This is a genomic window from Rhizobium sp. Root483D2, assembly GCF_001426685.1.
Taxonomy (GTDB): Bacteria; Pseudomonadota; Alphaproteobacteria; order Rhizobiales; family Rhizobiaceae; genus Pararhizobium; species Pararhizobium qamdonense.
The window spans coordinates 1-57,671 of the sequence record NZ_LMFB01000043.1; the positions used below are offsets into that span (position 1 = coordinate 1).

Below are 57,671 nucleotides of genomic sequence, written 5' to 3' on the forward strand. Positions count from 1 at the left end.
TTGCAACCCGGCCCAGCCGGTCCGGTCGGGGGCTTGCCTCAGCACACCTGGACATACCGAGCGTCGCATTTCTAAACGGATGCAGATGCGCCCAAAGTGACATTTTAACTTTGCACACAAACGGACATTTCAATCCCGCCGCCACAATATATGTAGCCGCAAAGTTGAAGTGTCCTGTTTCTGCAAAGTTAGAGTGTCACACTCCCCGCGTTTACCGAACATATGCCTGCCGCTGGATTGTGAGCGTCTGCCACTACGCAGCGTCGAAATCAGCGCGGCTCGTCATGTAACCGGATGGATTGGGCTCGGCCTTCATCATCGTCCGCCGCCAAGCCTCTTGCTCCGCATGGATCAAAGCCAGTTCCCAGATGCAGCCAATCACCGGTCTGTTTACCGTGTCCAGGGGTTGGGCGGCAGCATAGGGTTTTCGATAGTTGTGCTGACACAGAACCGATCCCTGTATCCACCAGTGCGCTGAAACCGTCACGCCCGATTCTCCGGGATGAATGATCACGAAGCCCATGCCATTGTCATCGCCCTCGTCTGCCACACGCGGCAGAACCTCGGCTTGGACGAACGATTGTGCGAGGCTGAGCATGGCTTGGTCGATGCGGCGATTATCCGCAACGAGGCAATAGATTTTGAATTGCAGACTTGCCATGTCCCAAAGGCCCAAATGTGACACTGTGCGTGGATGATAGATTTCAATCGGTTTTGAGTTCATGGGCCACACTCCGCTGGGCCTATTGGTGCCAACATGCGCTCTGGCCGATCGGCGTGCATTCTGCCATGATATAGGGCAGAATGAAGGACCGGTGGGGCATTTAGGCATCCAGAACCACGACACAATCAGTTTCTACAGATCTTATGTCCTGATTTCTACACGAATATATTAATCCATTTATTTGTTTATATTAATCCATTTATTTGTTTTTGTAATATAAATCTAAAATTCGATCCACCGATCTTTCTTCCGAAACCATTTTCGACCGGCATACGTATGTATTTCTTCTGAGAGCAAGCAAGGAGACGGTGAATGATCCGGACATTCATAGCCTGCGCATGTATTGCCATCCTCTTCGCCGCGCAGCCACTGGCGCTTGCGGCCGAGCCTGTCGATACCGCCCAATCGATCATTCAAAACCAGATCCAGGCCTTTCTCAACGATGATGCGGAAACGGCTTATTCCTTTGCCTCGCCGCAGATCCGGCAGAAATTTCCGGACAAGAGCATCTTCTTCGAGATGGTCAAGCGCGGCTATACGCCGGTCTACCGCCCCGGCAACTTCGCCTTCGGGCGCAGCAAGATTGATGGGGATACCGTGGTTCAGGAGGTTCTGATTTCAGGGCCGGGCGGCAAGGACTGGACGGCACTGTACTTCCTCGTCAAGCAACCCGACGGCAGCTACAGGATCAACGGCGTGCAGATGCTGCAACAGGCGCCGGGGCCTGAGATTTAAAGAGCGGAAAGTACACCCTCTGCGGGACAACGCATTGACGTTGAGACACGCGCTCCCTTAGACATGACGTGCTAATTAAGCCCGGGAGCGTTCATCGTGAATTTGCCGCTGCAGAAAGTTTGTGACATCCATGATCTCTTCCATCCAGAGATCGACAATATTCTTAGAGACGATTTGAGATCTATTCCTTTCGGATCCCGGCGTGCCTGGGAATTCGCCATGATCTTCCGGGCGCTTTCGATCAAGGGAAAGCTTCACCCTGCAGCCCAGGGTCTTGCCATGGGCGCCGGTACTGAAAAGCTCATCTATGCGATCGTACCGCGCGTCGCAAAGACGATGGTCACCGATCTTTATTTGCCCAATAGCGGCTGGGTCGGGGTGCGTACCGACAATCCCCGTGATCTGATCCTGCAAAAGGCGCCCTGGCCGATCGACGCGACCAAGGTCGATGCGATGGCGATGGACATGCGCAAACTCGATTTCCCCGACGAGAGCTTCGACTTCTGCTGGTCGACTGGATCATTCGAGCATATCGGGCGCGACGCGGATTTCCTGCAGCACTTCAGAGAGGTCGAACGCGTCCTGAAGCCCGGCGGCGTCTATGCCTTTACCACGGCCATCACGTTCGGCGGCGTCACCGAGCCGATTCCGCACAACTACTATTTCGATCCCAACCATCTGATCGACCTGATCCATGCCTCGCCGCTGCATGCCGAGCCGGAATTCGATTGCTTCGTGCGCGATCATATTTTCAACCGCCCTCACCCGGAACGGCTGCAGGATTACGGGTGCGATGCCGCCCGCAAATTTTCCAAGCCGATCGTCTCGTTTCGCCGCGGCATCATTCTGGCGGCCAACGTGATGGTGCTGACAAAGGATTCCGGACGCACCAAAGTGCGGCCGCAGGTGCGTGGACTTGAGGAATCACGCAAGCGGTTGACGGTCCAGGCAGATGGCCATCTGAGCGCGCTTTGGTCCGACTTCCAGTATCTTCAGCCAGAAGTGGAGAAGGGCAGCCTGACCATCCAGCCGCAGGTCTTCGGCGACGGCACGGCGGTAATCGACGTCATCATTCCGCATGGTGGCCCTGAGACACTGAAATGGACCGTCAAGCCACGGCCGATTTCCGGGAGCATCACCTGGGAGCCGCTGCAGTCAGGCAAGCTGACAGCCCTCGATAGCAGCTTTCGCTTCGAGACCAAGCGCGACCGTCTTTATTCCATCAAGCTGTCAATCCCTTTGTCCGCCAAAATGTCGGGCGCGGCCAAAGATCTGAGCCGCGTCGTCGTCAAGGCGAAAGTCGTCTGAGTGCTGCTATTTCACAATGGCGCCAAGTCGCCTTGGCGCCATTCTTCCTGTGTTTCCTGCATGAAGGCGGCATAGCGGCCTTCTTCGATCGCCTTGCGGATACCGGCCATCAGGTCCTGGTAATAGGCAAGATTATTCCAGGTGAGCAGCATGCCGCCCAGGCTTTCGTCGGCGCGCACGAGGTGATGCAGGTAGGCGCGCGAATAGTCGCGTGCCGCCGGGCATGAGGATTGATCGTCGAGCGGCCTGATATCTTCCGCATGGCGGGAATTGCGCAGGTTGACGCGGCCGCGCCGGGTGAAGGCCAGGCCGTGACGGCCGGCGCGGGTCGGCATGACGCAGTCGAACATGTCGATACCGCGCGCCACGGATTTCAGGATATCGTCGGGTGTGCCGACCCCCATCAGATAGCGCGGTTTTTCGGCGGGCAGTTCCGGGCAGGTAATGTCGAGCATATCCAGCATCACCGCCTGCGGTTCGCCGACGGCAAGGCCGCCGATCGCGTAGCCCTTCAGATCGAGCCCTGATAATGCCTTTGCCGAGCGGACGCGCAGTGCAGGCACATCGCCGCCCTGGACGATGCCGAACATCGCCTTGCCAGGCTGGTCGCCGAAAGCAGTCTTGCAGCGATCTGCCCAGCGCAGAGACATTTCCATTGCGCGTTCAATATCAAGTGCTTCGGCCGGAAGTCTCACACATTCGTCGAGCTGCATCTGGATATCGCTATCGAGCATGCCCTGGATCTCGATCGAACGTTCCGGCGACATGTGATGGAGCGCGCCATCGACATGGCTCTTGAAGGTTACGCCCTTTTCATCGAGCTTGCGCAGCCCGGCCAGCGACATGACCTGGAAGCCGCCGCTGTCGGTCAGGATCGGATAGGGCCAGCGGATCAGCTCATGCAGGCCGCCAAGACGCGCCACGCGCTCGGGGCCGGGGCGCAGCATCAGGTGATAGGTGTTGCCCAAAATAATGTCGGCGCCGAGATCGCGGACCTGATCGAGATACATCGCCTTGACCGTGCCAACGGTTCCAACCGGCATGAAAGCCGGCGTGCGGATCTCGCCGCGCGGCATCGATACCGTGCCGCGACGGGCCTTGCCGTCAGTTGCCTGAATGTTGAACTGGAATGTCTCGGTCATGGTGTCTCGATCCTGGGATTATCCCGGAAAAGCAGGCTGGAATCGCCGTAGGAATAAAAGCGGTAGCCGGTTTTGATTGCATGGGCATAGGCGCGCCGCATGGTCTCAAGGCCACTGAACGCCGAAACCAGCATGAACAAAGTCGATTTCGGCAGATGAAAATTGGTCATCAGCATATCCACCGCGCGAAAGCGATAGCCGGGCGTAATGAAGATGCCGGTCGGGCCGGACCAGGGGCGGATATCGCCATTCTCTTCGGCCGCACTCTCGATCAGCCGCAGCGACGTGGTACCGACGCAGACGATGCGCCCGCCCCTCGCCCGGACAGCATTCAGGCGTTCGGCGACCTCGGCACTAACATGGCCGATCTCCTGATGCATGACGTGATCGTCGGTATCGTCCACCTTCATCGGCAGGAAGGTTCCGGCGCCCACATGCAAGGTGACGAAATGGCGCTCGACGCCAAGCGCATCCAGGGCGCCGAACAGCCGATCGGTGAAATGAAGACCGGCGGTCGGGGCCGCCACGGCACCCTCTTCGCGCGCATAGACCGTCTGGTAGTCGGTCCGATCCTGCTCGTCCTCGGCGCGCTTGGAGGCGATATAGGGCGGCAGGGGAATATGGCCGACGGCAAGAATGGCGTCGTCGAGCGCCGGGCCGGACAGGTCAAACTGAAGGGTCACTTCGCCGGCCTCGCCCTTCTCCGCGACGGTCGCGTCCAGCGCGCCCATCAGGCAGGTATTGGACCCGTGGCCGAATTCGATGCGGTCGCCGGGCTTCAGGCGCTTGGCCGGGCGGGCAAACGCCTTCCAGCGATCAGCTGCGACACGCATGTGCAGCGTCAGGGAGACCTCAGTCACCACATCCGCGCCGCGCCGCCTGAGCCCTTCCAGCTGCGCGGGAATGACTTTTGTATCATTGAAAACGAGCGCATCGCCGGGACGCAGGAACGACGGCAGGTCCATCACGATGCGATCGCTCAGCTCGGAATCGTCTTGCGGCTGGACGACGAGCAGGCGCGCGCTGTCGCGCGGACTTGCGGGCCGCAACGCAATATTGTCTTCGGGAAGATCGAAATCGAACAGATCGACGCGCATCAAAACTCTCTTTAAACGGCAAACCCGCCCCGGCGCCCTTCAAGGCAACGGGACGGGTTTTGGCAATAGCCTGAATTAGGCGTTGGCGGCAAGTTTCATCGAAATGATGCTGTCGGGATCCTTGACGGGCTCGCCCTTCTTAATCTTGTCGACATTGTCCATGCCGGAAATGACCTGACCCCAGACCGAGTACTGCTTGTTCAGCCATGGGCTGTCGGTGAAGCAGATGAAGAACTGCGAGTTAGCCGAGTTCGGCATCTGGCTGCGGGCCATCGAGCAGGTGCCACGCACGTGGCTCATGTTGGAAAATTCAGCCTTGAGGTCCGGCTTCGACGAGCCGCCCATGCCGGCGCGGGCCGGATTGAAATCCTTGCCGCCGGTCTTGCCGTACTGCACGTCGCCGGTCTGCGCCATGAAGTCGTCGATGACGCGGTGGAACACGACGCCATCATAGGCACCTTCGGCGCACAGTTCCTTGATGCGGGCAACGTGGCCCGGCGCCAGATCCGGCAGAAGCTGGATGATCACCTGCCCCTTGGTGGTTTCCATGATGATGGTGTTTTCCGGATCCTTGATCTCGGTCATGGTCTTCTCCTTTGTGTTATTTTCGTCTGCTTAAAATGGCTGGATTGAAGCCGGTGTTACTTGCCGACCTTGACGCTGATCATGCGGTCGGGATCGCTGACGGAGCCGTTATTGGCTTCGTCGCCCTTCTTGATCTTGTCGACATTGTCCATGCCTTCAACCACCTTGCCGACGACCGTGTACTGGCCGTTCAGGAAATCGCCGGGGGCGAACATGATGAAGAACTGGGAATTGGCGGAGTTCGGGTCCTGGCTGCGGGCCATGCCGACCGTGCCGCGCTCAAACGGGACCTTGGAAAATTCAGCCTCGACATTCGGCTTTGACGAACCGCCCATGCCGGCCATGTCGGCCTTGAAGTCCTTTTCCATATTGCCGTACTGAACGTCGCCGGTCTGGGCCATGAAGCCCGGAATGACGCGGTGGAACGCGACATTGTTATAGTCACCGGCCGCAGCCAGTTCCTTGATGCGCGCCACGTGCTTGGGCGCCACATCCGGCAGCAGTTCGATGACGACCGGGCCGTCCTTCAGAGTGATGGTGATGTATTCCTTGGCCTGCGCAAAAGCGGTGCTGGTCAGGGATGCAAGGACAACGGCGCCTGCGAAAGCGAGTTGGAGAATTTTCATATGAACTCCCATGGAAATAAAAAGGAAAACGTCAGGATTTGCGTTTTGCGTTCAGGGCCTGATAGACGGCCTTGGGTACGAAGGCGCTGACATCACCGCCCATGGCAGCGATCTGGCGAACCAATGTGGCGGTAATGGGCCGCGATGCTGTGCCGGCCGGAAGAAACAGGGTCTGGATATCCGGCGCCATCTGCCGGTTCATGCCCGCCATCTGCATCTCATAATCAAGATCCGTGCCGTCGCGCAGACCACGCACCAGAAGCGATGCGCCGTGTTTGCGCGCGGCATCGACAACCAGATTATCAAACGAAACGACGGAAATATCGGCGGCTCTCTCGGGAAGAAACTCCTTAAGCGACTGGGCAATCAGCGCTGCGCGCTCGTCAAAGGAAAAGAGCGGCGTCTTGCCGGGATGGACACCGATCGCGACGATGACGGCCGGCGCCACGTTCAGCGCCTGCACCAGCACGTCGAGGTGACCGTTCGTCATCGGGTCGAAGGAGCCGGGATAAAAAGCAGTGATCATCGCGCCTGTTTCCATTTCGAAGCCTTTTGTCATGGTCTGCGGCCATTCGCAAGGGAACTCGCTCGCCGCTCCCTGTGTTCCCGCAGGAACATCATCACGACGATATGACCGTTACTGAATAAGCCGTTCGAAGTTGTTCCTGGGCGCGTTGCTCATCCGGCAAGTAAAGAACGGAACCTTTTTCCATCACGGCCGTTTATTGGCTGAAAGGATCACCGCTATGGCACTTATTCTTCTGTCGATGACCATGTTCTTTGTCATGCTTTTTGCAACGGCAAACGCAATCAGAAAAGAAGCGCGCATGGACCGGTCTGGTCCAAACAACTCTCACCTGTTTAACTAGAGGACGATCTGCAATGGCCATCACAATGATGCTCATGTCGGCAGTGATTAGTATCGTGTTCCTGGTCGATTTCGCCAAAACCATTTTCGAGCTTCAGCGCGACAGAACTGCGATGAAAGCTATGAGCCGCGACGCCGGTGGGTTCAGCGTCTGATTTTAAAATTTCTTCCAGCGGTAACCTTCAGTCCCGCTGACATAAAAAACCGGACGGTTCCCCTGCCAGTCCGGTTTTTCTTTGCCTATTGCATGTCCGAAGACAGTTTTTGAAGCAAAAAAGGCCGGACGATGAGATCGCCCGGCCTTTCGATAACGTCACGGCAGGTTTTATTCTTCCGTTGCAGCCGGCGGCTCGGTGGCCGGTGCATCGTCATCCAATGCATCCGTCTGGCCGGTGTCATCCTCGTCATCTTCCGGTTCCGGCTCGCTAATGCGCTCGACGGACACGACCTTTTCGTCCTTGGCGGTCGAGAAGATCGTCACACCCTTTGTGGCGCGGCTGGCAAGCCGGATACCGCCGACGGGCACGCGGATCAACTGGCCGCCATCGGAAACCAGCATGATCTGGTCTGTGTCCTCGACCGGGAAGGCCGCGACCAGTTCGCCGATTTCGCCTGTTTTCGACGTATCCGTTGCGCGAATACCCTTGCCGCCACGCCCGGAGGTGCGGAAGTCATAGGTGGAGGAGCGCTTGCCAAAGCCCTTGACCGAGACCGTCAGCACGAATTGTTCGCGTGCCTTGAGTTCGTCGTATCGGGCATCCTCGAGCTGACCTTCCTCGGCGACCTCTTCGCCAACCAGCGCGATTTCCTCGTCCTCGCCGGTTGCCGCACGCCGCTCGGCGGCAGCACGCTTGAGATAGGCGGCCCGCTCCCAGGGCTCGGCATCGACATGGCCGACGATGGTCATTGAGATGATCCGGTCGCCATCGCCAAGCGTGATGCCGCGAACGCCGATCGAATTGCGGCCGGCAAAGACGCGGACATCATCGACGCAGAAGCGGATGCACTGGCCAAGCGCCGTCGTCAGAAGAACGTCATCATTCTCGGTGCAGGTTTCGACGGAGAGGATTTCATCGCCCTCCTCGTCGAGTTTCATGGCGATCTTGCCGTTGCGGTTGACCTGGACGAAATCCGACAGCTTGTTGCGGCGCACCGTGCCGCGCGTCGTCGAGAACATCACGTCGAGATTTTCCCACGTCGTCTCGTCTTCGGGCAGCGGCATGATCGTGGTGATGCGTTCACCGGGTTCCAGCGGCAGCATGTTGATCAGGGCCTTGCCGCGCGATTGCGGCGTGCCGACCGGCAGGCGCCAGACCTTTTCCTTGTAGACGATGCCGCGCGAGGAGAAGAACAGCATCGGCGTATGGGTATTGGCCACGAACAGGCGCGTGACGAAATCCTCGTCGCGCGTCGCCATGCCGGAGCGGCCCTTGCCGCCGCGGCGCTGCGCGCGATAGGTCGCCAGCGGCACGCGCTTGATATAGCCGAGATGGGACACGGTGATGACCATGTCTTCCTGGGCAATCAGGTCCTCGTCGTCCATATCCGGACCGCCTTCGACGATCACGGTGCGGCGCGGCGTGCCGAACTCTTCCCGCACGGCGATGAGTTCGTCCTTGACGATCGTCATGATGCGGATGCGCGACGACAGAATATCGAGATAATCGCTGATCTCGGCGCCGATCTTGTTCAGTTCGTCGCCGATTTCGTCGCGGCCAAGGGCCGTCAGGCGGGCAAGGCGCAGTTCGAGGATGGCGCGCGCCTGCTCTTCCGACAGGTTGTAGGTGAGGTCCTCGTTGATGCGGTGGCGCGGATCGTCGATGAGACGGATCAGGCTTTCGACATCCGATGCCGGCCAGCGGCGCGTCATCAACTGCTCGCGCGCGGTGGCGGGATCCGGCGCGTTGCGGATCAGCTTGATGATCTCGTCGATATTGGCGACGGCAATCGCCAGGCCGACCAAGACATGCGCGCGGTCGCGCGCCTTGCGCAGCAGATATTTGGTGCGGCGGCTGATGACTTCCTCGCGGAAGGACACGAAGGCGCGCAGCATATCGAGCAGCGTCATCTGCTCCGGCTTGCCGCCGTTCAGCGCCACCATGTTACAGCCAAACGAGGTCTGCAGCGGTGTGTAGCGATAGAGCTGGTTGAGGATGACCTCGGCATTGGCGTCGCGCTTCAGCTCGACAACGACGCGGTAACCCTGGCGGTCGGATTCGTCGCGCAGGTCCGAAATACCCTCGATACGCTTGTCCTTGACCAGTTCGGCCATCTTCTCGATCATCGTCGCCTTGTTCACCTGGAAGGGAACTTCGGTGATGATGATCTGCTCGCGATCGCCGCGCATCGGCTCGATGGTGGCGCGGCCGCGCATGATGACCGAGCCGCGGCCGGTCTCATAGGCGGAGCGGATCCCGGACCGGCCGAGGATGAACGCGCCGGTCGGAAAGTCCGGACCCGGAATGATCTCCATCAGCTGCGGCAGTTCCAGTCCCGGCTCGTCGATCAGGGCGATACAGCCATTGATGACTTCGATCAGGTTGTGCGGCGGGATGTTGGTCGCCATCCCGACGGCGATGCCGCCGGCGCCGTTGACCAGAAGGTTCGGGAATTTCGCCGGAACAACCGACGGTTCGCTCAGCGTACCGTCATAGTTGTCGCGAAAATCGACCGTTTCCTTGTCGAGGTCGTCGAGCAGCGCATGGGCTGCCTTCTGCAGGCGGCACTCGGTGTAACGTTCGGCCGCCGGCGGGTCGCCGTCGATGGAGCCGAAATTGCCCTGACCGTCGATCAGCGGCAGGCGCAGCGACCAGGGCTGGGCCATGCGGGCGAGCGCATCATAGATCGCCGAGTTGCCATGCGGATGGAATTTACCCATCACGTCGCCGGTGACGCGGGCGCATTTGACGTATTTCTTGTTCCAGTCGATGCCCAGCTCGCTCATCCCGAACAGGATGCGCCGGTGCACGGGTTTCAGACCATCGCGGACATCGGGAAGCGCACGGCTGACGATAACGCTCATGGCGTAATCGAGATACGAGCGCTGCATTTCCTCCATGATGGAAATGGGCTCGATGCCTGGTGGATTCTTGCCGCCGCCGGGTGTGCTTTGTTCAGTCAATTTCGATCACGATCTTTGTTCAGAATCAGACAGATTTTTATAGCCGAATGCATTGGCGAGCGCCAATTTCGGGGCTGGGTTTTGAACAGCCTTTTAGGCTCATCGGCGCTCTCGCAGGCATTTGCAAGGCAAAAGCGGCCAAACAGTGAAAGACAGGCCTTTCCTTCGGCGCCACCCTCCCCTAACAATTCATCAGACGGCATCATAAACAAGGCCGCGAGGGGAACAGGATGTCTCACATCGACCTTCTGATCAATGCGCTGACCACGATCCTGGTCACCATCGATCCACCCGGCCTTGCGCCGATCTTCCTCAGCCTGACCGTCGGCATGAGCCGTCACGAGCGGTTTCTGGTGGCGCGGCGCGGGACGCTGATCGCCTTCTTCATCCTGTCGGCCTTCGCGCTGTTTGGAAACGGCATTCTGGGACTGCTTGGCATTTCCATCGGCGCCTTCCGGATCGCCGGCGGCCTTCTTCTGTTCTGGATCGCCTTCGAGATGATCTTCGAGAAGCGCAACGAACGCAAGGAAAAGACCGGCGAAGCAGCGATCACCCGCGACCACATCCACAATATCGCGGTGTTTCCGCTGGCACTGCCGCTGATTGCCGGACCCGGCGCGATTTCGGCGACGATCCTGCTTTCCGGATCCTTCTCATCCACCATCGACCGGGCTCAGCTGATCCTGGTCATCGCCTTTTGCCTTGCCATCCTGTTTGCCGCCCTGGTGATCGCCGAGCGCATCGACCGGTTTCTCGGCGTCACCGGCCGCGCCATCCTGACCCGGCTGCTTGGCGTTATCCTCGCGGCTCTGGCCGTGCAGTTCGTCGTTGATGGCATCAAATCGACCATGGCTCTGTGAGCCCGGATGATTGATTGAGGCTTACGAAAAGAGCCCGGTTTTCTGGATATTCAGCCTTTTGCCCAGGATATTTCAAACAGTCCTGCAGGGAAGTTCTGAAATTAGAATGTGCTCAGATCTTCTGTCATTCCTGTGCCTGTCACAGGAATCCAGTCAGCTCAAGTCCTTGAGCTGAAACAGTCTTTTGACCCGGCAGACGCCGGGTCGCTGGATCCCCGCCCCAAGGGCGAGGATGACGGAGAGCGAGGCACGGCCCTCGCGACTTTCGGTGTTTGTCGACAATCAGAACGGAATGTCGTCGTCCATATCGCGCGAAAAGTTTCCGCCGCTGCCGCTGCTGGCGCCACCGCCGGAACGGCCTGCGGGGGCCGAGGAGGGGCGATCGTAATCGCCGCCGTAATTGTCCGAGCCGCCGCCCGCATTGCCGCCGCCATAGTCCGAGCTGCCACGGCCACCGCCCTGCCCGTCACCCCGGCCGCCAAGCATGGTCAGCGTCGAGTTGAAGCCCTGCAGCACAACTTCCGTCGAGTAGCGGTCCTGGCCGTCCTTGTCCTGCCATTTGCGGGTCTGCAGCTGGCCTTCGATGTAAACCGTCGCGCCCTTTTTCAGATACTGCTCGGCAACCTTGCAGAGACCTTCGTTAAAGATCACCACACGATGCCATTCGGTCTTTTCCTTGCGCTCGCCGGAATTGCGGTCGCGCCAGCTTTCCGAGGTCGCAATGTTCAGGTTGGCGATCGGCTTGCCGTCCTGCGTGCGCCGGATTTCCGGGTCTGCCCCGAGGTTACCGATCAAAATCACCTTGTTGACACTGCCTGCCATCTTGCTTTTCCCGCTATCTCGCCCGGCATTTCCGCCCGGCTACCAAATTCAGAGCGCACATCTTAGCGGCTGACGGCCAAGCATACGCCCCTTTGCATTGTGTCATCCACAACAGATTTCAAATTATGTTCTTTCTTTGTTCTAATAAATTTGTAATATCCTGTCAACCGACTCGGAAAGCCCGCTGTTTTTCACCTTGCGCCTCGACATGGCCGCTGGCGTCCTTAAATAAGAGCTTTCAAACGCATGTACAAAGCTGGGCACGATGAGCAAACTTGAGACCATTTCCATCCGCGGCGCGCGCGAACACAATCTCAAAGGCATCGACCTTGACCTGCCGCGCAACAAGCTGATCGTCATGACCGGCCTTTCCGGCTCGGGAAAATCCTCGCTTGCCTTCGACACGATCTATGCGGAGGGACAGCGGCGTTATGTCGAGAGCCTGTCGGCCTATGCCCGCCAATTCCTCGAGATGATGCAGAAGCCGGATGTCGATCAGATCGACGGGCTGTCGCCGGCAATCTCGATCGAGCAGAAGACCACCTCGCGCAATCCGCGCTCGACCGTCGGTACAGTGACCGAGATCTACGACTACATGCGTCTGCTTTTTGCCCGCGTTGGCGTACCGTATTCGCCGGCGACCGGCCTGCCGATCGAAAGCCAGACGGTCAGCCAGATGGTCGACCGGGTCGTCGACTTCGGCGAAGGTACCCGTCTTTATATCCTCGCGCCGATCGTGCGCGGCCGGAAGGGCGAGTATAAGAAAGAGCTCGCCGAGCTGATGAAGAAGGGGTTTCAGCGCGTCAAGATCGACGGGCAGTTCTACGAGATTGCCGAGGCGCCGGTGCTCGACAAGAAATACAAGCATGACATCGACGTCGTCGTCGATCGCGTCGTCGTGCGCCCCGACCTGACGGCACGTCTGGCCGACAGCCTAGAGACTTGCCTGACGCTTGCCGATGGCCTTGCCATCGCGGAATTTGCCGACAAGCCGCTGCCACCGGAAGAAACGGCAGCCGGCGGGTCGGCCAACAAATCGTTGAACGAAACGCATGAACGCGTGCTGTTTTCGGAAAAATTCGCCTGCCCGGTATCCGGCTTCACCATTTCGGAAATCGAACCGCGGCTGTTCTCGTTCAACAACCCGTTTGGCGCCTGCCCGACCTGCGATGGTCTGGGCAGCCAGCAGAAGATCGACGAGGCGCTGATCGTTCCGGAACCCGACCGGACGCTGAAGAGCGGCGCCATCGCCCCATGGGCCAAATCATCCTCACCCTATTATAACCAGACGCTGGAAGCGCTCGGAAAAGCCTTCGGCTTCAAGCTATCGAGCAAATGGACCGATCTTTCCGACGAGGCGCGGCATGCGATCCTGCAGGGGACCGAGGAAAAGATCAGCTTCCATTACGAGGATGGTGCCCGCTCGTACAACACCACTAAGAATTTCGAGGGCATCGTGCCCAATCTGGAGCGGCGCTGGAAGGAGACTGACAGTGCCTGGGCGCGCGAGGAAATCGAGCGCTACATGTCGGCAGCCCCCTGCCCGGCCTGTAACGGTTTCCGCCTGAAGCCGGAGGCACTCGCCGTCAAGATCAACAAGCTGCATATCGGCGAAGTCACGCAGATGTCGATCCGGGTTGCGCGCGACTGGTTCGACGTCCTGCCGGACCACATGAATGCCAAGCAGAACGAGATCGCGGTGCGTATCCTCAAGGAAATCCGCGAACGGCTGCGCTTCCTTAACGATGTCGGGCTTGAATATCTGAGCCTGTCGCGCAATTCCGGCACGCTGTCGGGCGGCGAAAGCCAGCGCATCCGGCTCGCCTCGCAGATCGGCTCCGGCTTGACCGGCGTGCTCTACGTTCTCGACGAACCGTCGATCGGCCTGCACCAGCGCGACAACGCCCGCCTGCTCGATACGCTGCGGCATCTGCGCGACATCGGCAACACGGTCATCGTCGTCGAGCATGACGAAGACGCGATCATGACGGCTGATTATGTCGTCGATATCGGCCCGGCGGCCGGTATTCACGGCGGCGAAGTCGTGGCGCAGGGCACGCCGGCCGAAGTCCTTGCCAATCCGAATTCGCTGACCGGAAAATATCTGTCAGGCGAAATGGCGGTTGCGGTTCCCGCCGAGCGGCGCAAGCCGAAGAAGAAAAAGGAAATCACCGTTGTTGGCGCCCGTGCCAACAATTTGAAGAACGTCACGGCCTCAATCCCGCTGGGGATTTTCACCGCCGTGACCGGCGTATCAGGCGGCGGCAAGTCCACCTTCCTGATCGAGACGCTCTACAAGGCGGCGGCACGGCGCATCATGGGCGCACGCGAAAATCCGGCCGAGCATGACCGGATCGACGGTTTCGAACATATCGACAAGGTCATCGACATCGATCAGTCGCCGATCGGCCGCACGCCGCGCTCCAACCCGGCCACCTATACCGGCGCGTTTACCCCGATCCGCGACTGGTTTGCCGGCCTGCCGGAGGCAAAGACGCGCGGATATCAGCCCGGCCGTTTCTCCTTCAACGTCAAGGGCGGCCGTTGCGAGGCCTGCCAGGGCGACGGGGTCATCAAGATCGAGATGCACTTCCTGCCGGATGTCTATGTCACCTGCGACGTCTGCCACGGCAAGCGCTACAATCGCGAAACGCTGGATGTGCATTTCAAGGGCAAGTCGATCGCCGACGTGCTTGACATGACCGTCGAGGAAGGCGTCGAGTTCTTTGCTGCCGTTCCGGCCGTGCGCGACAAGCTGCAGGCGCTGCAGGGCGTCGGCCTCGGCTATATCAAGGTCGGCCAGCAGGCCAACACGCTCTCGGGTGGCGAGGCGCAGCGTGTCAAGCTTGCCAAGGAGCTGTCGAAACGCTCGACCGGCCGCACCCTCTACATTCTCGACGAGCCGACCACAGGCCTGCATTTTCACGATGTCGCCAAGCTGCTGGAAGTATTGCACGAACTGGTCAACCAGGGAAATTCCGTTGTGGTCATCGAGCACAATCTCGAAGTCATCAAGACGGCCGACTGGGTCATCGATTTCGGCCCCGAGGGCGGCGATGGCGGCGGCGAAGTGATTGCAGCTGGAACACCGGAAGACATCGTCAAGGAAAAGCGCTCGCATACCGGCGCCTTTTTGAAGGAACTTCTGGAGCGGCGTCCGATCCGCAAGATGGCAGCAGCGGAATAAGGCTAAGAGCGGGAGGGAGTTGCACATGACGAAATCAGGCACGATCCGTTGCGGCATTGGCGGCTGGACCTTCGATCCGTGGGAGGGGACGTTCTATCCCGAGACGCTGGCCAAGAAGCGGCAGCTGGAATATGCCAGCAGCCAATTGAAGGCGATCGAGGTCAACGGCACCTATTACGGCTCGCAAAAGCCGGAGACTTTCGCCAAATGGGCGTCGGAAGTGCCTGAGGATTTTATCTTCTCGCTGAAGGCCAGCCGCTTTACCACCAACAAGAAGGTTCTGGCGGAAGCCGGTGAATCGATTGGAAAATTCTTGAGCCAAGGACTGACGGAGCTGGGGAGCCATCTTGGCCCCATTCTCTGGCAGTTCATGCCGACCAAGAAGTTCGATGCCGATGATTTCGGGGCGTTTCTGGCGCTCCTGCCAGAAAAGCAGGATGGCCTGACGTTGCGTCATGTGGTCGAGGTCAGGCATGATTCCTTCCGCACGCCGGAATTCACCGCCCTGCTTGCCAAGCACAAGGTGGCGGTCGTCTGCGCCGATCATTTCGACTATCCGATGATTGCCGATGTCACCGGCGATTTTGTCTATACGCGGCTTCAGACCGGCAGCGATGATGTCGAGACCTGTTACGATGACAAGCGCCTGGATCTCTGGGCAGACCGGGTGAAAATCTGGGCGGCGGGCGGCGATATCGCTGACCTCGCCCATGCCGATCCCGGTCACAAGCCGGACAAGAAGCCGCGCGACGTCTTTGCGTTTTTCATCTCCGAGGGCAAGGTCAATGCGCCGAACGGCGCACGCGCACTGCAGCAACGGGTGGACTGATCAAGCGCCGGCGGTCGGGAGCGGTTCTATCGCGGCGGCAAGATCGTCTGCGGTCAATCCTTCGCCGGCCTTCATCCCCGCCCGGCCGTGACGCCAGACGCCCGAAGCGGCTGCCTCGAAGGCCGGCATGCCCTGGGCAAGATGTGCGCCGATGATACCGGAGAGCGTATCGCCCGATCCGGCGGTCGCCAGCCAAGGCGGCGCATTGGTATTGATCGCGGCACGGCCGTCGGGCGATGCGATCACCGTATCCGCCCCCTTGTAGACGATGACGGCATGACTGCGCTTGGCAGCCATAACAGCGCGATCGACTTTTGACAGGGCGGGATCAGCAGCAATATCCGCAAACAGTCTCGCAAACTCGCCCTCGTGCGGGGTTATGACCAGCCGGGTGCCGCCTCCTGCAAATGCGTTGAAAAGCAGCGCCGGATCATCCTTGAAAGCGGTGATCCCGTCGGCATCGAGCACAAGCGACCGCTCGCACAGCATCAGGGCGTAACGCCGCGCTTTTTCCAGATCGCCAAACCCAGGCCCGAGCACGAAGGTATTGATCCGCTTATCGGCAATCCAGTGCGAGAGATCTGCGGCATCCTCGATCTCTTTCAGCATGATGGCCGTCAAATGGGCTGCGTTGGTATCCAGTGCTGCGGATGTGGAGGCAAGCGTTACCAGCCCGGCCCCGGCTTTCAGCCCCGCCATCGCTGAAAGCCGTGCAGCACCCGTCGAGAGCGGGCCGCCCGAGAAGATGGCGAGATGACCGCGCTTGTATTTATGGGCGGAGGGATCAAGCGTCTGCGTCACTGCCGCCCAGAGATGCGGCCCGTTTTCGCAAAGCCCGCTCGCATGGCTGAGCAGAATACGCTGGGGTATGCCGATATCGCAGACCTCCATTCGGCCGCAGAGGCTGCGGCCGGGCATCAGCAGATGGCCGGGCTTTCGCGCCATGAAGGTTACGGTGTGACTGGCGCGAAAACTCTCGCCCAGAACCTGGCCGGTGCGCCCGTCAAGCCCGGAGGGCAGATCAACGGCGATCACGGGAAGCAGCGCCTGCGTGACAGCCTGCATCACCAGCGCAACATCGCCGGGAACGGCACGCGACAGGCCGGCGCCAAACAGGGCATCGATGACGACATCCCCGGCTTTTGGCCGGTAAGCCTGAAGCGGCCCGGCGCTGCGGCCCCATTGCGCATATGCAAGGGCGGCGTCGCCCTTAAGATGCGCGCTGTCCCCGAGGGCATGAACCGCGACCTCCGCACCGCTTCCAAGCAGGGCGGCCGCCGCGATATAGCCGTCGCCGCCATTGTTGCCGGGTCCGCACAACACGGCAAACCGCAACGCCTGTGGATGAAGCCTGAGCGCTGCCGCCGACACGGCCATCCCCGCCGATGTCATCAGCGAAAAACTGTCTATGCCCGATTGCGCGGCCTCGCGGTCGATCGCGGACATTTCGACGGGGGTGATGATGGTTTGGTGCATGCCTCAAAATGCCCGCATGCAGCAGAGCCGGCAAGCTTAAAACATCAGCTTATTTTGTATTCTTTTTAGGCATTTGCATAGAATTTATGCTGACTTGCGGCACCTACGGCGGCAACGACTAACCTGCGCTGAGGACAAACCGCAGCCTGGCAGAAAAATTCATAAAAAATAGGCAAATGACGCTGTTTATTCCGCAGAAAGCGATATGATCATCGCAGCTGCGGGTGTTTTCACCCAAAACGGCATCGCATTTGCCATATCTGGCATGTAAAATGCATATTGAGGGCGAGCGGGCATAAGCCTGCCATAACGGGAGAAGCGGAGAGACATTTTCTCATGAAAAAGATCGAAGCGATCATAAAGCCTTTCAAGCTGGACGAAGTGAAGGAAGCCCTTCAGGAAGTTGGCCTGCAGGGGATCACCGTCACCGAAGCCAAGGGCTTTGGACGCCAGAAGGGCCACACGGAACTGTATCGTGGGGCGGAATACGTTGTTGATTTTCTCCCGAAGGTGAAAGTCGAAGTCGTACTGGCTGACGAAAATGCGGAGGCCGTGATCGAGGCCATTCGGAATGCCGCCCAGACCGGGCGTATTGGCGACGGAAAGATCTTCGTTTCCAATATCGAGGAGGTTATCCGCATCCGTACCGGTGAGACCGGCATTGACGCCATCTAATCCGCCTGACCACAGGGTTCGGGCACTACCTCGTCATCTCAAAAGAGGGACTGATAAAAAATGACGACTGCAAATGATATCCTCAAGCAAATCAAGGATAACGACGTCAAGTTCGTTGATCTGCGCTTCACCGACCCCAAGGGCAAGCTGCATCACCTGACGATGGACGTTGGCTGTGTCGACGAAGACATGTTCGCCGATGGCGTCATGTTCGACGGCTCGTCGATCGGCGGCTGGAAGGCTATCAACGAATCCGACATGGTTCTGATGCCCGATCCGGCCACCGTGCACATGGATCCTTTCTTTGCGCAGTCCACGATGGTGATCGTCTGCGATATTCTCGACCCGGTCTCGGGCGAAGCCTATAACCGCGATCCACGCGGCATCGCCAAGAAGGCCGAGGCCTATCTCAAGGCGTCGGGCATCGGCGACACGGTTTTCGTTGGCCCGGAGCCGGAATTCTTCGTGTTCGACGACGTCAAGTACAAGGCCGATCCCTACAATACCGGCTTCAAGCTCGATTCCTCCGAACTGCCCTCCAATGACGACACCGATTATGAGACCGGCAACCTCGGTCACCGTCCGCGCGTCAAGGGCGGCTATTTCCCGGTTCCGCCGATCGACAGCTGCCAGGACATGCGCTCCGAAATGCTGACGGTTCTGACCGAAATGGGCGTCACCGTCGAAAAGCAGCACCATGAAGTCGCCGCAGCCCAGCACGAACTGGGTGTCCGGTTCGACACCCTGGTGCGCAATGCCGACAAGGTGCAGATCTACAAATATGTCGTGCACCAGGTCGCCAACGCCTATGGCAAGACGGCGACCTTCATGCCGAAGCCGATTTTCGGCGATAACGGCTCGGGCATGCACGTCCACCTGTCGATCTGGAAGGACTCCAAGCCGACCTTCGCAGGCGACGAATATGCCGGCCTGTCGGAAAGCTGCCTGTTCTTCATCGGCGGCATCATCAAGCATGCCAAGTCGATCAACGCGTTTTCCAATCCGACGACGAACTCCTACAAGCGTCTCGTCCCGGGTTACGAAGCGCCGGTTCTTCTGGCCTATTCCGCCCGCAACCGCTCGGCCTCCTGCCGTATTCCGTTCGGAACCGGTCCGAAGTCCAAGCGCGTCGAAGTCCGCTTCCCCGATCCGCTGGCCAACCCCTATCTCGCCTTTGCCGCCATGCTGATGGCCGGTCTCGATGGCATCAAGAACAAGATCCATCCCGGCAAGGCCATGGACAAGGATCTCTACGACCTGCCGCCGAAGGAACTGAAGAAGATCCCGACCGTCTGCGGTTCGCTGCGCGAAGCGCTGGAGAACCTCGACAGGGATCGCAAGTTCCTGACCGCCGGTGGCGTGTTCGACGACGACCAGATCGATTCCTATATCGAGCTGAAGATGGTCGAGGTCATGCGGTATGAAATGACCCCGCACCCGGTCGAATTCGACATGTACTACTCGGCCTAACAGCCGCTTGCGGACCCGCTACCAGCGGGTCCGTCTCAAACAAAAGGCCGGCTTTTTCGCGAAAGCCGGCCTTTTGTTTGAGGTGTATCGTTCAGCCTATTTCTTTTTCAGCCGTTCTTTCAGCAGATTGAGATATTCCTCGTTTGCGTCCGGTTGCGTGCTTGCAGATGCGGGCGCTGTGCAGGCCGGCTTGTAATCGAGCGCCATGCCGGCCTTGACGCAGACGCCGACCTGCCAGCCGGGTGGCAGGGCCGTCAGATCGACATCCTTCCATTTCGGATGGCCGGTCGCCTGCAGCGTGTCGAGATTGTTGAGGATGAGATTGGAAAAATCCGAGACCGCCTTGCAGCTGTCGCGCTGGTAGGCATTGCGCTTGACGTCATAGTCATAGGTCATCATCACAGCCTTGACCGCGATCAGATCGACCGGCTGCTTCTGGAATTCATAGGCTCCCGCTTCAATCCGCGACGGCGTATAGGTGGCCAGAAGCGGCGCTTCGGTGATCGGCACGAGATGGAATTTAGTGCCGTCGATCGGATTGTTCTTGAACAGAGCCGCCGGAGCGCCCGCCACATAGAAAAAGGCATCGATCTCGCCGGAAAGAAGCTTCGGTAAAGCGGCATCTGGATTGAGAGGCAGCCGCTCGCCGGTCTTCACCTGCAGGATATCGAGGACCAGCGAGGAGGTCAGGAAGGTGCCGCTGTCCTTGACGCCGACGGCGACCTTCTTTCCGGAGAGATCGCCCATATCCTTGATTTCGGCGCGGGCCAGAACATGGATTTCCTCGTTATAGAGCGGAAACATGATGCGCACGCCGCGCACCGCCTGCTGCACTTCCGGATCATCGGCCTCGAATGTCTTCAAATATTCGAGCACATCGCTCTGGACGATGCCGAACTGGGTGTTCCGGCTATTGCGGACGCCAACGAAATTTTCAAGCGATCCGGCGGATTCCTTGACGTTCAGCGTCAGGCCGCAGGTCTTGCCCAGTGTTGCGACATCGCGGCCGATCTGGATATAGGTGCCCTGTGGCCCGCCGGTCATGATGTTCTTTTCGAACTCGGCCGCCGATACAGGACTGGTCGCAAACGCCGTCAGCATCGTCACGGCGATAAAAGCCTGTCGCAACATCATGTATCTCCCGTAAGGCATCCGCCATGTTGGCAGAGACCGGTTGTCAGCAATCACTCTTGAAGTCGCGCATCAGATTGCGCATCAGGACCAGGGGTACTCGATCAAAAACACTTTCAAGCGCGTCGGTGACGCAGGCGCCGGACACAAGCTGGTCTTTCAGCCGCTGTTTCTTCTCATCATCCAGAAAACCGACGCCGCGTGTCGTGCCGATGATCGTGTCCACCACCTGACGGTCACGCGGCACGAAGCGCTCACCCTCGACCGGCGGACCGGCATCGATTGCAGGCTGGGTACTCGCCGGCGTTTCGGCTGCCATCCTGGCAGCGGCTTCCGCCTGGTCGCCAAGCTGCTTTCGCAATGTCGCGACTGTCTGGCGTTCGCCGCTTAGGCTTTGCTCCAAAGTTTTGATCTGCGCGTCACGCGCCAGATCGAGCGCCGATTTAGCGTTGGACGTGTTGCCGGCATCTGTTGCCGTTTGCGCCAGCGCTTTTTGTGCCGTGACCATATCGGCCTTTGCTTTTTCAAGGGCGGCATTCAGCGTTGTGATTTGAGCGTCGAGGGCAAGCTTTTCAGCGCCAAGCCCCTCAATCTGTGCTCGAAGTCCGGTGGACCCGGTCTTTGCTGTATCAAGCTGGGCCGTCAAACCAGCGATCTCTGCCTTGAAATCATCGGAGGCCGATGTCGCAGCGGATTTTTCAGTCGAAATCTGTTTTTCGAGCGCTGCGATGTCGGCATCGCGCTTGTCCAGAAGCCGGGTGAGCTTTGGAACCTCATTCAGCTTCAGCTCGGCATAGTCCTTTTCCAGTTGCTCTGCCCAGGTGCCGGAATTCTTTTTGACATTCAGGAGATCGCTGCTGGCCCTGTCTCTTTCGGCCTTGGCCTGATCCAGTTCGGTTTGCAGCGACGCCGTTTGCGCCGTCAGCGCGGCGATATCTGTCTGCATCGTCTGCCTGGCAAACCAGAAATATCCGCCTGCCCCAATCAGCGCCAGACATAGGACAATAGGCAGCAGCAGGCCGGACGAGGAACGGCCGCGCGTTACCTGATTGTCCCTACCCCACTGATTGCTCATGCAATACCCGTCATCCAAGAACTCTTCACATCTGAGGTACGATGATTTTCCCGGAGAGGCAAGCAACGGTGCATCGCAACGCGCCCTCGTGTTGCTGCGGCCGAACGCACGGGCGAGCGCACCGCGTTTCACACTTGATGTTTGAGGAAAACCCCCCACATACTATGGTGAAAGGAACCTAACATGATGAAACAAAGAGACGCAAAATTTCAGATTGGACAGGTTGTTCGCCATCGCGTGTTTCCATTCCGCGGCGTTATTTTTGATGTCGATCCGGAATATGCCAATACCGAGGAATGGTGGAATTCAATTCCCGCTGAAGTCCGCCCGACCAGGGACCAGCCGTTTTACCATCTGCTTGCCGAGAACGAAGAGACCGAATATGTCGCTTATGTCTCCGAGCAAAACCTGATTTCGGACGAGAGCGGCATGCCGGTGCGCCATTCCCAAGTGAACGCATTTTTCGATCCGGAAACTGTCGGTCAGTACAAGCCGAAAGCGGTTGTCCAGCACTAGGAACAAGCATTTCAGACAGTGTGTTTAAAATCAAAAAAGCCGCCGCGAGATTGTCGCGGCGGCTTTTTTGGTAAATCAAGCCGGCGATCAGTTCGCCGTTGCAGCCTTCTGGGCGTCTTCAAGCTTCTTGCGGGCGTCTTCAGCCTTCTTCTGCATTTCTTCCTGCAGCAGGCGCTGGCGCTCTTCGAGCTTGGACTGTTCGATCGGCTCGCCGTCAAACACGCCGGTGAAGCCGCCGAGCGAAATCTTGATCGGGTTCGGCGCGCGCTGGAAGTTGACCGACGTGAACACGACCTCGCCGCCCTTCTTCAGGCTGGCCAGGACTGCATCGCTGAGCGGCGCTTCGGCAACGCACTTATCCGGCATGCAGATGGCGTAATCGAGCTTGGTGCCCTTGCCGCCATCGATCTGCATCTGGATACCCGCCGGGATGAGGCGCGCGGAGGGAACCGAAACCTGCAGAACCTTGCGGTTGACCTTGCCCTGGACGCTGATCAGGCCAACGGCGGTGACCAGCTGACCGTTGCTGGCCGTCAACAGGTTCTGCACGATGCAGACATCGTTGTCTTCCTGCTTGGTGCAGACCTTGAACCAGCCCTGCGGCGGGCGGCCGGCGCCGGAAGCCTGCTGCGCAAAAGACGCGGCCGGCATCGCAGCAACAGCAAATGCGCCGGCGAATGCCGACAAAGCAGCCTTTTTGGTGAAGTTCGACTTGAAGATCATAATGATACCCGTCTCCTGAATTCCGGTGCCTGAGCAGTCTTAAAGACGCTCGTGATCAATGGTCAGCTGCCCGCTCTCCTGTTGGGCAAATGAGGCAATTGCATGACCCTCGTCTCCGGGAACACCTGTTACAGTGAGCCGCGCCGGATATCCAGCCCCCCATCATTCTTTTGCGTTGCGTTCTATGGCCCGCATCGGCTTTTAAAGGATCGGTTGGTTGGAAATGCTGGTCAACGTGTTAATTTGCCGTGATTCACGAGATGACGATAGCAGGAGGCGGGCTTTGCGCGCATTTTTCTTGGGTTTGTTTTCGGTGCTGGCAACGCTTGGCACCGGTGTCACTGCGCAGGCGGAGCCGGTTCACGGCATCGCCATGCATGGCGAACCCGCCCTGCCCGCCGATTTCAAGAGCTTCCCTTACGTTAAGCCAGACGTCAAGAAGGGCGGCCACGTGTCCTATGGTGTGGTCGGGACCTTCGACAGTCTCAATCCATTCATCCTGAAAAGCATGCGCACCACGGCGCGTGGCATGCTCGATCCGGAATATGGCAATCTCGTCTATGATTCGCTGATGCAGCGCTCGCGCGACGAAGCCTTTTCGCTCTATGGGCTTTTGGCCGAAACTGTCGAATGGGACGACGACCGCACCTTCATCCAGTTCAATCTCAATCCGAAGGCGAAATGGGCCGATGACCAGCCGGTGACGCCGGAAGACGTCATCTTCACGTTCGAGCTGTTTCGCGACAAGGGCCGCGTGCCGTTCAGCACGCGTCTCGCCAAGGTCGACAAGATCGAGAAGGTGGGCGAGCGCAGCGTCCGCTTCACCTTCAACGATCAAGCCGACCGTGAATTTCCGCTGCTGATCGCCATGACCCCCATCCTGCCGAAACACGCGACCGATATGGCGACATTCGACCAGACCTCGCTGAAATTCCCCCTCGGCTCTGGCCCCTATCGCGTCGCGGAGGTCAAGCCCGGCGAGCGGATCGTCTACAAGCGCAATCCCGATTATTGGGCGAAAGACCTGCCGGTCAAGGTCGGACTGGACAATTACGACCAGATTTCCGTTGAATATTTCCTGCAGGAAAACTCTCTGTTCGAGGCCTTCAAGAAAGGCGAGATCGATGTCTATCCGGAAGGCAGCGCCACGAAATGGTCGCGCGGCTACGATTTTCCGGCGGTGAAGTCCGGCAAGGTGATCAAGGAGACGTTCACGCCGAAGACGCCGTCCGGCATGCTCGGCTTCGTCTTCAACACCCGCCGGCCGATGTTTGAGAACCCGAAATTGCGCCAGGGCCTGGCGCTGGTCTTCGATTTCGAATGGGCCAACAAGAACCTGTTTGACGGCGCCTATACGCGCACGCAGAGTTTTTGGCAGAATTCGGGCCTGTCCTATCTCGGTGTTGCCGCCGACGACCGCGAACTGGCCCTGCTCGGCGATATCCGCAACCGCATCAATCCTTCCGTTCTCGATGGCACCTACCGGTTGCCCGTCACGGACGCGTCGGGGCGTGACAGGAACGTACTGCGCGAAGCCGTGACGCTGCTGCGCGAAGCGGGATACAGCATCAAGGATGGCCGGATGCTCAATGCCAACGGCGCGCCGCTCGCCTTCGAGATCATGACCCAGAATGCCGGCCAGGAAAAACTGGCGCTGACCTATCAGCGCTCGCTTGCTGCACTAGGCATTGCGGCGTCCGTGCGCACGGTGGATGAATCGCAGTACCAGCAGCGAAGCCAGTCCTTCGACTACGATATCATCATGAAGTCGTTCCCCTCTTCGCTGTCGCCGGGGATCGAGCAGATTTCCTACTGGGGATCGCAATCGCGCGACCAGCAGGGCAGCTCGAATTTTGCCGGGGTTGCCGACAAGGACGTCGATACGCTGGTCGGACATATCCTGCGCGCCGTCAGCGTCGAGGACTTCACGGCCGCCGTGCGGGCGCATGACAGATTGCTGGTCTCGAATTTCTATCTCGTGCCGCTTTACCATATCGGCTCGCAATGGGTTGCGCATGAAAAGCGCATCGGCCGCCCAGACGTGGTGCCGCTCTATGGCTACCAGTTGCCGGCCTGGTTCGATCAAAGCGTGCAATAGGGCTGAAATGGCGGCGGTATAGTTTTGGTAACGCATTGAAAGCGCAGATCGCCGCGCCTATGTCGCTGATCAACGACTGCCAGCGCAAGGAGCAAGCGCCGTGAACCATGTCAATATCGATGTCGTCTCCGACGTTGTCTGCCCCTGGTGCTATCTGGGCAAGGCGCGGCTCGATCAGGCCATCGCCAATGTCGCCGGTGACATCCTCGTGACCGTCAACTGGCGGCCCTATCAGCTCAATCCTGACCTGCCGCCGGAAGGCGTCGATCACAAAGCCCATCTTGCCGCCAAGCTTGGCGGCCAGGCGGCGGTCGATCGTGCCCATGAGATGCTGACGGATCTCGGCCTACAGGATGGCATCAGCTTCAACTTCGATGCTGTCGAAGTCAGTCCCAACACGCTGGATGCGCACCGGCTGCTGCGATGGGCGCTGACCGAAGGGGCGGACGCCCAGAGCGAAGTGGCAGCCCTGCTGTTCAAGGCGAATTTCGAGCAGGGGCGCAATGTCGGCGATTACGCGGTGCTGCTGGAGATCGCTGAAGAGGCCGGGCTCGAGCGCAATGTCATTGCCGCGCTGCTGGCCTCCGATGCCGACAAGGATGCGGTTTCCGGCGAAATCGAGACAGCCCGCGGCATGGGCGTCACCGGCGTTCCCTGCTTCATCATCGATAGCAAATATGCCGTCATGGGGGCGCAGTCGGTCGATGTCCTGACCGGAGCGCTGCGTGATATCGCCAATATGAAAGACACGTCGCAGATCAATTGAGCCGGGGATGACTGACGATATCAAAAAGGCCGCGCGATCGTTTGCGCGGCCTTTTCCGTTTGCTCTCAGTTCTTCGCAAGTCCGGCCAGCTGCGTCATCACCACGGCGGCGCCCGCGAGCCGCTTTTCAGGCGTTGGGAAATCGCGCTGGAAGAAGATACTGTGATCCGGGCGGATCTTGGCCATGATGCCCTGCTTGGCAATAAAGCCGACCAGCGCGCCGGGATTGGGGAATTCGCGGTTGCGGAACTGCACCACGACGCCCTTTGGCCCCGCATCGAGCTTTTCGACATTGGCGGTGCGGCAGAGCGACTTGATATAGACGATCTTCAGCAAATGCTGCACTTCGAGCGGAAGCGGGCCGAAACGGTCGATCAGTTCCGCGCCGAAGGCATCGATATCGCTGAGCTCGGTGATCTCCCCCAGACGGCGGTAGAGGCCAAGGCGCAGATGCAGATCGGGTACGTATTCGTCGGGGATCATGACAGGCGTTCCCACCGAAATCTGCGGCGACCAGCCGCTATCGGCAATATCCTCGTCGCCCTTGAGTTCGGCTACCGCCTCCTCCAGCATCTGCTGGTAAAGCTCGAAACCGACCTCCTTGATATGGCCCGACTGTTCATCGCCGAGCAGGTTGCCGGCGCCACGGATATCGAGGTCATGGCTTGCCAGCTGGAATCCGGCCCCCAGCGTGTCCAGCGACTGCAGAACCTTGAGGCGGCGCTCGGCCATGCCGGTGAGCGTCCGGTTGACCGGCAGCGTGAACAGCGCAAAGGCGCGCACCTTGGAACGTCCGACGCGGCCGCGCAGCTGATAGAGCTGCGCCAGGCCGAACATGTCGGCGCGGTGCACGATCAGCGTGTTGGCTGTCGGCACGTCCAGGCCGGATTCGACGATCGTGGTGGATAGCAGAACATCGTAACGGCCCTCATAGAAGGCGTTCATGATGTCTTCGAGCTCGGTCGCCGGCATCTGGCCGTGGGCGACGGCGACTTTCAGTTCCGGCACGTCGGATTTGAGGAAATCGTGGATTTCCGAGAGGTCGGCCAGACGCGGGCAGACGTAAAAACTCTGGCCGCCACGATAATGCTCGCGCATCAGCGTTTCGCGGATTACCAACGCGTCGAACGGCGAAATGAAGGTGCGCACGGCCATACGATCGACCGGTGCGGTCGTGATCAGCGACAGCTCGCGAACGCCGGTCAGCGCCAGTTGCAGCGTGCGCGGGATCGGGGTCGCTGATAGCGTCAACACATGCACGTCGGATTTCAGCTCCTTCAGCCGCTCCTTGTGCTTGACGCCAAAATGCTGCTCTTCGTCGATGATCAAGAGGCCGAGATTGGCAAAATTGATGGACGCGCCGAGCAGCGCATGCGTGCCGACGACGATATCGGTCTTGCCTTCGGCCACTTCCTTCTTGGTCAGCGCCAATTCCTTGGAGCCGACCAGACGCGACGCCTGGGCGATGCGCACCGGCAGCCCGCGAAACCGCTCGGTGAACGACTTGAAATGCTGGCGCGCCAGCAGCGTCGTCGGCACCACCACGGCCACCTGGACGCCGTTCATGGCGGCGATGAAGGCGGCGCGCAACGCTACTTCGGTCTTGCCAAAACCGACATCGCCGCAGACCAGCCGGTCCATCGGGCGGCCGGCGCCGAGATCGTCGCGAACGGCCTCGATCGACGTCATCTGGTCTTCGGTCTCGTCATAGGGGAAGCGCGCCGCAAATTCGTCATAGAGCCCTTCCGGCGTCGTCAGAACCGGCGCATGACGCGTCAGGCGCTCGGCAGCGATACGGATCAGGCCGCCCGCCATGTCGAGCAGTCGCTTCTTGAGCTTCGCCTTGCGCGCCTGCCAGGCAACGCCGCCGAGCTTGTCGAGGACGGCATCGCTGCCTTCCGAACCATAGCGGGAGAGAAGCTCGATATTTTCCACCGGCAGGAACAGCTTTGCCTCATCGGCATAGACCAGCTCAAGACAGGCATGCGGGGCACCGGCGGCCTCGATGGTGCGCAGGCCGATGAACCGGCCGATGCCGTGTTCGGCATGCACGACGATGCTGCCCTCGTCGAGACCGGCCACTTCGGCGATGAAATCGGCACCGCGCTTGCGGCGCTTCGAGCGGCGCACCATGCGGTCGCCGAGAATGTCCTGTTCGCCGATGACCACGAGATTGCCGGTTTCAAACCCGCTTTCAAGGCTCAGAACGGCGGATGCCGCCTCGCCGGATTTCAGGCTGTTCAGCTCGGACAGCGCCTTGACCGGCCTGATATTGGCAAGGCCATGTTCGGCCAGGACCTGCAAAAGACGATCGAGCGAGCCTTCCGACCAGGCGGAGATCAACACTTTCGCGCCTTTGGCCCGGCGGTCGGCAATATATTTGACGGCCTGGTCGAAGACGTTGACCCGCTCGGCGTCGCTGGTCGATTCTGTCGCGTTCTTTGCCCAGCGCACGCCGAGCCGCGCATCGACGGTGATCACCTGGCGTGCTTCGCCCTCGTGCTCACTGAACGGCGACAGGCGCACGGCATTGCGCGACACCAGCGCGGCGTTGAAGGCTTCGGCGCTCAGATAGAGCATGTCCGGCGGTACGGGCTTATAGGGCGTGCCCTGCGAAATCTGCGACTTGCCCGGGGAGACCGACGATTGGCGGGCCTCGTAATAGTCCTGGATCAGCTTGGAGCGCTCGGCGGCGGCCTCGCGAACCACATGATCGGTGACGATATGGAAACCGGCGAGATAATCGAAGACGGTATCGAGCGTGTCGTAGAACAGCGGCAGCCAATGCTCCATGCCGGCATAGCGACGGCCTTCGGAGACGGCCAGATAGAGCGCGTCGTCACGGGTCGCCGCGCCGAACATCGACAGATACTGGGTGCGGAAATGGCTGATGGTCTCGGGTGTCAGCGACACCTCGCTCATCGGGTTGAGATCGAGCGAGCGGGCCTGTCCGGTGGTGCGCTGGCTCGCAGGGTCGAACGAGCGGATGCTTTCCAGCGTATCGCCGAAGAAATCCAGCCGGACGGGCTCGTCGCTTCCGGGCACGAAGACATCGAGGATACCGCCGCGCAGCGCATATTCGCCGACTTCGCGAACGGTGGCGACGCGTTCGAAGCCGTTGCGTCCAAGCCGGGCCGCGATATCGTCCATGCGGATATTGGCGCCTGGCCTCGCCGAAAACGCCAGGCTCTCGATAATATCCTGCGGCGCCATCTTCTGAAGTGCTGCGTTCACGGTCACGAGCACGATGGCCGGATGCGGCTTCTTGGAATGCGCGATCAGGCCGCTCAGCGTCGCCAGGCGCCGGGCCGAGGTATCGGCACTGGGCGACACCCGGTCATAGGGAAGACAGTCCCAGCCCGGCAGCGTCAAGACGGGAATATCGGGTGCTGCAAAACCCAGCATCTGCTCGACATCGGCGATCCGCTGGCCATCCGACAGAATATAGGCAACGGGACCGTTGGCGCGGGCAAGTTCGGCAAGGATCAGCGGCTCGACGCCGGCAGGAACGGGGCCGATGGTCAGCTCGCGGGTGGCGCGCGCGACTTTCTTGGGATCGAAACCGGCAATCATCAGGCGTTTTTGTCCTTGTGCTCAAACAGAACATCGAAATCGGGACGATAGGATACGATCCGATCGAACAAGGGCGTGCGGTAGCGCTCCGGGACTGGCTGCGATCCCAGCACCCATTTCAGCAGATCGGTGTCTTCCTCATTCATGATCGTCTCGAGCTCGTCGAGATCGGTCTCCGCCAAATCAGCAAGCTCGTTATCGGCGAACTGTCCGAAGACCAGATCCATTTCGCGCACACCGCGATGCCAGGCGCGGAAAAGAATCCGTTTGCGGCGCGGATCGAGATCGGCGCTGGTACGCGTAATGCCGGTCATGAAAAGTCCTTCCTGCCGCCGCATCGCTGAAAGCGGCGTTTCGCTATGGCTCTATAAACGCTGAAAAGCGTATTGTCAGCCTTGCCAAAGACCTAATCCTCGTTTCAGTCTGCGCCGCATGCGCCCCAGTCTTCTCGATCCGCTTTTTGCTCCGCTCAACTCGCTTCCCGGCATCGGCCCGAAGGCGGGCGATCTTTATGCCCGGCTGCTTGGCCGCGAAAGCATCGACGATTGCCGGGTAATCGACCTTGTCTTTCACGCGCCGCATTCGCTGATCGACCGGCGCCACCAGCCAGGGATCGCGCGCGCGCCGCAGGGCGTCATCGTCACCATTACCGGCAGGGTGGACCGGCACCAGCCGCCGCCGCCTCGTACCAGCCAGCCCTACCGCGTCTTCCTGCATGACGATACCGGCGAGCTGGCGCTGACCTTCTTCCGGGTCAAGGGAAACTGGCTGGAAAAGGCACTGCCGGTAAACGAGACCGTGACCGTCAGCGGCAAGGTCGATTGGTTCAACGGGCGCCCGTCAATGGTGCATCCGGATTATATGGTGCGGGAGAGCGAGGCGGCCAACCTGCCGCTGGTCGAGCCGGTCTATCCGCTGACGGCAGGGCTTTCGGCCCGCATCCTGCGCAAGGCGGTCGAGGCCGCCCTGCCCCGCATTCCCGATTTTCCGGAGTGGATCGAAGAAGCCCTGATGCAGAAGCAGGGTTTTCAGTCCGCCCGCGACTGCTTTCTTGCCCTGCACGATCCGCGCGACGAAACCGATCTCGATCCGCAGGCACCGGCCCGCAGGCGTCTTGCCTATGACGAACTCCTCGCCGGACAGCTCTCGCTGTCACTGGTGCGCCAACGTTTGCGCAAGGTGGCGGGAACGCCGGTGCATGCGACGGGAAGGCTGAGCAAGCCGGTTCTCTCAGCCCTGCCGTTTTCGCTGACGGGCAGCCAGACGCTCGCCATCGAAGATGTGTTGAAGGACATGGCCGGTACCGAGCGCATGTTGCGGCTGTTGCAAGGCGATGTCGGCTCGGGAAAGACGGCGGTGGCGCTGATGTCGATGCTGGCAGCCGTCGAGACGGGCGGCCAGGCCGTGCTGATGGCGCCGACGGAAATTCTCGCCCGGCAGCATTTCGCAACGCTGTCGAAGATGGCGGCTCCTGCCGGTGTGACCATCGACGTTTTAACGGGCCGCACCAAGGGCCGCGAGCGCGATGCCATTCAGGACCGCATCGCGTCCGGCGAGACGCAGATCGTCATCGGCACGCATGCTTTGTTCCAGGATACCGTCGTCTACCACAATCTGCTGCTGGCGGTCGTGGATGAACAGCACCGGTTTGGCGTCCACCAGCGCCTGCGGCTGACGGCCAAGGGCATTTCCCCGCATATGCTTGTTATGACCGCGACCCCTATCCCCCGAACGCTGGTTCTGGCGGCGTTCGGCGATATGGACGTGTCGAAATTGACCGAGAAACCCGCCGGGCGAAAGCCGATCCAGACCGTCACGGTCTCGACCGAACGTACCGGCGAGATTGTCGCGCGGCTGCGCACAGCGCTCGCGGAGGGCAAGAAGGCCTATTGGATCTGCCCGCTGGTGGAGGAATCGGAGGCTTCCGACCTGATGTCGGCCGACGAGCGTTTCCAGAGCCTCGACAAGCAGTTCGGCCCGAATGTCGGCCTGGTGCATGGGCGCATGACCGGTACGGAAAAAGACGCCGTCATGCTGGCGTTCAAGAATGGCGACATCCGTCTTCTGGTCGCGACCACCGTGGTCGAGGTCGGCGTCGATGTGCCGGATGCGACGATCATGGTGATCGAGCATGCGGAACGTTTCGGGCTGGCCCAGCTCCACCAGCTGCGCGGCCGCGTCGGACGCGGCGACGAGGCTTCGACCTGTATCCTGCTTTACAAGGGACCGCTCAGCGAAAACGGAAGAGCGCGCCTATCGATCCTGCGCGACACCGAAGATGGTTTTCTCATTGCCGAGGAGGATCTGAAACTGCGCGGCGAAGGCGAATTGCTTGGCACGCGCCAGTCCGGAACGCCGGGATTCCGTATTGCAAGCCTCGAGGCGCATGGCGATCTCCTGGAGATCGCCCGCAAGGACGCGGCCTATGTGATTGAACGGGACCCGGACCTGACGACGGAGCGGGGCGAGGCTTTGCGCACGCTGCTCTATCTACATCGCCGGGACGAGGCGATCCGGTTTCTCAGGGCCGGCTAAGCGTTTTGCCGCGCTTGTCAGGCACGGTCTCCTGCGTGACCGCCAGCGGCTTCGGCAGGTATTCGGGAGCGACCAGTCCGCCCGACAACAGCAGCTTGGCGGCATCTTCCGGGCTCATGTCGAGCGGCACGATCTTTTCGCGCGGCACGAAGATCAGGAAGCCGGCTGTCGGCACCGGCGTTGGCGGCAGGAAGACGGCGACCATGTCGAGGCCGCGCTCGCTAAACCTTACCGCGATCTCGCCCTTGGCATCCGTTGCGATGAAGACCAGAGCCCAGAGGCCTGGGCTCGGATATTCGATCAACCCGGCCTTCTTGAACGAATTCGACTGATCCTGCAGCACCGTCTGGAAGATCTGTTTCAGGCCCTTGTAGATCGGGCGCACCAGCGGCGTGCGCACCAGCAAGGATTCGCCAAAGCCGACGATGCTGCGGCCGATCAGGTTGGCGGTGAAGAAGCCGACCAGCGTGATCAGCATCAATGCGGTCAACAGGCCGAAGCCGGGCACGGGATAGGGCAGGAAATTGTCCGGGTTGTAGTCGAACGGCAGATAGGGTTTGACCCAGCTGTCGGCCCAGAGAATGAACGACCAGGTAATCCAGGCGGTGATTGCGAGCGGGGCACAGATGATCAGGCCGGTCAGGAAATAATTCCTCAACCGCGTGGCGAAAAACCCACGTGCCGGTTTGTCAGTCATGCCGCTCCGTCTATTCGTCTGCGCCCGTGTAAAATGCCGGGTGATAGGTCACCATGCCGGACGCTCCGGGCAAGGACAAGGGCTGGGTCAAAAAATATTGCGGCGCACAATCTTTGAGAGTAAACTGAGGATCATTCCGAAATCCGAACTTGCGGTACAGATCAGGATCGCCCATCACCACGCAGCCAGCCGCTGCCTGATATCGCGACATATCCAGCCCCTGGCGGATCAGCGCGCCGCCGATGCCCTGCCCCTGCAAAGCCGGCAAAACCGAGACCGGGCCAAGCCCGTACCAGTCTTTCGAACCGTCCGACAGCGTGACCGGCGAAAAAGCGATATGGCCGGCCACATCCCCATTCACCTCCGCCACCAGCGACAGAGCCAGCGCACCCGCCTTTCGCAAACGATCAAGAATCAGGTGTTCCGTCTGATCGCTGTGCGGATGATCCTGGAAGGCCGAGATCGTCACGGCGCGGATCGCCGCACGATCTTCGGGTTTTTCAGGCCGGATGATCACTCCACGGTAACCGATTTGGCCAGATTGCGCGGCTGATCGACGTCGGTGCCCATGAACACCGCCGTGTGATAGGCGAGCAGCTGGATCGGCAGCGAGAAGATCATCGGTGCGATGATCTCATCTACATTCGGCAACACGATCGTGCTCATCGTCTCGAGCTTGGAGGCGGCAGCGCCCTTCTCGTCGGTGATGAAGATGATCCGGCCGCCGCGGGCGGCCACTTCCTGCATGTTCGATACAGTCTTTTCGAAGAACCGGTCATGCGGCGCGATCACTATTACCGGCATATTCTCGTCGATCAGCGCGATCGGACCATGCTTCAGCTCGCCAGCGGCATAGCCTTCGGCGTGGATATAGGAGATTTCCTTCAGCTTCAGCGCGCCTTCCATGGCCAGCGGATAGCTGGTGCCACGGCCGAGATAGAGCACGTCCTTGCATTTCGACAATTCGCGCGCCAGGCTCTCGATCGTTGGCTGGATGCTGTTGAGCACCTTGCCCATGATCCGGGGCATTTCGGCAAGGCTGCGGACCAGCACCTTCTCTTCCGCCTCCGACACGGTGCCGCGCGCACGACCGGCGCCGATGGCAAGGGCTGCAAGGACGGAGAGCTGGCAGGTAAACGCCTTGGTCGAGGCAACGCCGATTTCCGGGCCCGCCATGATCGGGAAGATCGCATCGGATTCGCGGGCGATCGTCGATTCCTTGACGTTGACGACGGCGCCGATCTTCAGGCCGTTTTCCTTGCAATAGCGCAGCGATGCCAGCGTATCGGCGGTTTCGCCAGATTGCGAGATGAACAGGGCGGCTGATTGCGGCGAGAGCGGGATATCGCGATAGCGGAATTCCGAAGCCACATCGATCTCGACCGGCAGGCGGGCATAGCGCTCGAACCAGTATTTGCCGACGAGGCCAGCCAGATAGGCCGTACCGCAGGCGGAGATGGCAATACTTGGAACCTTGGCGAAATCGATGGCCGCCGCGATCGGATTGACCTTGTTTTCGATGAAATCGACGTAATGGCCAAGCGCGCGCGAAATCACTTCCGGCTGTTCGTAGATTTCCTTTTCCATGAAGTGGCGGTGATTGCCCTTATCGACCATATAGGCGGCGGCCACCGAGACCTGGCGTGGACGCGAGACCGGGTTGCCGTCGTGATCGAGAATTTCGATCCTGTCAGCCGTCAGCACCGCCCAATCGCCGTCGATCAGATAGGTGATTTCGTTGGTGAAGGGCGACAGCGCGATCGCGTCGGACCCCAGAAACATCTCGCCTTTGCCGAAACCGACGGCAAGCGGCGGACCGCTGCGCGCGGCCATGATCGTCTCCGGCGCATCCTGAAAGATGACGGCCAGCGCATAGGCGCCGGTGACACGGCGCAGCATCGCCTGCATTGCCTCCCTCTGGCTCATTCCGTCGCGGATCAGCTTGGCCAGCAATTGCGCGACGACCTCGGTATCGGTCTGGGTCTTGAACGTTGCTCCACCGGCCGACAACTCATCCTTCAGCTCGGAAAAATTCTCGATAATGCCGTTATGGACGACAGCGACGCCGTCGGTGAAATGCGGATGGGCGTTGTTTTCGGTGGGTGCGCCATGCGTTGCCCAGCGGGTATGGGCAATGCCGGTCTGGCCGGCCAGCGGCTCGCCGCGCAGTTTGGTTTCCAGATTGACCAGCTTGCCTTCGGCGCGGCGGCGCTCGAGCACGCCGTCATGGATGGTCGCAACCCCGGCGGAATCATAGCCGCGATATTCGAGCCGCTTCAGCGCATCGACAAGACGCTCGGAGACAGGCTGGTTTCCAACGATACCGACGATGCCGCACATCTTTTTCTTCTCCGCAATTTTTCAAAAGACCGGCGCGCCAGGAAGCAGCCGCCCGCCAATATAGATTTTTTCTGATCAAGCTTTGGTACCGGATTTCGCAAAATGCGCAATCAGCCCAAAACTCACTTTCGATGTCAGGCTTTAACCGTGACGACCGCAGGATGCTATTTCTTGCGGGCAGCCTTTTCCGCCTGATAGCGCTCGCGCAGGATCTTTGCCCGTCCTAGCTTGACCTCCTGCCGCGCCCGGCCAAACGCGACTGCATCATCCGGCACATCCTCCGTCACCACGCTGCCGGATGCTACCAGCGCGCCATCGCCGATGGATACCGGTGCGACCAGCGAGGAGTTTGAGCCGATGAAGGCATTGGCGCCGATGCGGGTGATGTGCTTGTTGACGCCATCATAGTTGCAGGTGATCGTTCCGGCCCCGATATTGGTTTTGGCACCGACGAAGGCATCGCCGATATAGGTGAGGTGATTGACCTTGGCACCGGCACCGATCTCGGCCTTCTTCACCTCGCAGAAATTGCCAACCTTGGAATCGGGCCCCAGATTGGCGCCCGGCCGCAGGCGTGCATAGGGACCAACGGTCGCACCGGCACTGACATAGGCGCCCTCAAGGTGGGAAAAGGCATGGATGACAGCGCCGCTCTCGATGGTGACGCCCGGACCGAAGACCACATTTGGCTCGATCAGAACATCCTGGGCAATCTGCGTATCGAAAGCGAGGAACACGGTTTCAGGGGCAATCATCGACACACCGGACACCATCATCTCGTGGCGGCGGCGCTTCTGCCAGATGGCCTCGATCATCGCCAGTTCGGCGCGGTTGTTGCAGCCGGTCAGTTCCGTCTCCGGCGCCTCGACGGCAATCGCCTTGCCTCCCCCGGCGCGGACGATCTCGACGATATCGGTCAGGTAATATTCGCCCTTGGCATTGGCATTGCCGATCTTGCCGAGCAATTTCAGCGCCTTGGTGCCATTGATCGCCATCAGGCCGCCGTTGCAATAGGTGATCTTCTTTTCGTCATCGGTCGCGTCTTTTTGCTCGCGGATCGCCACGAGCGCGCCGTTATCGATGAGCAACCGGCCGTAACCGGAGGGATCGGCGGTCTGAAAGCCGATGACGACGACATCGTTGCCGTCGGCGAGCCCCTGGCGTGCGGCCAGAAGCGGTGCCGCAGTGATCAGCGGCGTGTCGCCGAACACGACAAGAATATCGTCATAACCCTTGGCGATAGCGTCCTTTGCGGCGAGAACGGCATGGCCGGTGCCGAGGCGCTCAGTCTGGAGAAATGCCGACATATCGATGTCACTACGGGCGGCGGCAGACTGGACCGCGTCCGCATCCCGGCCAAGAACAAGCGCCACAGACGAAATCGACGCGTTCACCAGCGATTCCACCACATGCGCGATCATTGGCCGGCCGGCGACCGGGTGCAGTACTTTCGACATGGACGACTTCATACGGGTGCTTTCCCCCGCTGCCAAAACGATCGCCAGGCATGTCCGCTTCATTCGTGTTCTCCAGCTTTTGTGGCCACCGGCTGCAAACCGGCACGATTCTGCCCGCTACATAACAGGAAGATATTGCATAGAACATAATACGCGCGCGAGCCGTCATATTAACCCGGATAAAACCCGATCCTGTCATAAGCGGGGCGTGACCGCGATGGGTGGGGACGACGATGCAGGGTTCGACCGAGACAGTGATTTCACAGGAGCGCAACGGCCAAGGGCGCAACGGCATTGCCGCAGCGCTCGCCCGCCAACCGCTGGTCATCCTGGCTTTGGCCGCTGCAGGTTTAACCCTGGCGCTATCGATAACCGTCACCATGCCGATCGGTCCGATGTATTGGGACCACTATATCTATCTCGACGCGGCCAACCGCATCCTCGACGGCCAGATCCCCTCCGTCGATTTCTTCGCGCCGGTGGGCGGCCTAGGCTATTATCTCTTTGCCGGATGGCTTTATCTTTTCCCGAACGGCCACCCCCTGCTTCTGTCCAGCTGGTCGCTGCTGACGGTCACCGCGCCGCTGATGGCGCTCGTGATCCTCGACGTACAGAAGCGCTCGCCAGCGATCGCCTACGGCCTGCTTTTGCCGTTCCTGATCTTTTCGCTGCTGCCGTTCAACACCGGCGACTTCTATCCCTATCCGGGCTCCGACGGGTTTGGCATCTACAACCGCCAGGTCTGCCAATTGCTCTATGTGCTGGCTGCCGCGCTGGTTTTCGTGCGGGGATGGAAGACACTCGCCGCAGTGACTGCGCTTGCGATGCTTGCCCTGCTGTTCATCAAGGTCACCGGGGTCGTCGCCGGTCTTGTTCTTTGCCTGATGGCGTTTGTGGCCGGACGCCTGCCGCTTCGCGCCGCCATTATCGGCGGCGCTGTCTTTTTTGCGGTGATCGGTTTGATGGAGCTGACATCCGGCATGGTGTCGGCCTATGCCACGGATATCCTGTCGCTGGTTGTTATCAACGATACCAGCCTCCTGCCGCGCCTGCTGCAGGCAGCCTCGCTGAATTTCGGTATTGTCGTGGCGAGCTGCCTGCTCGGCCTCGTGCTGTTTATTCAAGGGTTTCAGGCATTTTCAAACGCGACCCGCAGCGTTTTCGCCAAGCCCGGATTTCAGGCTTCCGCTGAGGTGTTCGATCAGTCTTTCCTCTGGATCGCCAGCTTCATCGCAGCCGGCCTCCTGTTTGAAAGCCAGAATACCGGCAGCCAGGCTTTCATCTTCCTGTGGCCGTTGCTGCTGGCGATTCTCATCGAGACCTATCGCAACAAGGGATCTTCGGTGGCTTTTGCAGCCGTTGCAATCCTGGCGTTAAGCGCTGCCATTCCTCCGGTTGCCACCGTCACGCAGAAGGCGGCGCGCGCCTGGATCGGTAGCGTCAACAACACGCCGCTTGCGCATCAGAACCTGAAAACCATGGGCGCGGTTGGTATGCGTGACATGTTAAGCCAGCGCGCGCAGCGCCTTGAGGCCAACTACATGGCCTACCGCCCGGCCTATCAGGCTTTGGCCGAAGCCGGTGAACTGCCTTCGTTCCTGCTCTACAGCGATTTCGAGTTCCAAACGCTGTGGCTGCAGAATGCCGACGCGGTGATCTCAGCCATCCGCACATTCGAAGCCGCCAACAAGGTGCGGTTCGAGACGGTCATGACGATCGATTTCACCAATCCCTTTGCCTGGCTTCTGGATCGCCATGCGCCCAAATATATCGCCATCGGGGCCGATCCCTACCGGGCGGTGCCGCCACCGGGCGAACGTGTCAACGCGGCCGTGGCTGGAGTCGATCTGGCGCTCTACCCGACATGCCCGCCGACGACAGCGCGGCTGAAGCTGCTTGAACTCTATGCGCCGGCACTGGCGGCGGATCATCACCGCATCACCCTGACCCCCTGCTATGACGCGTTTGTCCGCAACGGGATCACGGCTTCGCCCTGAAATCAGTGCGGCATACGCAGCCGGCTTTCCGTCAACAGGCCGCTCTCATCCAGGATCGGATGGGCGACGGAGACGATATGGGCGTTGATGCGCTTCAAGTCGCGCAGGATGTCGAGATGCAGCGAGCTGGTCTGCAGGCTGTCGGTCCGCCCGTCGCGCAGGCGCTCCAGATGGCGCTCCGAGGAGCGCTTCTCCATGTGGCGCACATCGACTTTCACCTCCATTAGATGGCGGGCGAGATTGGCATCGCGGGTCACGAAAATCGTCTGGGCGATGCGCAGATTGTCGATGGTCAGATTGAACAGCGTCGTCAGCTCCTGATAGCCGTCCTCGGAGAATTTGAGGCCGTTGTCGATCTTCTTCCTGACCTCCTCCGTCAGCCCCTTTTCGATGATGTCGCCGATATGTTCGAGATTGATGGCATAATCGATGATGACGATGGAGCGGCGGCCATTATCGTCACTGAGACCGCTGCGTCCCAGCCTCGACAAATAGAGTTTGACTTCCTGCTGCAACAGATCGACCTGGGTTTCCAGTTTTCCGATATCCTGCAACTTCAAGCGGTCGTTGCTGTTGAACGCATTCATCGCGGCAATCAGCATTTTTTCAATGAGGTCGCCGACGCGCAGCACTTCCCGGGTCGCACCGGAGAGGGCGATAACCGGCGTTGTCAGTGCGCGGTCGTCGAGATAAAGCGGCCCGGTCTCGGCCTTCGGCTCGTCGGGAATAAGCCGCAGCATCAAGCCGGACAGCATGGACGAAAACGGCCAGGCGAGAATGGCCAGCACGACGTTGAAGATCAGGTGGATATCGACAGGCAACTTTGCAGGCGACAACGGCAGCGTCTGCAAAAAGGTTGCAGCGGGTGCCGCCACCGACAGCGCCAGCAGGCAGCCGATGGCGCGGACAACGAGATTGCCCGTGGTCACCCGTTTGGCGGAGGCGGAAGCCGACAGGGTCGCCATGACCGGCGGCACTGCGCCCCCCAGATTGGCACCCAGAACCAGCGCGATCGTCAGCCCAGACGACAGGATGCCGGCGGCCGCAAGCGACAGGATCAGAACGACCACGGCCAGGCTTGAGGACGAGACGAAGGCGAGCACGGCTGCAAAGATCATCGCCACCGGCCAGGCACTGTCGAGCATGGTGAGGAAGCTGCCAAGGGCTGGCGATTGCCGCATCGGCTCCGTTGCAAGCCCCAAAAGGTGCAGGGATAACAGCATCAGGCCGATACCGACCAGCGCGGTGCCCGCACCCTGTTTGGCACTGGAGCGCCCTGCCCGGTTGAGCATGACGCCGGCAAGAATGAGGAGGGGCGACAGCCAGTCGATGCCTGTGGCAACGATCCAGGCCGTGACCGCAGTTCCGACATTGGCGCCCAAGAGGACGATTTGCGCCATGCGGGCGCGGACCAGCCCTTTTTCCACGAAGGATGCGATCATCAGCGCCGTGGCGGTCGAACTTTGCAGCGCAACCGTTGCGACGAAGCCGCCCACGAACGAGCGCACCGGCCCGCTGGTCCCTTGCGCCAATCCGGTCCGCAACCGGATGCCGAAGGCGCGCGTGGCGCCGTCCTTGACCTGCGACAACCCGAACAGCAGCAATGCCACTGCTCCGAACAGGTTGACCATGACGATGATGGATTCCATGTCTGCACTCCGGCTTTCCCGCAAGATTGCTGCGCATCAAGCGAGTCGGCATGTTGTTTCGGTTCAATGCTATCATTTTCGGGGACGGTATGATCCGCGCTGCGCGTGATTGTGACAGATATTTTTCGGTTGCCGGCTAACATTTCCGACATGTTCAAGTCTTCGAACGGCACAGCGGCGGACAGGACCGGCCGGGTTCCCGCGTCTGTCAGCGTGGCATCACGAACAAATGTCCGCATGACCGCTCCATACGCCGGCGCCGGGCCGATTTCCTCGTCTTTTTGCGTGTTTGAACCCTTCAATTCCGCTGCGGATTGCTCTAAGGAACGACACCGGTTGCCATCCGGCGGCCATGAACTTGCGACGAGGTATGCAGTCCCATGCTTGAATTCCTGAGAAGAGGCGCCCAAACCTGGGTTGTCAAAGGACTTTTGGTCCTTCTTGTTCTTTCCTTCGGTGTCTGGGGTGTATCCACGTCGCTGGTGACGGGGACCACTGATGCGGTGGTAACCGTTGGCGACGTCAAGGTCTCTCCCAGCGATTTCCGCCTTGCCTATGAGCGCCAGCTCGCCCAGCTTTCCCGCCAGTTCGGGACGCGGCTGACCCGCGATCAGGCCAAGGCCTTCGGCGTTGAAGCGCAGGTCTACTCGCAGCTCGTCGCCGGTGCGACGCTCGATCAGCTGTCGGAAAACATGAATCTCGGCCTGTCGCAGGACCGCCTCGCCTCGCTGATCAGCGAGGACCCGGCATTCAAGGGTGTCAACGGCCAGTTTGACCGCGCGACCTTCTCGAGCGTGTTGCGCAATGCCGGGCTTCGCGAACAGGATTATATCAACAATCGCAGCCAGGTTGCCGTGCGCTCGCAGATCGTCGAAGCGCTGTCGGATGGCTATGTGCCGCCAAAGGTGCTCGGCGACGCGCTGCGCCAGTATCGCAACCAGACACGCACGATCGACTACCTGCTTTTGTCTAATGCCAATGTCGATCCGGTCAAGGCGCCCTCCGACGAGGTGCTCCAGCCCTGGTTCGAGACGCGCAAGGCCGAATATCGCGCTCCGGAATTCCGCAAGATCAGCTATGTGAAGCTGGAGCCCACCGACATCGCCGATCCGGCTTCCGTCACCGAAGACGAGCTGCGCGCCGACTACGAGAAGCGCAAGAACAGTTTTAGCTCGGCGGAAACCCGCACGGTCGAACAGCTGTCCTTCCCCTCGCGGGCAGAGGCTGAAGCAGCCGCCGTCAAGCTTTCCACCGGCACAAGCTTCGACGATCTCGTCAAGGCCTCCGGCAAGACATCCAACGACGTTCTGCTCGGCGATTTCACCCGTGACCGCATGCCCGATGCCAAGCTTGGCGATGCGGCCTTCGCTGTGGTTGCAGACGGCCAGACATCGCCTGTGATCGACGGCGCCTTCGGCCCGATCATCCTGCGCGTCACCAATATCAAGCCGCAGACAGTCCGTTCCTATGACGACGTCAAGGAAGAACTGCGCACCGAACTGGCGCTGAGCAACGCCGCCAACGAAATCATGGGCATCCATGACAAATTCGAGGACGCCCGCAATTCCGGAGCCCCGATGCAGGAAGCAGCTCAACAGACCAACCTCAAGCTGGTTGTTCTGAACGCTGTCGATGCCCGCGGCAACGATACGAACGGCGACGCCATTGCCGGGATCCCGGAGGCAAAGACCTTGCTGGAAGAAGCCTTCAAGGCTGACGCCGGCGGGGAAACCCTGCCGGTCAATCTCGGCCGCGACGGTTACGTCTGGTTCGATGTTGATGAAGTCACGCCCGCCCGCGACCGCACGCTGGATGAAGCCCGCGAACGGGTCGTCGCCGACTGGACGGCGGAACAGCAGCGCAACGAGCTGGCCGCAAAAGCCGTGGCGCTGAAGGCGCGCGTCGAAAAGGGCGAGACATTGGCAGCGATTGCCACCGAACTCGGCATTGCGGTTGAAACCAAGTCCGGACTTCGCCGCTCGGCGGAAGATGCAGCGCTCAGCCCCGCAGCCGTCTCTGCGGCATTCAGCGGCGCAAACGGCCTGGTCGCCAACGCAGCCGGAATCGGCGGCGAAGGCCAAATCCTTTTGCAAGTCACCGAAGTCGATGACGACAATCCGGGCGACGCGCTCGACAATGACGATCGCCAGATCAATGCCATCGCCCTGGCCAGCGGCGACGACATCCTCGATCAGATGGTCAGCGAGTTGCAGAAGGGTTACGGTGTCTCGATCAACCAGCAGCTCGCCGACGTCGCTCTGTCGCAGCAGCGGTAACGCAAAAAGGGATCAGCATGCCGGACTTGAAGCCTTTCGTCGCCAAGGCCGCAGCGGGTGAAGCGCTGAACCGCGACGATGCACGCGCCGCCTTCGAAATCATCATGTCCGGCGAGGCGACGCCTTCCCAGATCGGCGGCTTCCTGATGGCGCTGCGCGTGCGCGGCGAAACCGTCGATGAGATCGTCGGCGCCGTCGGCGCGATGCGGGCCCGCATGCTGACGGTGAATGCCCCGGCAGACGCCATCGACATCGTCGGAACCGGCGGCGATGGCGCCGGGACCTATAACATCTCGACGCTGGCCGCCTTGATCGTTGCCGGCGCCGGTGTTCCCGTGGCCAAGCATGGCAACCGGGCGCTTAGCTCCAAGTCGGGAACCGCAGACGCCCTCTCCTGCCTCGGCGTCAAGCTCGATATCGGCCCGGATACGATCGCGCGCTGCATTTCAGAAGCTGGTCTCGGCTTCATGTTTGCGCAGCAGCATCATTCCGCCATGCGCCATGTCGGCCCGACGCGCGTCGAGCTCGGGACACGGACGATTTTCAACCTGCTCGGGCCCCTGTCGAACCCGGCCGGTGTGACCCAGCAGTTGGTTGGCGTGTTTGCGCCGCAGTGGGTTGTCCCCGTGGCGGAAGTCTTGCGCGATCTCGGCTCGAAAAGCGTCTGGGTCGTGCATGGCGAAGGGCTGGACGAGATCACCACGACCGGCGTTACGCAGGTCGCAGCACTTAAGAATGGTAATATCCGCACGTTCGAGCTGACGCCCTCAGATTTTGGCCTTGAAACGGTTCTGCTCGCCGACCTCAAGGGCGGCGATGGCGCGCATAACGCCGTGGCGCTGAAGGGCGTGCTTCAGGGCGATGCAACGCCTTACCGCGACATCTCGCTTGCCAATGCGGCTGCGTCCCTGGTGATCGCCGGACGTGCCGCAGACCTTCGCGAGGGCATGGTGCTTGCCCGTCAATCGCTGACAAGCGGCGCTGCCGATGCGACGCTGGAGTGGCTCATCCGCGTTTCGAACGCGGCATAAGGAGACGATCGATGGCCGATATTCTGCAGAAGATCGAAATCTACAAGCGCGCGGAAATCGCGGCGGCAAAATCACGCGTCAGCCTCGCTGATCTCAAGGCGATGGCCGCTGACCAGGAAGCGCCACGCGGATTTCTCAATGCGCTGAAAGCCAAGCAGTCGGAAGGCCTTTTCGGTCTTATCGCCGAGATCAAGAAGGCGAGCCCCTCAAAGGGATTGATCCGTCCGGATTTCGATCCGCCGCTCCTGGCAAAAGCGTATGAGGCCGGCGGCGCGGCATGCCTTTCGGTGCTGACCGATAGCCCAAGCTTCCAAGGTGCGCCGGAATTTCTGACCGCGGCGCGCAACGCCTGTTCGCTTCCGGCCTTGCGCAAGGATTTCATGTTCGAGACCTACCAGGTTCACGAGGCGCGCGCCTGGGGTGCGGATTGCATCTTGCTGATTATGGCGTCGCTGAATGACAGCGATGCGCAAAGGCTCGAAGACGAGGCTTTGGCGCTCGGCATGGATGTTCTGGTCGAGGTTCACGACGCGGAGGAGTTGGAGCGGGCGCTGAAGCTGAGCTCGCCGCTGCTCGGGATCAACAACCGCAATCTGAAGACGTTCGAAGTGGATATCGCTCTGTCCGAAAGGCTGTCGCCGCAGGTTCCGGCGGACCGGTTGCTGGTTGGCGAGAGCGGTATTTTCAGCCATGACGACTGCGTGCGGCTGGCAAAGAGCGGCATCTCGACATTCTTGGTCGGCGAAAGCCTGATGCGCAAGGACGACGTGACTGCTGCCACCCGCACCCTGCTCACCGGTTCCGCAACGAGCCTGGCTGCCGAATGACGGGCACATCCTCCCTCACCCATGTCGGCGCTGACGGCCAGGCCAACATGGTCGATGTCAGCGATAAGCCGGAGACGGTGCGGGTTGCCGTTGCCGAGGGCTTTGTGCGCATGCGGCCGGAGACGCTCGATCTCATTTTGAAGGGCAATGCCAAGAAAGGCGACGTGCTCGCCACTGCACGTCTTGCCGGCATCATGGCGGCGAAACAGACGGCCAACCTCATTCCGCTGTGCCACCCGCTGATGCTGTCGAAGGTTTCCGTGGAGATTTCCGCCGATGAGACGCTCCCCGGCCTGCGGGTGGAAGCAATGGCAAAGCTCACCGGCCGTACCGGCGTGGAGATGGAAGCGCTGACCGCTGCCAGCGTCGCCTGCCTGACGATCTACGACATGGCGAAGGCAGCGGATCGCGAGATGGAAATCGGCGGCATCCGGCTTGCCCAGAAATCCGGCGGCCGGTCTGGCGATTACAGCCGCAAGGATAAACAGGGCTGATGGCTTTGCTCCCGGTATCAGATGCGCTCGACCGGCTGCTCAAAGCACCAGCGCTGACCCGCGTCGAAATGGTGGATCTGCACGAGGCGATGGGCCGTGTTCTGGCAAGCGATGTCGCCGCCCGCGTGACGCATCCTGCCTTCGACAATTCGGCGATGGATGGATATGCCGGGCATCACGAGGATTTTGCCGAAATCGGCATGGAGCTTTCCGTCATCGGCGAATCGGCGGCAGGACGCGGCTTTTCCGGTCACGTCGGCCGGGGTGAGGTCGTGCGCATCTTCACCGGCGCGCCGGTTCCGGCCGGTGCGGACACCGTGCTGATCCAGGAAGACGCGGAAAAACTGCCGGACAACCGGATCCGCACCACGTTTGCGCTGGAAAAAGGCCGTCATATCCGTCCCAAGGGACAGGATTTTACCGCCGGCGATATCGTGCTGCGCGCCGGTGACGTGCTTGATGCCGGGCGTTTGACGGTTGCGGCCGGAATGAACCATCCGCAGCTTCCGGTGCTCGCTCGTCCGAAGGTCGCGATCCTGGCAACTGGCGATGAACTGCTGCCGCCGGGCAGCATTCCCGGTCCCAACCAGATCATCGCCTCGAACACCTACGGCGTGGCCGCCATCGCCCGCGACAACGGCGCCGAAATTATTGATCTCGGCATCGTGCGCGATGACAAGACGGCGATTTCAAATGCCGTTGCGAACGCCAAGGCGGCCGGTGCAGATATTCTGGTGACGCTTGGCGGCGCCTCTGTCGGCGATCATGATCTGGTTCAATCCACCCTGGTGGACAGCGGCATGGTGCTCGACTTCTGGCAAATCGCCATGCGGCCCGGCAAGCCCCTGATGGTCGGGTCGCTCGACGGCATGATCGTGCTCGGCCTGCCCGGCAACCCGGTGTCCAGCCTTGTCTGCTCGCTGCTGTTTCTGGAGCCGTTGCTGCGGCATCTGGGCTCCCTGCCCTCGCGTGACCGCAGCGCCAAGGCGTATACGCTGACCTCCCTGTCAGCCAATGACAAGCGGCAGGACTATGTTCGCGCACGCCTGACGCGCAGCAGCGATGGCTCGCTGCAGGCCGAGACGTTTTCGCGGCAGGATTCCTCGATGATGCAGGTCTTTGCCCAGTCCGATTGCCTGATCATCCGGCCGCCGCATGCAACAGCTCTCGATGCGGGAAAGCTGTGCGATATCATGGTGCTGCGCTGATTGCAGAATCGGTGCAGACGCCCCGTAGCCACCCTTCCCAAACACGCATGCGCGCCTATCTATTCCCCGGCAAAATTGCAGTTATTGGAAGGACATGACATTGAACCGCAATGCACTCTACATGCTTATCGGCGCCCTCGTCGTCGTGGTCGTCGGATTGGGTATTTACGTCTATGACAAGGAATCCAAGCCCGACGGCGTCGAAGTGAAAATCGGCGAAGGCGGCATCTCGATCGAGGAAAACTGAGGGAACATCGCGCATGACGGCGCCCAGCACTACAGTGTCATGCGCGTTAACCTTTTATTAACCAAAGCAGCGGAATATGGACCGCAGTTGACCTGACTACGGATGTACTAGCAGGCCAAACATCGGACGAATTGACAAAAGGTCGGGGTTTCCCGGCCTTTTTGTTTTTCAAGTGATTGTTAAAGCGTTGCGCGCGAGACAAGGATCTTGTCGATACGGCGGCCGTCCATGTCGATGACTTCGAAACGGTAGCCATAGGCTTCCGTAACGTCACCTTCTTCCGGGTTCTTGCGCAGCTGCTGCACCAGAAAGCCGGAAATGGTCTCGTAGCTGCCGTCCGAATCGATTTCGTCGATGCCGATGGTCAGATGGATTTCATCGATCGGCGTGCGGCCATCGACAAGATACGAACCATCGTCGCGCTGACGGATCAGGGCGTGTTCGATATCGTCATAGTTCGACGGCAGGACGCCGACGATGGCTTCCAGGATGTCGGCGATCGTAATGATGCCTTCGATACTGCCATATTCATCGACGATCATAGCCATGTTGATGTGCGATGCCTTGAAGGCCTCGAGTGCTTTCAGGCAGGAGGCCGTCTCCGGCAAGGTGTGGATATCCTTGACGAAGTTGCGGATCTGGAAGCCGGATTTGGCCGGTGCATTCAAGATTTCCTTGACCTGGACGGCGCCCAGCACTTCGCCGGTCGCATCCATGACCGGATAGCGGGAATGCGCCGTCTGCTCGACCTTGGCACGGATGGTCTCAAGCGTATCGTTGACGTCGATGAAGCTGACTTCGGTGCGATGCGTCATGATCGATTTGACGTTGCGGTCGCCCAGACGGATGATTCGTCTCAGCATTTCATGTTCCGACTTTTCGATAGCGCCGCTTTCGACGCCCTCGGCCATGATCGCCTGGACCTCTTCTTCCGTGACGTGATCGCTATCGCTGGAAACGCCGAAAATCCGCATGAACAGCGATGCCGACATTTCAAACAGGTAGACGACGGGAGCGGCCAGACGCGACAGGAACGACATCGGGGTCGCGACGAACATCGCCACGCCTTCGGAATTCTTCAATGCCAGCTGCTTGGGGATAAGCTCGCCGATCACGACGGAAAGATAGGTGATGAGCGTGACGACCAACGCAACGGCAACCGTGCTGCCATAGGGATTGATCCAGCTGATCTCGTTCAAGGTCGGCGCCAGCTTGTCGGCGATGGTGGCGCCACCATAGGCACCGGCCAGCGTTCCGACGAGGGTAATGCCGACCTGGACCGTGGAGAGGAACTTGCCGGGATCTTCGGCCAGCCGAAGCGCCAGTTCGGCGCGGCTGTTGCCCTGTTTTGCCATCTGCCGCAGCAGTGGCCGGCTTGCCGATACAATTGCCATTTCCGAAAGTGCGAAAAACGCATTGATCAAAAGAAGAACGAAAATAACAATCAGTTCGGACATAACCCTCGGACACCGTTGATGGAGATACACGCGCCGGAGGCGGCGCATGTCAGTTCAGCCCTATCAAATAGGCGGAAGACGCAGTTGCAGCAAGGCGGCAACTGAAGATTTCCGGTACTTTTGGGTCTCGTCCTGATTTATCGGCGGGCAAAGGCAACAGTCAGCTGGCTGAAGTCCCAAAACCAAAGGTGGCAATCACCGGGTCAGTGCCTCGACCTCATCGAGCCCTTTGAGGGCCGCCCGGACGCGTTCGCGCCCGACGCGGATGACATTTTCCATTGCCGCGCGTGCCTGCGCCTCATCACGCCGGCTGATCTGCTCGACGATCTTGATGTGCGAGCGCGAGACTTCATCAATGCCTTCGCGGCCCGATGCCGGTGAGCTCAGCTTGAAGATACCGACCAGCGCCGCCTCGATCAGACTGCCGACGGTGCGCATGAAGGGATTGCCGGAGGCTTCGACGACGGCGAGATGAAAGCGCAGATCGGCCATTGCCAGCGTTTCGGCCGTGTGTCCGGGATCGCCCATGGCGACCGCCAGCCGCATCATGCCGCTGATCTCGGCTTCCGTCGCATTGACGGCCGCAAGGGCTGCGGCATGCGGTTCGAAGGCCAGGCGTATCTCGCTCAGATGATAGAGGAATTCCTCATCGACGCCCCGATGGAAATGCCAGGTCAGCACATCGCTGTCGAACAGGTTCCACTGGTTTTTCGCCGTCACCCGTGTGCCGATGCGGGCGCGTGGCACGATCAAGCCCTTGGCGGCCAGCGTCTTCATCGCCTCGCGCAACACCGTGCGCGATACCTTGAAACGCATTGCCAGTTCCGGATCACCGGGCAGGATGGAGCCCACGGGAAATTCGCCCGACACGATGGCCTTGCCCAGTTCGTCCACCACCTGCGCGTGGCTTGTGCGCGTTCGCGCACCGGTCAAGACGGTTTCGAGCAGACCCTTTCGCAAGCAACTCCCCCCTCAGGAATATGTTTTGTTTCGGCGTGACAACAGCAGGATGGCTTTTTGCATCAAGATGAATGCGAACAGCAAAGCACCGATCAGAATTTTCGTCCACCAACTCGACAGCGAACCATCAAAGGTGATGTAGGTCTGGATCAGGCCCTGGATCAAGACGCCGATAAGCGTTCCGCCGACAAAGCCTGCACCGCCCGTCAGAAGCGTTCCCCCGATCACAACCGCAGCAATCGCATCCAGCTCGACACCCACCGTGGCCAGCGAATAGCCTGCCGATGTGTAGAGGGAATAAACGATTCCCGAAAGCCCGGCGAGAAAGCCGGACAGACCGTAGATCATCATCGTCGTGCGCCCAACAGGAACGCCCATAAGAGCCGATGTCTGGGTGCCGCCGCCCAGCGCATAGACATTGGTGCCGAAGCGGGTGCGCTGGGCAATGAGGATACCGGCGGCGAAAACCAGGAGCATCAGTCCGCCAATCAGCGTGATGCGGCCACCGCCGGGCAGCTTGTAGTAGAAGGTCTTCATCGCCGCATAAAACGGATGCTTGATCGGGATCGAATCGACCGACAGGACAAAGGCCATGCCGCGGGCGAGAAACATGCCGGCCAAGGTAACGATGAAGGCGGGCATTTCCAGATAGTGGATGATTGCCCCCATGACCGCGCCGAACAGCGTGGTGATCACAAGGACAAGCGCGAAGGCGGCCAGCGGATGAATGCCGGTATTCTGCAGGAGAACGGCAAGGAAGATACCGGTGAAGGCGATGACCGAGCCGATGGACAGGTCAATGCCGCCGGACAGGATCACGAAGGTCATGCCAACGGCGGCAATGCCCAGAAAGGCATTGTCGGTCAACAGGTTGCCGATGACACGCGTTGACAGGATATTCGGATACTGGGCAGCGCAAGCCGCATAGGACACGACGAAGATGACGATAGTGGCGATCAGCGGGAGATATTTCTGGTTCATCTGACGGACTGCTCCGCTCTGTCTCTACGGACCGATTTGCGGCCAAGGAAGGTCAAGCCCGACTGCACGCGCGGCGACTGGATGACGAGGATGATGACGATGATCGCCGCCTTGATGATCAGGTTGAATTCCGGCGGAAAACCCGAGGACAGGATGCCGGTATTCACAGCCTGAATGATCATCGCGCCGATCAGCGAGGCAACGATGCTGAACCGTCCGCCGAGCAGCGACGTTCCGCCGACAACGACGGCGAGAATGGCATCAAGCTCGAGCCAGAGGCCGGCATTGTTGGCGTCGGCGCCCCTGATATCAGCCGTGACGATCAACCCGGCGACCGCAGCACACAGGCCCGACAGCATATAGGCCGCCATCAACAGCAGCGGCGTCTGAATGCCCGACAGCGTGCTGGCGCGGCGGTTGATGCCGACAGCCTCGATCAGCATTCCGAGCGCCGTGCGCCGCACCAGCGTTGCAATGGCGATGCCGAAGACAAGCCAGATGACAACGGGCATAGGCAGACCAAGAAAGGAACCGCTGCCGATGAAGATCAGGCCGGGATCGTTGAAGGTGAGGATCGCGCCTTCGGTTACCAGCTGCGCAATGCCGCGCCCCGCCACCATCAGCACAAGCGTCGCAATGATCGGCTGGATATTCAGGACAGACACCAGAAAGCCGTTCCAGACGCCGCAGATCAGGCCCGTCCCCACTGCCAGCAACAGCGTGACCGCCAGCGGATCGCCGCGCACGCTGGATGCGGCGGCAACAGCGCCACAGATGGCCATGACGGCGCCGACGGAGAGATCGATACCTTTGGTGGCGATCACCACCGTCATTCCGACGGCCAGAAGTGCGACCGGGGCACCGCGATTGAGAATGTCAATCAGGCTGCCATAAAGCCGGCCGTTCTGTATCTGGATGGAAAAGAAATCGGGAAAGACCAGCCGGATCAGAATCAGAATCAGCGCCAGCGCCACGAATTGCGGCAGAAGGCGCCAGCCAAGGCGTTTTGCGGTGTCGATCATCGTGCGCCTCCTTGATCCGTTGCCGCCGCAATGGAATTGACGATATGTTCGGTGGTGATCTCGCTGCCGGTGAGTTCGGCGACATGGGCACGATCCCGCAGCACGATGATGCGCGTACTGTACGCCACGAGTTCCTCCAATTCAGACGAGATGACGATCAGCGACATGCCCTCAGCGCAGAGTTCCCCGATCAGGCGGATGATTTCCGCGTGGGCGCCGACATCGATGCCGCGCGTCGGTTCGTCGAGGATGAGAAATTGCGGATTGGTCGCAAGCCACCGCGCCAGGATAGCCTTCTGCTGATTGCCGCCGGAGAGCAGCCGGATCGGCTTTTCCCGGTCGCTGGTCCGGATGTCCAACGCCTTGATATAGCGGTCGGCCAGCGCATTCTGCTCGGATGCCGACAGTGGCCGCGCCCAGCCACGCCGGGCCTGCAGGGCGAGAGCGATGTTTTCGCGCACGGACAGTTCGCCGATAATGCCGTCCAGCTTGCGGTCCTCGGGACAGAAGCCGAAACCTTCGGCGATGGCAGCGCGCGGCGAGGACAGGTTGACCGTCTTGCCGCCGATATCGACGCTGCCGCTATCGGCCCTGTGCACGCCGAACATCAGCTCCGCGGTCTCGGTGCGGCCGGAGCCGAGAAGGCCGGCGATGCCGACGACTTCCCCCTTGCGGACGTCGAGATCGAACGGCTTGATCTTGCCGGCCTTGCCAAATTTCGAAAACCGGACATGCACCGGGCCGCTAGCCGCGTCCGTTTCCGCAACCGCCTTTTCGACCGACTGGAGTTCATGGCCCAGCATCATCGTGACGAGTTCGCGGCGCGGCAGTGATGCGGTATCACGCGTGCCGACCAGCTGGCCGTTGCGCAGCACGGTGATACGGTCGGAGAGGTCGTAGACCTGTTCCAGAAAATGGGTAATGAAGACAATGCCGAGCCCCCTCGCCTTGAGATCACGGACGATGCCAAACAGCATTTCCACTTCCTGGGCATCAAGGCTGGCGGTCGGTTCGTCGAGGATCAGCACCTTGCCGGAGAGATCAACGGCACGCGCGATCGCCACCACCTGCTGGATGGCGACGGAATAGCTTTCGAGCGCTACAGAGACGTTGATGTCGATACCATATTGCGCCAGCAGGCCTTTGGCCCGCCGGTTCATCTCGCCGGCCTGAATGAGCCCGAAACGGCGGGGCTGGCGGCCGAGGAAGAGATTTTCGGCTACGCTCAGATTTCCGAGCAGATTGACTTCCTGATAGACGGTGCCGATCCCGAGCTTTTGCGCATCGAGCGTGTCGCGCGGATCAATCTCCTCGCCATCGAGCGTCAGTTGCCCGGCATCGCGGCGGTACGCGCCGGTCATGCATTTGATCAGCGTCGATTTTCCAGCACCGTTTTCGCCCAGCAGCGCATGCACTTCGCCGCGCCGCAGCGAGAAATCGACCTTGTTGAGGGCTATGGCACCTGGAAAGGATTTCACCATCCCGGCGGCGACAAGAATATCGTTTGAGCTGTTTGGCATGAAACCGGATTCTTCAAGGCTACGAGGCCGGGCTGCGCGGGAAAGTCGCCTGCCGGGGACGCGCCGGTGGCGGGCAGTAAACCCCGTGGCAGTCCGCAGGCTTGGCGACTGAGACGGCACAAGACGGTTTGCCGGCATCGCATTCCCATCGACATCCCGGACAAAGGTCCGTGGATGCGACGGGAGCGCGATGCCGGCAGTTGATCAGTAGCCGAGGCCCTTCTTTTCCTCATAGACCTTCTGCGGATCGTCAGCCTGGGTGTAAAGCTTCGATTCCGTCTGGATCCACTTGGCAGGCTTGGTGCCGTCCTTGAGGAACGCGTCGAGTGCGTCCAAAGCAGGACCTGCCATGTTCGGCGTCAATTCGACAGTGGCATTGGCTTCACCGGCCGCCATCGCCTGGAAGATATCCGGAACGGCATCGATGGAAACGACGAGGATATCCTTGCCCGGCTTCAGGCCGGCTTCCTTGATTGCCTGAATGGCGCCGACGGCCATGTCGTCATTGTGGGCGTAGAGCGCGCAGATGTTCTTGCCGCCATCTTCCGCCTTCAGGAAGCTTTCCATGACTTCCTTGCCCTTGGTACGGGTGAAGTCGCCTGTCTGGCTGCGGATGATCTTCAAGTTATCATGACCCTTCAGAGCTTCTTCGAAACCCTTCTTGCGATCGATAGCCGGCGAAGAACCTGTCGTGCCTTGCAGCTCGACAACGTTGCACTGCTTGGTGCCGACAGTATCGACCAGGAATTTGCCGGCGACATTGCCTTCGTGAACGAGGTCGGAGGTGACGGCCGTCAGGTAGAGATCATCGGACGAATCGACCGTACGGTCGAGAAGGATGACCGGGATTTCGGCGTCCTTGGCTTCCGTCAGAACTTCATCCCAGCCGGTTGCGACGACCGGTGCGATGAGAATCGCATTGACGCCCTGGGCGATGAACGACCGCAACGCCTTGATCTGGTTTTCCTGTTTTTGCTGAGCGTCGGCGAATTTGAGGTCGATGCCGCGCTTTTCCGCTTCCTGCTTGGTCAGCGTCGTTTCAGCCGCGCGCCAGCCGGATTCAGAGCCGATCTGCGAAAAGCCGATCGTCAGATCGGCGGCCGAAGCCGGGCCAAACATGCAGGCAGCCAGAACCGTGGCACAGCTCAGTGCAGTCTTGATTTTCATGATTTTCCTCCCAAAAAGCTGCTCCTCAGCAGCGCAGTCAAAAAATCATACTATATGATTTATGTAAACAGTATTTCGCATATGTCCGTTCGAATTTTCACAGCCGGAACCAAAAAGGGCGGCCTTGCGGCCGCCCCAGATTGCGAAATCGTGATGCCGGAATTATTGCGGCAGTTTGTCGTCAACGCCTTCGACGTAGAAGTTCATGCCCAGAAGCGTGCCGTCATCCGAGGACGCGCCGGCGGCCAGCCATTCCGAGCCGTCCTGCTTCTTCAGCGGGCCGGTGAAGGGCTTCAGTTCGCCCGATTCGATCTTCTTCTGGGTCTCTTCCGCCAGAGCCTTTACGTCGTCGGGCATGTTGGTATAGGGCGCCATGGTCAGGATGCCGTCCTTCAGGCCGTCCCAGCTCGACGATGTCTCCCACTTGCCGTCCAGAAACAGCTGGGTGCGCTTGATGTAATAGGCGCCCCAGGTATCGACGATCGCCGTCAGCTGGGTTTCGGGTCCTGCCTTGATCATGTCGGATGCCTGGCCAAAGGCCTTGATGCCGCGCTCGGCAGCAACCTGCATCGGCGCGGTCGTGTCGGTATGCTGTGTCAACACGTCAACGCCCTGGTCGATCAGCGCCTTGGCGGCATCGGCTTCCTTGCCTGGGTCGAACCAGGTGTTTGCCCATACGACCTTGATCTTGAAATCAGGGTTGACGGAGCGGGCGCCGGTGACGAAGGCATTGATGCCCATCACCACTTCCGGGATCGGGAAGGAAGCGATGTAGCCGGCCACACCCTTTTGCGAAATCTTGGCAGCGATCTGGCCCTGAATATAACGGCCCTCATAGAAGCGGCTGTTATAGGTGGCAAGGTTCGGGGCGGTCTTGTAGCCGGTGGCGTGCTCGAACTTCACGTCGGGGAATTTCGCGGCAATCTTGACGGTTGCATCCATGAAGCCGAACGACGTGGTGTAGATCAGGCCGCAACCGGAACGCGCCAGGCGCTCGATGGCGCGCTCGGCATCGGGACCTTCCGGAACGTTTTCGAGAAACTGCGTTTCGATCTTGTCGCCCAGCGCCTTTTCAAGCTCCAAACGGCCGATATCATGGGCCTGTGTCCAGCCACCGTCGGTCTTCGATCCAACATAGACGAAGCAGACTTTTGCCTTGTCGGCGGCATAGGCGCCAGCGGAAAACCCGATGACGGCCGCCGTCGTGGCGAGTACGAAAAGCAGTTTTTTCATTTTTGACCCCTGTAGGTTTGGTTTGCGTTGTTGTTCTTGTTCACCGGTCTGGCACAAAGGACTTGCCGAGCGAAGCCGGCGTATTGATCAACGTCGTGCGCCGGTTGTGCGAGATGAGAATGAGTACGATAATTGTCGCCAGGTAGGGAAGAGCAGAAAGGAACTGCGAGGGAATGTCGATGCCGCGAGCCTGCACATAAAGCTGGCTGATCGACACGGCGCCAAAGAGGTACCCACCCGCGATGATCCGCCAGGGCCGCCAGGATGCAAAGACCACCAGCGCCAGCGCGATCCAGCCACGCCCGGCCGACATGTTCTCAGCCCATTGCGGCGTGTAGACCAGCGACAGCTGTGCCCCCGCCAGCCCGGCGCAGGCGCCACCGAACATCACGGCCAGATAGCGGGTGCGGATGACGTTGATCCCAAGCGCATGCGCCGAAGCATGGCTGTCGCCAACGGAGCGCAGTTTCAGCCCGGCACGGCTCTTGAACAGGAACCAGTTGACACCGGCGACCAGCGCGATCGAGAGATAGAAAATCAGATCCTGCCTGAACAGAAGAGGCCCTAGGAACGGGATATCCGACAGGACCGGAAAGACGATCTGCGGGAGCTTGATGCCGGATTGCCCCAGATAGGGTTCGGCGATCATGCTGGATACGCCAAGCCCAAGAATGGTCAAAGCGAGGCCCGTCGCCACCTGATTGGCAACCAGCGTCAGGGTCAGAAAGCCGAACAGCAGCGAAAACAGCGCTCCGGCCGCAATGCCGGCAAGGATGCCGATATAGGGAGAGCCGGTGACCTGCGTGGCGATGAAGGCGCAGGCTGCCCCCATCACCATCATGCCCTCGACACCGAGATTGAGAACGCCGGAGCGCTCGGTGACCAGTTCGCCGATGGCCGCCAGCACAAGCGGCGTGGCTGCGGTAATCACCGTCAACAGCATGGCTTCGAAGATACCCATCAGCGCACCCCCTCGCCGGTCGTTTTGGACAGATCGTACCACATCATCCGGATCTTATAATGGATGAGCGTATCGCAGGAGAGGACGAAGAACAGAAGCAGCCCCTGGAACACCCGGATCGGCTTGTCGGAAATCTGCAAGGATACCTGCACCGCCTCGCCGCCGAGATAGGTGAGCGCAAGCACAAGCCCGGCAACGACGATCCCCAGCGGATTGAGCCGGCCGAGAAAGGCGACGATGATGGCAGTGAAACCGTAGCCGGGAGAAATGACCGGGCGCAGCTGCTGGATTGCGCCGCTGACTTCGGCAATGCCGGCAAGACCGGCGAGAGCGCCCGAGAGCAGCATGGAAAACCAGATCATCTTGCGCGACGAGAAACCGGCGAACCGCCCTGCCCGCTGGGATTGGCCAAGCACGGTGATCTCGAAGCCTTTCAGCGTGTAGCGCATCATGAACCAGATCAGGATCGCGGCGATGATCGCAAAGCCGAAGCCCCAATGCGCGCGCCCCGACGCGATCATTTCCGGCAGGATGGCGGTTGCGTCGAAGGTGCGGGTTTCCGGAAAATTCATGCCACCCGGATTGCGCCAGGGTCCGCGCACCAGCCAGTCGAGAAACAGCTGTGCGACATAGACCAGCATCAGGCTGGTGAGAATTTCATTGGTATTCAGATGCGCCTTGAGGAAGGCGGGAATGCCGGCAAACAAGGCGCCGCCCAGCATGCCGAGCAGCATCATCAGCGGCAGAACCAGCGGCGATTGCCATTCATAGAACACCACGGGCAGGATCGATCCGGCGATCGCCCCCATGATGAACTGGCCCTCGGCGCCGATATTCCAGTTGTTCGAACGGTAGCAGATCGACAGGCCAACCGCGATGAGAATGAGCGGCGCTGCCTTGATCGCCAGTTCATGCAGCGACCAGACTTCCGTCAACGGTTCGATGAAGAAGCTGTAGAGCGCTGCAAACGGGTCCTTGCCCAGCATCATGAACATGATGCCGCCGAAGAACAGCGTCAGGCCGAGCGCGATGAACGGCGACAGGATGGAAAACAGCTTGGAGACGTCGGGACGCCGTTCCAGTTCAATGCGCATGCGCCGTCTCCGCAGTCTCGGTCTTGCCATACATACCGCCCATCAACAGGCCGATCTTTTCACGCGAGAGGTCGGAGGCCGGATAGATGTCGGACAGCTTGCCTTCGCTGATCACGGCGATCTCGGTGGCAACCTCGAAAATCTCGTCGAGGTCCTGGCTGATGACCAGAACGGCCGAACCGGATTTGGCGAGATCGACCAAAGCCTGGCGGATGCGGCTGGCCGCCCCAGCATCGACGCCCCAGGTGGGCTGGTTGACGATCAGGACTGCCGGTTGACGGTCGAGTTCACGCCCAACGATGAATTTCTGCAAATTGCCGCCCGACAGGGACCCGGCCGGCGGGTTCTCGCCGCTCTTGCGCACATCCATCGCGGCCGAAATGCGCTTTGCCGCCATTTTCACCGCATCCTGGCGGATCAGCCCCAAAACGCCGCCGCCAAGAAAGGCGCGCCGGTCGGATTGGCTGCGGGCAAGGATGAGATTGTCAGACAGCGACAGCGCCGAAACGGCCGCATGGCCATGGCGCTCCTCGGGCACGAAACCCGCGCCCATCAACCTTCGGGCATTGATGCCGCGCGTCCCAACCGGCCTATCCGAGATTAAAATGACATCGTCGGTAGCAACAGGATATTCTCCGGACAGGGCATCGAACAGTTCGCCTTGCCCATTGCCCGCAACGCCGGCGATTGCCAGCACTTCGCCGGCATGCACTTTCAGACAGATATTTTTTAAGGACACAGCGAACGGCGTTCTGGCCGCCGCAGTCAGATGTCGGGCCTCAAGTTTCACCGCGCCTTTCGCGCTCGTGCCGTCGGCACTCACATGCGCGATATCGCTGCCGACCATCATGCGCGCCAGCGAAGCCGGGGTCTCGCGGCGGGGATCGCACGCGCCCGTCACCTTGCCGTGGCGCAGAACGGTGGCGCGGTCGCAGATGCGCTGCACCTCTTCCAGCCGGTGGCTGATGTACAGGACCGAGCGCCCCTCGGCTTTCAGCTTGTTCAGCGTTTCAAACAGCCGGTCGGCCTCCTGCGGCGTCAGCACCGAGGTCGGCTCATCGAGAATGATCAGTTTTGGGTTTTGCAGAAGTGCGCGGACGATTTCGATCCGC

48 protein-coding genes (1 of these 48 running past the window's edge) are annotated in these 57,671 nt (G+C 60.1%); 19 read left to right on the forward strand and 29 right to left on the reverse strand.

All coding sequences use genetic code 11. The features are described 5' to 3' along the window. Window positions 1-253: 253 nt before the first annotated feature. Window positions 254-724: a hypothetical protein gene (locus ASD32_RS30880; RefSeq protein ID WP_156383381.1), complete on the reverse strand. Its 471-nt coding sequence runs from the start codon at window positions 722-724 to the stop codon at window positions 254-256. Window positions 725-1,036: 312 nt separating this feature from the next. Here ASD32_RS30880 and ASD32_RS26560 point away from each other — a divergent pair, with 312 nt between their 5' ends. Further along, window positions 1,037-1,459 carry a DUF4864 domain-containing protein gene (locus ASD32_RS26560; RefSeq protein ID WP_060641050.1) on the forward strand — a complete coding sequence of 141 codons (423 nt, stop codon included), beginning with the start codon at window positions 1,037-1,039 and terminating at the stop codon, window positions 1,457-1,459. 219 nt (window positions 1,460-1,678) lie between these two features. Next, window positions 1,679-2,767: a class I SAM-dependent methyltransferase gene (locus tag ASD32_RS26565; RefSeq protein ID WP_060641051.1), complete on the forward strand. Its 1,089-nt coding sequence runs from the start codon at window positions 1,679-1,681 to the stop codon at window positions 2,765-2,767. An 11-nt stretch (window positions 2,768-2,778) separates the two neighbouring features. Here ASD32_RS26565 and tgt read toward each other — a convergent pair whose 3' ends face one another. The 5 genes from tgt to coaD all read right to left on the reverse strand — a co-directional run bounded on the left by tgt (window position 2,779) and on the right by coaD (window position 6,743). After that, window positions 2,779-3,909, reverse strand: a complete 1,131-nt coding sequence (gene tgt / locus ASD32_RS26570) for a tRNA guanosine(34) transglycosylase Tgt (protein WP_060641052.1) — start codon at window positions 3,907-3,909, stop codon at window positions 2,779-2,781. Beyond that, a complete protein-coding gene (queA, locus tag ASD32_RS26575; RefSeq protein ID WP_060641153.1) occupies window positions 3,906-5,006 on the reverse strand; it encodes a tRNA preQ1(34) S-adenosylmethionine ribosyltransferase-isomerase QueA in 1,101 nt (366 codons plus the stop codon). The genes tgt and queA overlap by 4 nt, the downstream gene beginning before the upstream one ends. 75 nt (window positions 5,007-5,081) lie before the next feature. Then, a complete protein-coding gene (locus tag ASD32_RS26580; protein ID WP_060641053.1) occupies window positions 5,082-5,591 on the reverse strand; it encodes a peptidylprolyl isomerase in 510 nt (169 codons plus the stop codon). Between the two features lie 56 nt (window positions 5,592-5,647). Further along, on the reverse strand, window positions 5,648-6,217 hold the full coding sequence (locus ASD32_RS26585) for a peptidylprolyl isomerase (RefSeq protein ID WP_060641154.1): 570 nt from the start codon (window positions 6,215-6,217) through the stop codon (window positions 5,648-5,650). A 31-nt stretch (window positions 6,218-6,248) separates the two neighbouring features. Then, complete coding sequence (gene coaD / locus ASD32_RS26590) at window positions 6,249-6,743, reverse strand: pantetheine-phosphate adenylyltransferase (protein WP_060641155.1); 495 nt, start codon at window positions 6,741-6,743, stop codon at window positions 6,249-6,251. Between the two features lie 356 nt (window positions 6,744-7,099). On the opposite strand from coaD, the gene ASD32_RS29875 reads away from it, so the two are divergent. Beyond that, complete coding sequence (locus ASD32_RS29875) at window positions 7,100-7,240, forward strand: hypothetical protein (RefSeq protein ID WP_156383383.1); 141 nt, start codon at window positions 7,100-7,102, stop codon at window positions 7,238-7,240. Between the two features lie 170 nt (window positions 7,241-7,410). Here the strand turns inward: ASD32_RS29875 and gyrA are convergent, their stop codons facing one another. Then, a complete protein-coding gene (gene gyrA, locus ASD32_RS26600; protein ID WP_060641055.1) occupies window positions 7,411-10,206 on the reverse strand; it encodes a DNA gyrase subunit A in 2,796 nt (931 codons plus the stop codon). Window positions 10,207-10,436: 230 nt separating this feature from the next. On the opposite strand from gyrA, the gene ASD32_RS26605 reads away from it, so the two are divergent. Further along, complete coding sequence (locus ASD32_RS26605) at window positions 10,437-11,066, forward strand: MarC family protein (RefSeq protein ID WP_060641056.1); 630 nt, start codon at window positions 10,437-10,439, stop codon at window positions 11,064-11,066. A gap of 282 nt (window positions 11,067-11,348) precedes the next feature. On the opposite strand, the gene ASD32_RS26610 is transcribed toward ASD32_RS26605, so the two are convergent. Continuing rightward, window positions 11,349-11,888: a single-stranded DNA-binding protein gene (locus ASD32_RS26610; protein ID WP_060641057.1), complete on the reverse strand. Its 540-nt coding sequence runs from the start codon at window positions 11,886-11,888 to the stop codon at window positions 11,349-11,351. A 265-nt stretch (window positions 11,889-12,153) separates the two neighbouring features. On the opposite strand from ASD32_RS26610, the gene uvrA reads away from it, so the two are divergent. Both uvrA and ASD32_RS26620 read left to right on the forward strand, forming a co-directional pair. Further along, window positions 12,154-15,075: an excinuclease ABC subunit UvrA gene (uvrA, locus tag ASD32_RS26615; RefSeq protein WP_060641058.1), complete on the forward strand. Its 2,922-nt coding sequence runs from the start codon at window positions 12,154-12,156 to the stop codon at window positions 15,073-15,075. A gap of 25 nt (window positions 15,076-15,100) precedes the next feature. Further along, window positions 15,101-15,904 carry a DUF72 domain-containing protein gene (locus ASD32_RS26620; protein WP_060641059.1) on the forward strand — a complete coding sequence of 268 codons (804 nt, stop codon included), beginning with the start codon at window positions 15,101-15,103 and terminating at the stop codon, window positions 15,902-15,904. On the opposite strand, the gene ASD32_RS26625 is transcribed toward ASD32_RS26620, so the two are convergent. Next, entirely contained in the window at window positions 15,905-17,380 is a 1,476-nt protein-coding gene (locus tag ASD32_RS26625; RefSeq protein WP_060641060.1) for a bifunctional ADP-dependent NAD(P)H-hydrate dehydratase/NAD(P)H-hydrate epimerase, read from the reverse strand. A 336-nt stretch (window positions 17,381-17,716) separates the two neighbouring features. On the opposite strand from ASD32_RS26625, the gene ASD32_RS26630 reads away from it, so the two are divergent. Together ASD32_RS26630 and glnA are read left to right on the forward strand one after the other, a co-directional pair. Then, window positions 17,717-18,055 carry a P-II family nitrogen regulator gene (locus ASD32_RS26630; RefSeq protein ID WP_018324798.1) on the forward strand — a complete coding sequence of 113 codons (339 nt, stop codon included), beginning with the start codon at window positions 17,717-17,719 and terminating at the stop codon, window positions 18,053-18,055. 60 nt (window positions 18,056-18,115) lie between these two features. Continuing rightward, entirely contained in the window at window positions 18,116-19,525 is a 1,410-nt protein-coding gene (glnA, locus tag ASD32_RS26635) for a type I glutamate--ammonia ligase (protein ID WP_060641061.1), read from the forward strand. A gap of 96 nt (window positions 19,526-19,621) precedes the next feature. Here the strand turns inward: glnA and ASD32_RS26640 are convergent, their stop codons facing one another. Both ASD32_RS26640 and ASD32_RS26645 read right to left on the reverse strand, forming a co-directional pair. Further along, window positions 19,622-20,659, reverse strand: coding sequence for a TAXI family TRAP transporter solute-binding subunit (locus ASD32_RS26640; RefSeq protein ID WP_156383384.1), 1,038 nt, complete (start codon window positions 20,657-20,659; stop codon window positions 19,622-19,624). A 43-nt stretch (window positions 20,660-20,702) separates the two neighbouring features. Beyond that, the gene (locus ASD32_RS26645) at window positions 20,703-21,731 is read right to left on the reverse strand and encodes a hypothetical protein (protein WP_060641063.1); all 1,029 of its coding nucleotides are present in this window, start codon (window positions 21,729-21,731) and stop codon (window positions 20,703-20,705) included. 186 nt (window positions 21,732-21,917) lie between these two features. On the opposite strand from ASD32_RS26645, the gene hspQ reads away from it, so the two are divergent. Beyond that, a complete protein-coding gene (hspQ, locus tag ASD32_RS26650) occupies window positions 21,918-22,247 on the forward strand; it encodes a heat shock protein HspQ (protein ID WP_060641156.1) in 330 nt (109 codons plus the stop codon). An 87-nt stretch (window positions 22,248-22,334) separates the two neighbouring features. On the opposite strand, the gene ASD32_RS26655 is transcribed toward hspQ, so the two are convergent. Beyond that, window positions 22,335-22,970: an invasion associated locus B family protein gene (locus ASD32_RS26655; RefSeq protein WP_060641064.1), complete on the reverse strand. Its 636-nt coding sequence runs from the start codon at window positions 22,968-22,970 to the stop codon at window positions 22,335-22,337. A 304-nt stretch (window positions 22,971-23,274) separates the two neighbouring features. Here ASD32_RS26655 and ASD32_RS26660 point away from each other — a divergent pair, with 304 nt between their 5' ends. Next, window positions 23,275-25,068 (forward strand): extracellular solute-binding protein, encoded by a 1,794-nt coding sequence (locus ASD32_RS26660; RefSeq protein WP_244490295.1) that lies wholly within the window; start codon window positions 23,275-23,277, stop codon window positions 25,066-25,068. 100 nt (window positions 25,069-25,168) lie between these two features. Beyond that, window positions 25,169-25,834 carry a DsbA family oxidoreductase gene (locus ASD32_RS26665; protein ID WP_060641065.1) on the forward strand — a complete coding sequence of 222 codons (666 nt, stop codon included), beginning with the start codon at window positions 25,169-25,171 and terminating at the stop codon, window positions 25,832-25,834. Between the two features lie 65 nt (window positions 25,835-25,899). Here ASD32_RS26665 and mfd read toward each other — a convergent pair whose 3' ends face one another. Together mfd and ASD32_RS26675 are read right to left on the reverse strand one after the other, a co-directional pair. Beyond that, complete coding sequence (mfd, locus tag ASD32_RS26670) at window positions 25,900-29,406, reverse strand: transcription-repair coupling factor (RefSeq protein WP_060641066.1); 3,507 nt, start codon at window positions 29,404-29,406, stop codon at window positions 25,900-25,902. Next, window positions 29,406-29,720: a succinate dehydrogenase assembly factor 2 gene (locus ASD32_RS26675; RefSeq protein WP_060641158.1), complete on the reverse strand. Its 315-nt coding sequence runs from the start codon at window positions 29,718-29,720 to the stop codon at window positions 29,406-29,408. The genes mfd and ASD32_RS26675 overlap by 1 nt, the downstream gene beginning before the upstream one ends. 118 nt (window positions 29,721-29,838) lie before the next feature. On the opposite strand from ASD32_RS26675, the gene recG reads away from it, so the two are divergent. Continuing rightward, window positions 29,839-31,941 carry an ATP-dependent DNA helicase RecG gene (recG, locus tag ASD32_RS26680; protein WP_060641067.1) on the forward strand — a complete coding sequence of 701 codons (2,103 nt, stop codon included), beginning with the start codon at window positions 29,839-29,841 and terminating at the stop codon, window positions 31,939-31,941. On the opposite strand, the gene ASD32_RS26685 is transcribed toward recG, so the two are convergent. The 4 genes from ASD32_RS26685 to glmU all read right to left on the reverse strand — a co-directional run bounded on the left by ASD32_RS26685 (window position 31,928) and on the right by glmU (window position 36,498). After that, a complete protein-coding gene (locus ASD32_RS26685) occupies window positions 31,928-32,638 on the reverse strand; it encodes a DUF502 domain-containing protein (protein ID WP_060641068.1) in 711 nt (236 codons plus the stop codon). The two genes, recG and ASD32_RS26685, sit on opposite strands and share 14 nt — an antisense overlap. Before the next feature lie 10 nt (window positions 32,639-32,648). Beyond that, window positions 32,649-33,155: an N-acetyltransferase gene (locus tag ASD32_RS26690; protein ID WP_060641069.1), complete on the reverse strand. Its 507-nt coding sequence runs from the start codon at window positions 33,153-33,155 to the stop codon at window positions 32,649-32,651. Continuing rightward, window positions 33,152-34,978, reverse strand: a complete 1,827-nt coding sequence (glmS, locus tag ASD32_RS26695; protein WP_060641070.1) for a glutamine--fructose-6-phosphate transaminase (isomerizing) — start codon at window positions 34,976-34,978, stop codon at window positions 33,152-33,154. Before glmS ends, ASD32_RS26690 begins: the two co-directional genes overlap by 4 nt. Window positions 34,979-35,142: 164 nt before the next feature. Continuing rightward, window positions 35,143-36,498, reverse strand: a complete 1,356-nt coding sequence (gene glmU, locus ASD32_RS26700) for a bifunctional UDP-N-acetylglucosamine diphosphorylase/glucosamine-1-phosphate N-acetyltransferase GlmU (protein WP_060641071.1) — start codon at window positions 36,496-36,498, stop codon at window positions 35,143-35,145. 170 nt (window positions 36,499-36,668) lie between these two features. Between glmU and ASD32_RS26705 the strand changes: the two genes are divergently transcribed. Next, window positions 36,669-38,432: a hypothetical protein gene (locus tag ASD32_RS26705; protein WP_060641072.1), complete on the forward strand. Its 1,764-nt coding sequence runs from the start codon at window positions 36,669-36,671 to the stop codon at window positions 38,430-38,432. Between the two features lie 2 nt (window positions 38,433-38,434). On the opposite strand, the gene ASD32_RS26710 is transcribed toward ASD32_RS26705, so the two are convergent. Further along, complete coding sequence (locus ASD32_RS26710) at window positions 38,435-40,081, reverse strand: Na/Pi cotransporter family protein (protein WP_060641073.1); 1,647 nt, start codon at window positions 40,079-40,081, stop codon at window positions 38,435-38,437. A gap of 380 nt (window positions 40,082-40,461) precedes the next feature. Between ASD32_RS26710 and ASD32_RS26715 the strand changes: the two genes are divergently transcribed. The 6 genes from ASD32_RS26715 (at window position 40,462) to ASD32_RS30410 (ending at window position 46,164) form a co-directional block, all read left to right on the forward strand. After that, window positions 40,462-42,357, forward strand: coding sequence for a peptidylprolyl isomerase (locus ASD32_RS26715; RefSeq protein ID WP_060641074.1), 1,896 nt, complete (start codon window positions 40,462-40,464; stop codon window positions 42,355-42,357). 17 nt (window positions 42,358-42,374) lie between these two features. Continuing rightward, window positions 42,375-43,388 carry an anthranilate phosphoribosyltransferase gene (gene trpD / locus ASD32_RS26720; protein ID WP_060641075.1) on the forward strand — a complete coding sequence of 338 codons (1,014 nt, stop codon included), beginning with the start codon at window positions 42,375-42,377 and terminating at the stop codon, window positions 43,386-43,388. 11 nt (window positions 43,389-43,399) lie between these two features. After that, a complete protein-coding gene (trpC, locus tag ASD32_RS26725; protein WP_060641076.1) occupies window positions 43,400-44,215 on the forward strand; it encodes an indole-3-glycerol phosphate synthase TrpC in 816 nt (271 codons plus the stop codon). Continuing rightward, window positions 44,212-44,709, forward strand: coding sequence for a cyclic pyranopterin monophosphate synthase MoaC (moaC, locus tag ASD32_RS26730; RefSeq protein WP_060641077.1), 498 nt, complete (start codon window positions 44,212-44,214; stop codon window positions 44,707-44,709). Before trpC ends, moaC begins: the two co-directional genes overlap by 4 nt. Further along, window positions 44,709-45,917 (forward strand): gephyrin-like molybdotransferase Glp, encoded by a 1,209-nt coding sequence (glp, locus tag ASD32_RS26735; protein ID WP_060641078.1) that lies wholly within the window; start codon window positions 44,709-44,711, stop codon window positions 45,915-45,917. Before moaC ends, glp begins: the two co-directional genes overlap by 1 nt. Before the next feature lie 94 nt (window positions 45,918-46,011). After that, window positions 46,012-46,164: a hypothetical protein gene (locus ASD32_RS30410; protein ID WP_210171121.1), complete on the forward strand. Its 153-nt coding sequence runs from the start codon at window positions 46,012-46,014 to the stop codon at window positions 46,162-46,164. A 179-nt stretch (window positions 46,165-46,343) separates the two neighbouring features. On the opposite strand, the gene ASD32_RS26740 is transcribed toward ASD32_RS30410, so the two are convergent. The 10 genes from ASD32_RS26740 to ASD32_RS26785 all read right to left on the reverse strand — a co-directional run. Continuing rightward, window positions 46,344-47,621 (reverse strand): hemolysin family protein, encoded by a 1,278-nt coding sequence (locus ASD32_RS26740; RefSeq protein WP_060641079.1) that lies wholly within the window; start codon window positions 47,619-47,621, stop codon window positions 46,344-46,346. Window positions 47,622-47,816: 195 nt separating this feature from the next. Then, a complete protein-coding gene (locus ASD32_RS26745) occupies window positions 47,817-48,581 on the reverse strand; it encodes a FadR/GntR family transcriptional regulator (protein ID WP_060641080.1) in 765 nt (254 codons plus the stop codon). Between the two features lie 12 nt (window positions 48,582-48,593). After that, the gene (yjfF, locus tag ASD32_RS26750) at window positions 48,594-49,562 is read right to left on the reverse strand and encodes a galactofuranose ABC transporter, permease protein YjfF (RefSeq protein WP_060641081.1); all 969 of its coding nucleotides are present in this window, start codon (window positions 49,560-49,562) and stop codon (window positions 48,594-48,596) included. Then, a complete protein-coding gene (locus ASD32_RS26755) occupies window positions 49,559-50,584 on the reverse strand; it encodes an ABC transporter permease (protein WP_060641082.1) in 1,026 nt (341 codons plus the stop codon). Before ASD32_RS26755 ends, yjfF begins: the two co-directional genes overlap by 4 nt. Continuing rightward, window positions 50,581-52,104 carry a galactofuranose ABC transporter, ATP-binding protein YtfR gene (gene ytfR, locus ASD32_RS26760; protein ID WP_060641083.1) on the reverse strand — a complete coding sequence of 508 codons (1,524 nt, stop codon included), beginning with the start codon at window positions 52,102-52,104 and terminating at the stop codon, window positions 50,581-50,583. The genes ASD32_RS26755 and ytfR overlap by 4 nt, the downstream gene beginning before the upstream one ends. 204 nt (window positions 52,105-52,308) lie before the next feature. Then, on the reverse strand, window positions 52,309-53,271 hold the full coding sequence (ytfQ, locus tag ASD32_RS26765; protein WP_060641084.1) for a galactofuranose ABC transporter, galactofuranose-binding protein YtfQ: 963 nt from the start codon (window positions 53,269-53,271) through the stop codon (window positions 52,309-52,311). A 162-nt stretch (window positions 53,272-53,433) separates the two neighbouring features. After that, on the reverse strand, window positions 53,434-54,504 hold the full coding sequence (locus ASD32_RS26770) for a BMP family ABC transporter substrate-binding protein (RefSeq protein WP_060641085.1): 1,071 nt from the start codon (window positions 54,502-54,504) through the stop codon (window positions 53,434-53,436). Window positions 54,505-54,544: 40 nt separating this feature from the next. Then, window positions 54,545-55,465, reverse strand: a complete 921-nt coding sequence (locus ASD32_RS26775) for an ABC transporter permease (protein WP_060641086.1) — start codon at window positions 55,463-55,465, stop codon at window positions 54,545-54,547. Beyond that, a complete protein-coding gene (locus ASD32_RS26780) occupies window positions 55,465-56,559 on the reverse strand; it encodes an ABC transporter permease (RefSeq protein WP_060641087.1) in 1,095 nt (364 codons plus the stop codon). The genes ASD32_RS26775 and ASD32_RS26780 overlap by 1 nt, the downstream gene beginning before the upstream one ends. Beyond that, window positions 56,549-57,671, reverse strand: partial view of an ABC transporter ATP-binding protein gene (locus tag ASD32_RS26785; protein WP_060641088.1) — the 3' portion only. Its footprint extends 452 nt past the window's final position; 1,123 of the gene's 1,575 nt are visible here — the last part of the coding sequence; its start codon lies beyond the right edge, outside the window — the gene reads right to left on this strand; the stop codon is at window positions 56,549-56,551. Before ASD32_RS26785 ends, ASD32_RS26780 begins: the two co-directional genes overlap by 11 nt.

Excerpts from the sequence above, each read along its gene's own strand:
- ASD32_RS30880 (WP_156383381.1), bottom strand. The coding sequence starts at position 724 with ATGAACTCAAAACCGATTGAAATCTATCATCCACGCACAGTGTCACAT.
- ASD32_RS26560 (WP_060641050.1), top strand. The coding sequence starts at position 1,037 with ATGATCCGGACATTCATAGCCTGCGCATGTATTGCCATCCTCTTCGCC.
- ASD32_RS26565 (WP_060641051.1), top strand. The coding sequence starts at position 1,679 with ATGATCTTCCGGGCGCTTTCGATCAAGGGAAAGCTTCACCCTGCAGCC.
- tgt (WP_060641052.1), bottom strand. The coding sequence starts at position 3,909 with ATGACCGAGACATTCCAGTTCAACATTCAGGCAACTGACGGCAAGGCC.
- queA (WP_060641153.1), bottom strand. The coding sequence starts at position 5,006 with ATGCGCGTCGATCTGTTCGATTTCGATCTTCCCGAAGACAATATTGCG.
- ASD32_RS26580 (WP_060641053.1), bottom strand. The coding sequence starts at position 5,591 with ATGACCGAGATCAAGGATCCGGAAAACACCATCATCATGGAAACCACC.
- ASD32_RS26585 (WP_060641154.1), bottom strand. The coding sequence starts at position 6,217 with ATGAAAATTCTCCAACTCGCTTTCGCAGGCGCCGTTGTCCTTGCATCC.
- coaD (WP_060641155.1), bottom strand. The coding sequence starts at position 6,743 with ATGATCACTGCTTTTTATCCCGGCTCCTTCGACCCGATGACGAACGGT.
- ASD32_RS29875 (WP_156383383.1), top strand. The coding sequence starts at position 7,100 with ATGGCCATCACAATGATGCTCATGTCGGCAGTGATTAGTATCGTGTTC.
- ASD32_RS26605 (WP_060641056.1), top strand. The coding sequence starts at position 10,437 with ATGTCTCACATCGACCTTCTGATCAATGCGCTGACCACGATCCTGGTC.
- ASD32_RS26610 (WP_060641057.1), bottom strand. The coding sequence starts at position 11,888 with ATGGCAGGCAGTGTCAACAAGGTGATTTTGATCGGTAACCTCGGGGCA.
- uvrA (WP_060641058.1), top strand. The coding sequence starts at position 12,154 with ATGAGCAAACTTGAGACCATTTCCATCCGCGGCGCGCGCGAACACAAT.
- ASD32_RS26620 (WP_060641059.1), top strand. The coding sequence starts at position 15,101 with ATGACGAAATCAGGCACGATCCGTTGCGGCATTGGCGGCTGGACCTTC.
- ASD32_RS26625 (WP_060641060.1), bottom strand. The coding sequence starts at position 17,380 with ATGCACCAAACCATCATCACCCCCGTCGAAATGTCCGCGATCGACCGC.
- ASD32_RS26630 (WP_018324798.1), top strand. The coding sequence starts at position 17,717 with ATGAAAAAGATCGAAGCGATCATAAAGCCTTTCAAGCTGGACGAAGTG.
- glnA (WP_060641061.1), top strand. The coding sequence starts at position 18,116 with ATGACGACTGCAAATGATATCCTCAAGCAAATCAAGGATAACGACGTC.
- ASD32_RS26640 (WP_156383384.1), bottom strand. The coding sequence starts at position 20,659 with ATGATGTTGCGACAGGCTTTTATCGCCGTGACGATGCTGACGGCGTTT.
- ASD32_RS26645 (WP_060641063.1), bottom strand. The coding sequence starts at position 21,731 with ATGAGCAATCAGTGGGGTAGGGACAATCAGGTAACGCGCGGCCGTTCC.
- hspQ (WP_060641156.1), top strand. The coding sequence starts at position 21,918 with ATGAAACAAAGAGACGCAAAATTTCAGATTGGACAGGTTGTTCGCCAT.
- ASD32_RS26655 (WP_060641064.1), bottom strand. The coding sequence starts at position 22,970 with ATGATCTTCAAGTCGAACTTCACCAAAAAGGCTGCTTTGTCGGCATTC.
- mfd (WP_060641066.1), bottom strand. The coding sequence starts at position 29,406 with ATGATTGCCGGTTTCGATCCCAAGAAAGTCGCGCGCGCCACCCGCGAG.
- ASD32_RS26675 (WP_060641158.1), bottom strand. The coding sequence starts at position 29,720 with ATGACCGGCATTACGCGTACCAGCGCCGATCTCGATCCGCGCCGCAAA.
- recG (WP_060641067.1), top strand. The coding sequence starts at position 29,839 with ATGCGCCCCAGTCTTCTCGATCCGCTTTTTGCTCCGCTCAACTCGCTT.
- ASD32_RS26685 (WP_060641068.1), bottom strand. The coding sequence starts at position 32,638 with ATGACTGACAAACCGGCACGTGGGTTTTTCGCCACGCGGTTGAGGAAT.
- glmS (WP_060641070.1), bottom strand. The coding sequence starts at position 34,978 with ATGTGCGGCATCGTCGGTATCGTTGGAAACCAGCCTGTCTCCGAGCGT.
- glmU (WP_060641071.1), bottom strand. The coding sequence starts at position 36,498 with ATGAAGCGGACATGCCTGGCGATCGTTTTGGCAGCGGGGGAAAGCACC.
- ASD32_RS26705 (WP_060641072.1), top strand. The coding sequence starts at position 36,669 with ATGCAGGGTTCGACCGAGACAGTGATTTCACAGGAGCGCAACGGCCAA.
- ASD32_RS26710 (WP_060641073.1), bottom strand. The coding sequence starts at position 40,081 with ATGGAATCCATCATCGTCATGGTCAACCTGTTCGGAGCAGTGGCATTG.
- ASD32_RS26715 (WP_060641074.1), top strand. The coding sequence starts at position 40,462 with ATGCTTGAATTCCTGAGAAGAGGCGCCCAAACCTGGGTTGTCAAAGGA.
- trpD (WP_060641075.1), top strand. The coding sequence starts at position 42,375 with ATGCCGGACTTGAAGCCTTTCGTCGCCAAGGCCGCAGCGGGTGAAGCG.
- trpC (WP_060641076.1), top strand. The coding sequence starts at position 43,400 with ATGGCCGATATTCTGCAGAAGATCGAAATCTACAAGCGCGCGGAAATC.
- moaC (WP_060641077.1), top strand. The coding sequence starts at position 44,212 with ATGACGGGCACATCCTCCCTCACCCATGTCGGCGCTGACGGCCAGGCC.
- glp (WP_060641078.1), top strand. The coding sequence starts at position 44,709 with ATGGCTTTGCTCCCGGTATCAGATGCGCTCGACCGGCTGCTCAAAGCA.
- ASD32_RS30410 (WP_210171121.1), top strand. The coding sequence starts at position 46,012 with ATGACATTGAACCGCAATGCACTCTACATGCTTATCGGCGCCCTCGTC.
- ASD32_RS26740 (WP_060641079.1), bottom strand. The coding sequence starts at position 47,621 with ATGTCCGAACTGATTGTTATTTTCGTTCTTCTTTTGATCAATGCGTTT.
- yjfF (WP_060641081.1), bottom strand. The coding sequence starts at position 49,562 with ATGAACCAGAAATATCTCCCGCTGATCGCCACTATCGTCATCTTCGTC.
- ASD32_RS26755 (WP_060641082.1), bottom strand. The coding sequence starts at position 50,584 with ATGATCGACACCGCAAAACGCCTTGGCTGGCGCCTTCTGCCGCAATTC.
- ytfR (WP_060641083.1), bottom strand. The coding sequence starts at position 52,104 with ATGCCAAACAGCTCAAACGATATTCTTGTCGCCGCCGGGATGGTGAAA.
- ytfQ (WP_060641084.1), bottom strand. The coding sequence starts at position 53,271 with ATGAAAATCAAGACTGCACTGAGCTGTGCCACGGTTCTGGCTGCCTGC.
- ASD32_RS26770 (WP_060641085.1), bottom strand. The coding sequence starts at position 54,504 with ATGAAAAAACTGCTTTTCGTACTCGCCACGACGGCGGCCGTCATCGGG.
- ASD32_RS26775 (WP_060641086.1), bottom strand. The coding sequence starts at position 55,465 with ATGGGTATCTTCGAAGCCATGCTGTTGACGGTGATTACCGCAGCCACG.
- ASD32_RS26780 (WP_060641087.1), bottom strand. The coding sequence starts at position 56,559 with ATGCGCATTGAACTGGAACGGCGTCCCGACGTCTCCAAGCTGTTTTCC.